Origin of the sequence: Devosia sp. 2618 (genome assembly GCF_040546815.1) — a bacterium.
Classification (GTDB): Bacteria; Pseudomonadota; Alphaproteobacteria; order Rhizobiales; family Devosiaceae; genus Devosia.
Genome location: NZ_JBEPOO010000001.1, coordinates 512,014 through 569,302 on the forward strand (window position 1 = coordinate 512,014; position 57,289 = coordinate 569,302).

Genomic DNA, 57,289 nt, shown 5'->3' on the forward strand with positions numbered 1-57,289 from the left:
TTGTGACAGTTTAGTCCAGATGGTCAAAAACTGTGGGTGAGGCACGCCCTCCTTCGACAGGCTCAGGATGGTTCGAGGCTGGTAAGAACTCGCACCGCACCATGAGGGTTACTCTTGGTGCGGTGTTTTAGGAGCCCTCATGGTGAGGTGGGAGCGCAGCGACCCTCGAACCACGAGGGCTTGCCAGGTGTTGTTTTGGCTGGGCGCTATGCTCCTCGCTAACCGGTCCCCACAAATTCGAGTAGCAAGTAACTGGATTGCTTTGTCTTTTCTGATTTCGTCGCTTACTTTAGACTTCTTCTAAACTATTGAAATTGAATTGCTTTTCAAAGTTGACGGGCGTAATCGGCTTTTAAGTTCACCCTGGAGGATCAGTCATGATCTCGCTCGGCAAGCGCACCCTGCGCAGCTTCGCCATTGCCCTTACCCTGTCCGTCGCTCCAATGGCCGCCTTTGCGCAGGCCCCGGCTGATGCCGATGTGCTGGCAAACTATGCTGACATCGCGCTGGCCGGATATGAGGATGCGCTGACCACGGCCAAGGCGCTCGATGCCGCTATCGATGCGCTGATCGCGACGCCAAGCGAAGCGACGCTGACGGCGGCACGCGAAGCCTGGAAGGCTGCGCGTATTCCCTATCAGCAGACCGAGGCGTTTCGCTTTGGCAGCCCGATCGTCGATGAGTGGGAAGGCCGCGTGAATGCCTGGCCGCTCGACGAGGGGCTGATCGACTATGTGGATGCCAGCTATGGCAATGAGAGCGACAGCAATGCGCTCTATCTGGCCAACGTTATCGCCAATCCGAAGATCATCATCGACGGCGTTGAACTCGACGCAACCAACATCACGCCAGAGCTGCTGCAGGACAATTTGCAGGAAGCGGCAGGCGTTGAGTCCAATGTGGCGACCGGCTACCACGCCATTGAATTCCTGCTCTGGGGCCAGGACCTGAATGGCACCGGTCCGGGCGCCGGAAATCGGCCTTATACCGACTATTCGACGGCCGACCATGCCGACCGCCGCGGGGCGTATCTCAAGGCTGCGTCGACGCTGCTGGTCAACGATATTGAAGAGATGGTTGGCAACTGGACGGCCGATGGCGCGGCACGCGAGGCGCTGGGCGAGCTGGGCATTCCGGCGATCCTGACCGGCATGGGATCGCTCAGCTTTGGCGAAGTGGCCGGCGAGCGCATGAAGCTGGGTCTGCTGCTGCATGACCCGGAAGAAGAGCATGACTGCTTCTCGGACAATACGCATATCTCGCATCTCTATGATGCGATCGGCGTGCGCAATGTCTATGAGGGCAAGTATACCCGCATCGACGGTTCGGTGGTTGAAGGCGCATCGCTGTCGCAGGTGATCGCGGCCAAGGATGCGGCGCTCGACACCGAAATCACCGCGCTGCTCGATGATACGGTCTCCAAAATGCAGATCATGGCCAAGCGCGCTGAAGACGGCGAGGCGTATGACCAGCAGATCGGCGAAGGCAATGTGGAAGGCAATGCTGTGGTGCAGGCCGCTATCGACGGGCTGATCGCACAGACGCGCGGCATCGAGCGGGCGGTGGCGCTGCTTGAGCTGGGCGATGCGGTGACGATCGAGGACAGCGACTCGCTGTCGAACCCGGATGCTGTGTTCCAGTAAACGGAACAACTTGTGCGCGCGGAGGGATACCCCTCCCTGGCCCTCCCCTCAAGGGGGAGGGTGAGATCGAGCTCCTGGCACGATCTCATCGCACCAACAAAGTTCACCCTCCCCCTTGAGGGGAGGGCAGGGAGGGGGTAATGCCCGTCCAACCCCGGTAACCGCCATGAAAACCCGCCTCACCATCGCTCTTGTCGCATTGCTGGCCGGGGGACTGGCATTGGCGCAGGATGGGGCTGTGCGCAGCGATCTGACGCCAGAAGATCTGGCGCGGGTGCAGGCGGTGACGGCGCCGACGACGGACTTTTCCAAGGCCGAGAATTTTGAGGCCAAGCCCGCGGGCAAGGGCACGACGACCAAGACGCCCAACGCAGACTCGTTTTCCCATTTTCTGGCCAGTCTGAGCTTTGAGCAGGAAGAGCAGTTCAAGCTCGGCAATGCGCTGTTTCGCAAGATCTGGGTGAGTTCGCCGAGTTCGACGCAGGCGTCGGACGGGTTGGGGCCACTGTTCAATGCGCGTGGTTGCCAGAGCTGCCACATCAAGGACGGACGCGGGCATCCGCCGTTCGAGGGGCAGGCGGAAAATGTCTCGATGTTCCTGCGGCTATCGGTGCCGCCGGGCGACAAAGATACACGCGTGGCAATGGATGGTGTGATTGCGGGCGAGGTGGGTGACCCCACCTATGGCACGCAGTTGCAGGATTTTGCTGTGCCGGGCCTCAAGGCCGAGGGACGCATGGTGATCGACTATGCCGAGGTGCCGGTGACGCTGGGCGATGGTTCGGTGGTGCGCTTGCGGCAGCCGAGCTATTCGATTGTGGACCTCAATTATGGGCCGCTGGCGCATGATGTGATGATCTCGCCGCGGGTCGCCAATCCGATGATCGGGCTGGGGCTGATCGAACAGATTCCCCCCGAGGATATTCTGGCGCTGGCCGACCCGGACGATGCCGATGGTGACGGGATTTCGGGGAAGGCCAACTGGACCATTGCGCCCGAGACCGGGACGGTGATGCTGGGCAGATTTGGCTGGAAGGCCGGGATGGCGACCATTCGCAGCCAGTCCGCCTCGGCCTTTGCGGGCGATATCGGGATTTCGACGCCGCTGGTCAATCTGCCCTATGGCGATTGCACCGAAAAGCAGCCGGAATGTCTGGCCATGCCCAATGGCGAACAGGCGCGGCTTGGCGTGTCCGAGGCGCCTGATCCGGTGCTCGATCTCGTGACGTTTTATGCGCAGACGCTGGGCGTGCCTGAGCGGCGCAATGTGGGCGACGCGGCGGTGTTGCGCGGCAAGCAGGCGTTTTATGAGGCCGGTTGCGCCAGTTGCCACGTCCCCAAATTCGTCACCAGCCGCAATGCCGAAAACCCAGCGCTGAAATTCCAGCTGATCTGGCCCTATTCCGATTTCCTGCTGCATGACATGGGCGAGGGGCTGGCCGATCATCGGCCTGAGGGGTTGGCGGATGGTTATGAATGGCGCACGCCGCCGCTTTGGGGGCTTGGTTTGACCCAGACGGTATCGGGGCACACATTTTTCCTGCATGATGGGCGTGCCCGCAATCTCGTCGAGGCCATTTTGTGGCACGGTGGGGAGGCGCAGGCATCGCGCGATGCTTTCGCGCAATTGTCCCAGGCCACGCGCGACGATCTCGTCGCCTTTCTGGAGTCGCTCTGATGCGTCTTCTGCTTGTTACCCTGCTCGCTCTGCTGACCGGTCCTGCCATGGGGCAGGAAACCATTACGGCGCGCGAGATTTTGCAGAGCGCGGTCAATGAGGTCATCCGCCCGGCCATGCTCGAATTCAAGGGCAAGGCGGACGGGCTGTCCATTGCGATGAATGCGCTGTGCACGGTGCCATCGGCAGGTACGGTGGCGATTGCCAAGGGACAGTTCCGGCAGGCGGTGCAGGCCTATGGGCGCATCGAATTCATCCGCATCGGGCCACTGATGGAAGACAATCGCTCGGATCGGTTGCTGTTCTGGCCGGATCGGCGCGGCATCGGGCTGCGACAGGTGCAGGCCATTTTGGCCGATGATGATCTGTCGGCAACGCAGGTGACGAGCCTGCGTGGCAAGAGCGTGGCGACGCAGGGCTTCGGGGCGCTGGAATTTGTGCTGTTTGGCACCGATGCCGAGGTGTTGGCGACTCGCGATGGGCAGTTTCGCTGCCAATATGGCCGGGCCATCGCCAGCAATGTGAGCCAGATTGCGGGGGAACTGGCAACGGGCTGGTTTGCGCAAGGCGGCATTGCCGATCATCTCAAGACCCCGGCGCCGGAATATGCCGACTATCGCACGACCATCGAAGCGATGGAGCAGTTGGTGGGGCTGGTGTCGCACGGGATCGAAGCGACGCGCGACACGCGGATCAATGCGTTCATCGCCAAGGGCGAGGCGGCGGCTAAGCCCAAGCAGGCGATTTTCTGGCGGTCGGGGCTGACCATGACCATGGTGCGCGCCAATATCGAGGGCATGCAGCGGCTGATGGCGATTTCGGGTCTGGCGCGCGCGGTGCCGGCCAAGGATGTCGGGCTCAATGACAGCATTGCCTTTGAATTCCGCAATGCCTATCGCGCGCTCGACATTGTCACCCTGCCGGTGGAAGCGGCTGTCGAGGACAAGAAGCAGGCGTTTGCGCTGGGTTATCTGGTGCTCGTGACGCAGTCGCTGCAGTCCATTGTCGGCGAACAGCTGTCTACGGCCATGGGCCTCAGTGTTGGGTTTTCCTCGTTGGATGGAGACTGAGGATGTGGCAGCGCAGGGCGTTTTTGAAAGCGGCCGGCGCGGGATTTGCCGCCAGCCTGTTGCCAAAGCAGATTTTTGCGCTGGAACGTAGCGAGCTGGTGTTTGCCAGCTCGGTGCAGACCGCGAGCGGCGGCTATGGAGCGGTGCTGCTGGGTGAGCGCGGCGACCTGATTGCCAGCATCGACCTGCCCGATCGCGGGCATGACATTACCATCAGTCGCGAGGCGGGGCGTGGCGTGGTGTTTGCGCGCCAGCCGGGCACGTTTGCGGTGGTGTTTGATCCGGCGGGCAAGGAAGCCCCGGTGACGCTGACCAGTATCGAGGGGCGGCACTTCTTCGGGCATGGCGTGTTTTCGCCGGACGGGCGCTTGCTCTATGCGACCGAGAGCGATTTCGAGGCGGCCGAGGGCGTGATCGGCATTTACGACGCGACCGACAAGTATCGGCGCATCGGTGAGTTTCCGACCTACGGGACCGGACCGCATGAAATGCTGTTGATGCCCGATGGCGTGACCTTCGTCGTCGCCAATGGCGGGATCGAGACGCATCCCGATTTCGGACGGGCGGAACTCAACCTCGACACCATGGACCCGTCGGTTGTGTTTATCGACCGGCGTACGGGCGAGCTGGTGGGGCAGTTAAGGCTCGATGCCGGGCTGCATCAGCTGTCGATCCGGCACATGGCCATCGACGGGCAGGGACGCGTCTGGTTTGGCTGCCAGTATAAGGGCACCCCTGCGGATAGCCCGCAGCTGGTGGGTTATGCGACCATGGATGGCGCTATCGAGCTGATCGAACTGCCCAAGGATACGCTGCTCGACCTGCGCAACTATGTGGGCTCGGTGGCGGCATCGCTGGATGGCTCTCGGGTGGCGATTTCATCGCCGGAAGGCGATCTGCTGGTGGCGATTGATACCGAAGGTCGTCGGCCGGCGCTGGTCGAGACGCTACGCAATGGCTGCGGGCTGGCGGCAGATGGCGATGGTTTTGCGGCCACAAGTGGCACCGGCGTGATGGTTGGGATAGCAGGCGCGGCGCGCGATGAGCAGCGCTTTGACTTCCTGTTTGACAACCATTTGCTCCGGCTCGATCAGGCGTAGCGGACGCTATCGCTTGCCAGCACCAGATAATTGTCAGACTTATGGAGCCAGATGGCCCACGCACCGTTATGTGTGGCCTGTAAATGATCTGGAGCCCTGATGTCCGTTGTCTTCCAAGCGTCTACTGACGCATTGCATGACGCTCTGCGCGGTGCCGGACCCGGTCTTGTGGGCAATGATGCGCTGCTGGCCGCCGTGCTGTCGGGCAGCGGCGACTGCATCAAAATTCTCGACCTCGACGGTCGCCTGCAGTTCATGAGCGAGGGCGGCAAGCAGGTAATGGAGGTCGATGACTTCTCCCTGCTCAAGGGATGCCCATGGCCCGATTTGTGGGCCGACGAGGGCAATCTCGCTGCCAAGCAGGCGATTGAAGATGCGCGCAATGGCCTCGCGTCGCAGTTTTTTGGCGCGGCCAATACTGCGCGCGGCACAGCCAAATTCTGGCATGTGCGGGTTATGCCGATACTGGGTGCGGATGGGAAGCCGACGCATTTGCTGTCGATTTCGACCGATATTACCGAGCAGAAACGGACGGAGCTGGCGCTGCGCGAAAGCGCAGTGCAGGCGCGGCTGGCCATGTCTGCGGCGCAGATGGGGCTGTGGCAGTGCCAATTGATCAATGGCGCGCTGGTCAATCTCAAGGGAGATGACCAGGCGGCGGATTTGCTGGGCGGCGTACCTGGCGAGCCGCTGGACATCGACATATTGTTTGAGCGCATCGACGAGGCGGGGCGGACCAGTTTTCTGGCGGCAGTGCAGGGGGCGCTGACGCAGGTCGACGGTATTCTCGATGTGGAATATCGGCTGTTGCCGCGTGGCGACGAGGGCGAGCGCTGGGTTCATGCGCGGGCGCAGGTTTTGCCATCCTCGGTGGGCAAGCGCGTCATCGGCACGGTGCGCGAAATTTCCCAGCGCAAGACTGCCGAATTGCGACAGGTGGTGCTGGGCGCGGAGCTACAGCATCGTATCAAGAACATCCTCGCCATGGTCAGTGCCATCGCGGTGCAGACGCTGCGCGGCGACGATATTGCCGATCGCCGCATGGCGTTCAGCGCGCGGCTCCAAGCCTTGGCTCATGCCCATGATCTGCTGACCGCCAAATCCTGGCAGGGTGCGCCGATGCGCGGCGTGATCGAGGGCGCGCTGGTGCCGCACGTTTCGGGTACGGACAATTTCAGCCTTGTCGGCGACGATATCGAGCTGTCTGCCAAGCAGGCGCTGTCGCTGGCGCTGACGGTGCATGAACTGGCGACCAATGCCGCCAAATATGGCGCGACATCGGTGCCAGGCGGTACGGTGGCGATCCGCTGGGGCGTGGAGCCTGACGAGAAGGGCGACAGGACGTTCAAGTTCGTCTGGCAGGAGAGCGGCGGGCCAATTGTGGTCGAGCCGGAACGGCGCGGCTTTGGCACTCGACTGATCACAAGAGTGCTTTCTGCCGATTTCAACGGAAAAGTAGGCATCGAATACGCGCCGAGCGGCGTTGTATGCACACTAGCGTCACCGATAACGAGCGTCCTGGCCGACAATCCGGCCCTGGCCTGAACTGTGAAGGCGGCGTGACGTGATTAATGCAGCAACGACCGTATTGGTGGTCGAAGACGAACCTTTGGTTCGCATGGCCATTGTCGACCATTTGATCGACGAAGGCTTTGTGGTGCTGGAGGCGGCAAATGCCGACGAGGCGGTGGCGATCCTCGTAACCAATCTCACCATCCATATCATGTTCACCGATATCGATATGCCTGGCGGTACCGATGGGCTCAAGCTCGCGGCCGCGGTGCGCGATCGTTGGCCGCCGATCAAGATCGTGGTCACCTCTGGACATCGTGCGATTGCGGCAGGTGATCTGCCCGCTGAGGCGCAGTTCTTTTCCAAGCCCTACAGCCCTGACACTATCGTCAACACGTTTCGCCAGCTAATGGGCGGCTAGGGCTTGGTGGCTGGTGGCGGCGCGGAGCTTTCGCGCAGCACCAGTTCAACCGGCCAGAGTTCGTGCACGGATTCGACCGGTTTCCCTGCCAAGACCTGCAATACGAGGTCTGCCACGCGGCCTCCAGCAGCCCGGATCGACGAGCGGGTGGTGGACATGCTTGGATACATGTTGTCGGCGTTAAGGTACGGGAAAACGTCATCATGGGCGATGATGGACACGTCTCGGCCCAGCTGCAGGCCGGCTTGCCGGATGGCCCGGAACACACCTAAAGCCGTCATCATCGAGCCGGGCAGGAAAGCGGTGGGGCGGGGGCGCAGTTCGAGCATGGACTGAGCCAGACGGAAACCCACTTCGTCGGTGAAGGGGGCGTTGCTGACCAGAGCGGGATCGAACGGAATACCGCGCGCCGAGAGCGCCGCCAGATAGCCGATTTCGCGGTGTTGCGCGAAGGTGCGTTCTTTGAGGCCATTGAGCAGCGCGATGCGACGGTGGCCCAGATCGAGCAGGTGGCTGGTGGCGCGTTCGGTGGCGCCGGTATTGTCGATATCGAGCCAGGCAATGGGTTTGGCGATATTGGTGCGGCCATGCAGCACGAAGGGGATTTTGAGGTCCATCAACAGCTGCGCGCGTTCATCGTGCAGCGTGGGCGATTGGAGGATGACGGCGTCGACCTTCTGGCTGGCGGCAGCGCGGCGATAGGCGGCGATTTCGTCCTGATAGCTGCCGACGGTGGTGACCATGATGTCGATTTCCTGCTCGACAAGACGACCACCGACACCGGCCAGAAATTCGCTCATATGGGGGCCGAGTTCGTCGGCACCGCGCACCACCATGCCAATGGCGCCGGCGCGTCCCGTGGCCAATCGCAGGGCATTGGCATTGGGCCGATAGCCCAGCCGTGCCGCGGTTTCGGCGACGCGCAGGCGCGTGGCCTCGTTGACTTCGGGATAGCCATTGAGCGCACGACTGACCGTTGTTTGTGACAGGCCGAGCTGCTCGGCCAGATCCTTCAGTCTCATTGCTTCCAACTGGCCCTGGACAGCGCATGACCAATGCGACGGGGCGGCGCTGCGTCGAGGCGCGCCAAGGTCATTGCTTGCCATAGGGCAGGCAGGCCGCCTTGAACAGCGGTTCCTGCACCCTCCTCCAGCATTCATTCAAAGCGATTTCAAATTTTGATGCAAGTGCCGAAATTTGAGCCGAATTTCTGAGGTGCGTACATCAGGTCAAAATCGGCGTTTCTTAATAAGTTCGCGTCATGGAGTTTCTAAGTGACTGATAAGTAATAGTTTTCGCAATAACTTCGAAATATTTCTTAACACCTGCCACTTGCTACGCTTGACAGAAATCGCGCGCTCTGTTTCTTTTTCATTCAAAGCGCTTTGGAAGAGATGCGGAATACCGCTGACCGGAGCGCTTTTTGGGGAGGATGTCTGGACTGGGCCGCGCCCTTGGCGGTGGCTGGATCAGGCGTGCCTCCCCGACAGTTGGTTCATTCGGGAGGAAATCTAATGAAGTTCAACAAGCTACTCATCGGTCTGATGACCAGCGTGACGCTGGTTGCCGGTGCCGCGCAGGCAGCAGACCTTGCCATCGTGTCGGGGGACACGGGCACGGGCTTGGCATTCCTGCGCACCCAGCTCGACATTTTTGAAAAAGACACCGGCAATAAGGTCACCGTGGTGCCAATGCCATCGTCCACCAGCGACCAGTTCGGCCAGTATCGGCTGTGGCTGGCTGCGGGCAATACCGATATCGACGTGTACCAGACCGACGTGATCTGGGCACCGCAGCTTGCTGACCAGTTCCTCGACCTGACCGAAGCGGCCAAGGATGCCGTGGGCGAGCACTTCCCCTCGATCATCGAGTCGCAGACTGTGAACGGCAAGCTCGTTGCCATCCCCGGCTTCACCGATGCGCCAGCGCTGTTCTACCGCAAGGACCTGCTGGAGAAGTACAACAAGGAAGTGCCAAAGACCTGGGCTGAGCTCAAGGCGACCGCACAGGAAATCCAGGACGGCGAACGCACCGGCGGCAATGCCGACATGTATGGCTTCGTGTTCCAGGGCAATGCCTATGAAGGCCTGACCTGCAACGCCCTTGAATGGGTGAAGTCCTATGGCGGTGGCCAGATCGTTGAGGCCGATGGCACCATTTCGATCAACAACCCGCAGGCCGTGGCTGCAATCGAAGAAGCCGCCAGCTGGATCGGCACCATCTCGCCTGAAGGCAATCTGGCATATCAGGAAGAAGAAAGCCGCGGCGTCTGGCAGCTGGGCAATTCGGTGTTCATGCGCAACTGGCCTTATGCCTACGCACTGGGCAATGGCGCGGACTCGCCGATCGCCGGCAAGTTCGACGTTGCGCCGCTGCCAGCCGGTGAGGGCGCTGATGCCCGCTCGGCGGCAACGCTTGGTGGCTGGAACTTTGCTGTGTCCAAGTACTCGCCAGATGCGGACGAGGCCATCAAGCTAGCGCTGTTCCTTGGCTCGTCGCAGGTGCAGAAGAACCGCGCCATCAACCAGACCAACCTGCCGACAATCGCAGCGCTTTATGAGGACGCTGACGTGCTCAAGGCTGCGCCATTCATGGCCAACTGGAAGGAAATCTTCGAGAACGCCGTGCCACGTCCTTCGGCGCCAACGCAGGCCAAGTACAATCAGGTCTCGTCGCTGTTCTGGAGCGCCGTGCATGACACCCTTTCGGGCAACGGCACTGCTGCCGAAAATCTCGAAGGGCTCGAAGCCGACCTGACCGATCTCAAGGGTAATGCCTGGTAATTCCTCCCAGCGCACAGTGAGGTGGACGGCGGCTTTGCCCGCCGCCCACCTCCCTTAGGCACCACTTATATCGGGAGGAATGACAATGGCGACGGATGCTATTGGGTCTGTGGCTGCGGCGGCCAGACCAAGACAAAAATCGGAGCTCATGCTGCAGCGCGCGCGTGCTGCGCGGTGGTTCCTGCTCCCCATGCTGATCGTACTGGCGATCGTGGCCGGATGGCCCTTGCTGCGCTCGATCTATTTCTCTTTCACCGACGCATCGCTCAACAACCTCGCTGGGGCTGAGTGGATTGGCGTCGGCAATTATCTGCGCTGGCAGGTGCTGGAAAGCGGCACCGTGCGCTATCGCGGCCTGCTGGTGGACCCCGCCTGGTGGAATGCCGTGTGGAACACCGTGCGCTTCGCCTTCTGGTCGGTGCTGTGGGAAACCGTGCTCGGCATGATCGTCGCACTGGTGCTCAATGCCGAGTTCCGCGGACGTGGCCTTGTTCGTGCCGCCATCCTCATCCCATGGGCGATCCCGACCATTGTGTCGGCCCGTATGTGGAGCTGGATGCTCAATGACCAGTTCGGCATTCTCAACGATCTGGGCATGAAGCTGGGCCTGCTGAGCCAGAAGGTGGCCTGGACCGCCTCGGCCGATACGGCCATGACCGCCGTGCTGGTCGTTGATATCTGGAAGACGACGCCCTTCATGGCGCTACTGATCCTGGCGGGCCTGCAGATGATCCCCAAGGACATCTATGAAGCTGCCGAAATCGACGGTGTGCATCCGGTCAAGCAGTTCTTCAAGATTACGCTGCCGCTGGTGCGTCCGGCGCTGATGGTTGCGATCATTTTCCGCGTGCTCGATGCCCTGCGTATTTTCGACCTGATCTACGTGCTGACGCCCAACAGCTCGGCGACGAAAACCATGTCGGTGCTGGCGCGCGAGAACTTGTTCGACTTCGACAATTTTGCCTACGGCTCGGCGCAAGCCACGCTGCTGTTCCTGATCATCGCCGTGTTCACCATCCTCTATATCTGGCTGGGCAAGGTCAATTTTGACGGGGGAGACCGCTAATGACCGGCACATTCGATCTCTGGAAACTCACCAAGCAGACGCTGTTCTATCTGCTGGTCGTGGTCATCGTGGTGATTTCGGTTTTCCCGTTTTACTACGCCATCCTGACCAGCCTCAAAACCGGCACGGACCTGTTCCGCGTCAACTATTGGCCGACCTCGTTTAGCTTCGCCAACTATCAGGCTGTGTTTGCGGTCGGTACGTTCCCGCAGAACCTGCTGAACTCGATCTTTATCGCCTCGGTCACGGTGCTCCTCGCTCTGTTCATGGCGGTGACGGCGGCCTTTGCGCTGAGCCGTGTGCGTTTCCGTGGGCGCAGCCTGTTGCTGATGACCATTCTGGCCGTCTCCATGTTCCCGCAAATCGCGGTGCTGGCGGGCCTGTTTGAAGTCATCCGGGCCCTTGGCATCTACAACACGCCCTGGGCGCTGATCTTCTCGTACACGATCTTTACTTTGCCCTTCACCGTGTGGGTGCTGACCACCTTCATGCGTGACCTGCCGGTCGAGATCGAAGAAGCGGCGATTGTCGACGGCGCGAGCCCCTGGGTGATCATCACCCGTGTGTTCCTGCCGCTGATGTGGCCGGCGCTGGTGACGACGGGCCTTCTGGCCTTCATCGCCGCCTGGAACGAGTTCCTGTTCGCGCTGACATTCACCTCGTCCAATGCGACCCGCACCGTGCCCGTGGCCATCGCGCTACTTTCGGGTGGATCGCAGTTTGAAACCCCGTGGGGCCTGATCATGGCTGCCTCGGTCATTGTTACCGTGCCGCTGGTAGTCCTCGTCCTGATCTTCCAGCGTAAGATTGTCTCTGGCCTCACCGCCGGCGGTGTGAAGGGTTAAGAAAATGGCAACTATCGAGCTTCGCAATATCCGCAAGGCCTTCGGCATCGTCGAGGTGATCAAGGGTGTCGACCTCAACATCCGCAAGGGCGAGTTCATGGTGTTTGTCGGCCCATCGGGGTGCGGCAAGTCCACGCTGCTGCGCCTGATTTCGGGACTGGAAGACATCACCTCGGGCGAAATGCTGTTTGACGGCAAGGTGGTCAACTCACTGGCCCCTTCCAAGCGCGGCATCGCCATGGTGTTCCAGTCCTATGCGCTTTATCCGCATATGACGGTTTACGACAACATGGCCTTCGGGCTGACCCTTGAAAAAGGGCAGAGCAAGGAAGAAATCCGCCGTCGCGTGGAAAAGGCCGCCGACATGCTGCAGATCCGGCAGTATCTCGATCGCCTGCCCAAGCAGTTGTCGGGCGGCCAGCGCCAGCGCGTGGCCATCGGCCGGGCGATTACCCGCGATCCGAAGGTGTTCCTGTTTGACGAGCCGTTGTCGAACCTTGATGCGGCTTTGCGCGTGGCGACCCGCATTGAAATCGCCAAGCTGCATGAGGAAATGCACGAGGTCACGATGATCTACGTGACGCACGATCAGGTGGAGGCCATGACGCTGGCTGACCGCATCTGCGTGCTGCGCGATGGGTTGGTGGAGCAGGTGGGCACACCCATGGAGCTCTACGAGACGCCCAATTCCGTGTTCGTGGCCGGGTTTATCGGGTCGCCGAAAATGAACTTCATTTCCGGCGACAAGGCCAAGCCATTTGGTGCCCATACCGTGGGTATTCGCGGCGAGCACCTGATGATCACGCCTGACGCTGGCGCGTGGAGCGGCACGGTGATCCATACCGAAAATCTGGGTGCGGATTCCTACGTTTATCTTGAGATGGGCACCGAGGAACCGGTCGTGGTGCGACTGGATGAATCGAGCACCTACAAGACCGGTGACGTGGTGCATCTGTCGCCGATGCAAGACAAGATCCATCTCTTCAACGAGGCCGGAAAGCCGGTCCAGTAAGGGCCGACTTTGATCACATTCGACCAGTAGACCTCACCCTGAGCCTGTCGAAAGGCGAGGTCGTGACACAACCCCCTACGACCTCGTGGTTCGACAAGCTCACCATGAGGTCTACTGCTAATTCCGGTCAATTGCGGCCGCAGGACCAATTCATAGGAGACTACCCATGCCGATCCGGACCCTGATCTGGGGCGAAAACGTCCACGAGCAGAAGAACAAGATCGTTGCCGATAATTACCCAACCGGCATGCATAACCAGATTGCAAAGCTGCTTTCGAGCGACAGTAATATCGTCACCAAGACCACGACGCTGCAGGAGCCCGAACATGGCTGCACCGTCGAGGCGCTGGCTGAAACCGATGTGCTGATCTGGTGGGGCCATGCGGCCCATGGCGACGTGCAGGACGAAATCGTCGAGCGGATCGCCAAGCGCGTCTGGGAAGGCATGGGCCTGATCGTGCTGCATTCGGGGCACTTTTCCAAGATTTTCAAGCGCCTGATGGGCTCGCCCTGTGCGCTGCATTGGCGCGAAGCGGGCGAGCGCGAGCGCCTTTGGGTGACCAATCCTGGCCATCCGATTGCCAAGGGGCTGCCGGCCTATTTCGAGCTTGAAATGGAAGAAATGTATGGCGAGCCCTTCAGCGTGCCGGAGCCACTGGAAACGGTGTTTGTCAGCTGGTTCCAGGGCGGCGAAGTGTTCCGTTCGGGCCTTACCTATCGGCGCGGCGCGGGCAACATTTTCTACTTCCGCCCGGGCCACGAAACCTATCCGACCTATCACGACGATACCGTCGGGCTGGTGCTGCGCAATGCGGTCAACTGGGCGTACAACGAGAACCAGTTCCCACAGCTGTTGCTGGCGCCAAACACGCCGGTGGATGAGGCGATCGAAAAGATCGAAGAGCGCGGCCCCAAGCTGCATCACGGTCGCGAAGAGGGCTTCAAATAGGACATTTTGGCTGGGTGCTGTTCGCTAGAGACCTCGTGGTGAGCCTGTCGAACCATGAGGTCGGGTACGCAGGACCCTGCCACGACCTCGTCCTTCGACGGGCTCAGGATGAGGTCTACTGCTAGACCGAGCTCACTCATGATTTCCGGGCCTGACACGGTCGCACAAGGAATAGAACAATGCGGATCCTCATTTTGGGAACCGGCGGCATGGCCAATCAGCATGCCAAGCATTTTGCGGCGATTGAGGGGGTGACCCTGGCCGGTGGCGTGGACGTCGACCCGGCTCGCGTCGAGGCGTTCTGCAAGGCGCATGATATCGAGCGCGGTTTTGGCTCGCTGGATGCGGCGCTGGCCTGGGGCGAGTTCGATGCTATCGCAAACGTGACGCCAGACAGCGTGCACCATCCGACCACGATGGCGGCGCTCAAGGCCGGCAAGCATGTGTTCTGCGAAAAGCCACTGGCGACCGACCACGCCAAGGCCATGGAAATGACCGAGGAAGCCGAGCGACGCGGCCTCGTCAATATGGTGAACCTCACCTATCGCAATGTCAGCCAGTTGCAAAAGGCGCGCGAAATCGTGCAGTCGGGCGCTGTCGGCACGGTCAAGCATTTCGAGGCGAGCTATCTGCAAAGCTGGCTGGTCAGCAAGGCCTGGGGCGACTGGCGCACCGAAAGCCAGTGGCTGTGGCGTCTATCAAAAAAGCACGGCTCCAACGGTGTGCTGGGCGATATCGGCGTGCATATTCTCGACTTCGCGACCTATGGCGCGGGCAGTGATTTCTCGCGGATTTTCTGCCGGCTGGAGACGTTCGCAAAGGCCGAGAACAACCGGATCGGCGAGTATGACCTCGACGCCAATGATAGCTTTGCCATGACAGCACAGCTCGAAAATGGAGCGTTGGGCGTGATCCACGCGACGCGCTGGGCGACCGGGCATTTCAATGAGTTGCGGCTGCGGGTTTATGGCGAGCTGGGCGCGGTGGAAATCCAGCATCGGCACGATTGGTCAAAGCTCTTCACCTGCCTTGGTGACGATGCCGAGACGGGGACCTGGACGGAAGTTGAGGTCGACCCGGTGCCGACCAATTACATGCGGTTTGCCGAGGCGGTTAAAGCGGGCAAGAACGAAGAGCCGAGCTTCCGGCATGCGACCAACATCCAGAAGGTGCTGGATCTCGCGACGGCTACGGATCGGGATCGGACGGAGCACTCGGTTTGAGATCGTTATTTGGAAGGGGATACCCCCACCTAACCTCCCCCTGATAGGGGGAGGAATCTGGCGGGTGGCTATGGTGAGATTTTGCTCGGTCTCTTGCAACCTGTTGTGGGCATTGCGACTTATCCAGATGACAAATATGGAGCGTCAACATGGGTATCATCGGAGCCATCATCATCGGCTTTTTTGCCGGCCTCATAGCCAAGTTCATCACGCCCGGCGACAAGAAGCCGACCGGTTTCATTCTCACGACGGTTTTGGGCATGGTTGGCGCGGTGCTGGCCACCTGGCTCGGCCAGCAGATCGGCTGGTATCAGTCCGGTGACGGCGCCGGGTTTATCGCGTCGGTCGTTGGCGCTGTAATCCTGTTGCTGATCTGGGGGCAGATTGTGCGGCAGCGGGCTTAGTATTTCGCCCTTCGAACGGTAGGGCATAAAAAAGGGCGCCCGGTGGGCGCCCTTCGCGGTTTTGTGAGCCTCAAGACCTACTTGATTTCGGTGATGCGGCCGTCGGTGTAGGGGGTGTATTCGCCGCCCAGTTTGGCGATGTAATCGGCGACGACCTGTTCCAGCGGTGGGCCGAAATCGTAGGGGTTGTCGCCTTCGGCGAACGTGCCGTAACCGTCGCCGCCGCCGCGCACATAGTCATTGGTGACGATGGTGTAGGTGGCGTCTTCGTCGATGGGGCCCCAGGCGTCGCCGCCAATCAGGACCTGAACGTCGCTGACGCGGCTGCCGGCTGGCTTTTTGAGGTCGAAGCTGTACTTGAGGCCTGCGACCTGAGCGAAGCGACCCGCGCCGTTTTCGACATCGCTGACGCCGTTTTCGAGGGCTTCGATAACGTCCGCACCGCTGATCTGGACGGTGGCGAGGGTGTTGGAGAAGGGCAGGACGGTCAGCACGTCGCCGACGGTGATCTGACCGGCATCGATGGACGAACGGATGCCGCCGCCGTTCTGGAAGGCGATGGTGGCGCCCTGATCGGCGGCGCGGTCAAGGATGGCATCGGCGAGCAGATTGCCCATCGAACATTCCTGTGCGCGGCAGACTTCGCGCGATCCTTCGAGGGCACCGGTGGTGGTGCCGATGACCTTGCCGGTCAGCTCGGAAATTGGACCGGCCAGTTCTGCGAGCTGGGTGGCAAAGGCCTCATCGCCCTTGACGGAAGCGTCGATGAGATAGGGTTCGCCGACGGCTTTGGTGACGACGCCCTTGTCGTCCCAGGTGATGGCGATGTCGCCGAGATACTTGCCATATTGGTTGGCCTGAACCACCGGCACTTCAACGCCGTCGGGGTTTTTGACCATGGTGGGGTAGGGGCCGGCAGCGCCTTCGGCGGTGTTGCTCAGAAGGGTGTGGCTGTGACCGCCGACGATGACGTCGACCAGCGGCAGGGCGGCCGCGACTTCGAGATCGACGGTGTAGCCGATGTGGCTGAGCAGGATGATCTTGTTGATGCCAGCCGCGTCGAGGGCTTCGGAAGCGCCGCGCACATATTGGATGACATCGTAGAACTCGATGTCGTCGGTCGAGGCGATTTCAGGGGTGTCCTCGGCGGTGGCGCCGATGATGCCGATCTTTTCGCCGCCGATTTCGATGACGATGGAGCCCTTGATCTTGCCGGCAAGGCTTGGATCGCGGGTGACGTCGAAATTGCCGCCGATGATGGGGAATTCAGCAGCGTCGATGAACTTGCGGAACTCTTCCGGGCCATCGTCGAATTCGTGGTTGCCGGTGGCGACGACGTCAAAGCCCATCTGATTGAAGAAGTCGGACACGACCTTTGACTTGTAGGTGGTGTAGTAGAGCGAGCCCTGGAAATTGTCGCCGGCGGACAGAAGCAGCGAGTTGCCGCCATCATATTTGGCGCGGGTTTCGTCGATTATGGTCTTGAGGCGGGCAATGCCGCCAAAGCACTCGCCGGCCGCATCGGTGGTCGCATCGCAGTTGGACGCGGAGCTGGTGATGGGGTCGAAGCGCGAGTGGAAATCGTTGATGTGCAGGATATTGAGCGTGAAATCTGCGTAAGCCGCACCGGAAAATCCGGCGCAGAGGGTGAGCGCGCTAGCGCCGAGGAGTAGTTTCTTCATCCCTGTTTCCTTTGTTTTGCTTGACGGCAGTTCAGTCCCGCGGCCGCCGACCCTCCGCCTTGCGGCGGTTCCCAAAGGGCCGGTGCAATCGAGCCACGGCTAGCAGGGAGTTAACCAGTCTTTTGTGACAGGGGAAACAGACCATTTGGTCAAATTTCTGCCGCGCGACAGGCAGATGCATCTTCAAGATGCGTCAACCATGTCACAGAATTTTGCCATCTGCCGCCGGACGATAAACTGGCGGGAAACGCGCTGGGTTCTATGGTGATTTCCAGATATACGCCCAGTCGATCAGGACTGTTCCCAATGAGCCTTCCCCCCGTGGCCAGCATGCAAGAGGCGCCGACCGTTGCGCGCCGGATGCCCGACTTCGGCGGGCTGTTCGCATTTATCGGCATTGGCGGCGGCGCTGCGGCAGCATTTGTGGTGCTATCGACCGTCATCATCTCGCTCAATACTGGCGTGGCGGACTGGATCGTCAATACGGGCTGCTATGCTGCCTTCATCATCCCAGTCTATCTGCTGCATCGCCGGCTGTCGTTTCGGTCCAATGCGCCGCATATGCAAGCTCTACCGCGCTATCTGGCAGTTCAGGGCATGGCGCTGATCTTGGCTGCTGTGTTTTCGTTTACCCTCCATGGTGTAATGAACATACCAGCATTGTTTTCATCCATGCTGGTCATTGCCCTGACTTCGGGCGTCAACTTTCTTGTTTTGCGCAGCTGGGCGTTTGCGCGGGCGCATTGGTCTGAGGTGACATCGTCATGATTGCAAGTTCGGCAAAAAACCTGCTCAACAATGTTCATGCCTCTGTCGTTTTTGGCCGCCGCGTGAAAGTGCTGTCGAGCTCGCTGGCAGCGGCTATCCCGACCGGCGGCACGGTGCTCGATCTGGGCTGTGGCGATGGCCAGGTGGCGGTTGGGCTGATGGCTCAGCGGCCAGACCTCAAGGTCGAGGGTGTCGACGTCATGGAGCGTCTGGTCACCCATATTCCGGTGACCGTCTATGATGGCAAGACGCTGCCTTTTGCCGATGACAGCTTCGATTATGTGACCATTGTCGACGTGCTGCACCACTGCGATGACCCAGCGGCTGTGCTGACCGAAGCGGCGCGTGTGGCGCGTCTGGGCGTGGTGATCAAGGATCATTTGCGCGAGGGTTTTCTCGCCGGTCCGACGCTGCGGCTGATGGACTGGGTGGGCAATCGCGGCCACGATGTGCGCCTGCCTTACAACTATCTCAACAATGCCCAGTGGACTGCCGCGTTCAAGCAGGCGGGCCTCAAAAAGACTAGCTGGCGCGATGCGCTGGGGCTCTACTCGACGCCGCTCAACTGGTTCTTCGAGCGCAAGCTGCATTTCGTCACTTTGCTGCAGAATGCCAACTAGGGTTCCAATGTTGCCCGAGTGAGATAATCTCCGCCGCGTTTGATTTGCGGAGATTGCCATCATGAAAAGCGCTTTGATTGTTTATGGCGGCTGGGCCGGCCATGACCCGGAAGAGTGCGCCGCGATTTATCGCCGGTGGCTGCACGAGGACGGCTATTCGGTGCGCATGGCCACCGAAACCACGGCATTTGCCGATCCGTCGATCCATGATCTGTCGCTGATCATCCCGATTTTCACGATGAGCAAGATTGCCAAGGAAGAGGCAGAAAACCTCTCCAAGGCCGTCGAGGGCGGCGTTGGGCTGGCCGGGCATCATGGCGGCATGAGCGACGCGTTCCGCGACTCCGTCGAATATCAGTTCATGGTGGGCGGGCAGTGGGTGGCCCATCCGGGCAATATCGTCGACTATACGGTCGACATTGCCGATCCGCTCGATCCGATCATGGCGGGGATCAAGGCGTTTCCCTATGCGTCCGAGCAATATTACATGCATGTCGACCCATCCAACCAAGTGCTGGCGACGACGACTTTCACCGGCGAGCATTTGCCGTGGATCGATGGCGTCAAAATGCCCGTGGTGTGGAAGCGCAAGCATGGCAAGGGGCGGGTTTTTCACTCAACGCTTGGCCATGAGGCCAAGGAATTCGAGCATCGCGAAATGGCGACCATCATGCGCCGCGGCATGAACTGGGCGGCGCGGGAGGAGTAGCTCTCCCCAAATCTTGATTGGAAACTTGTCGCCATGCGGAACCGTATCTGATCCAGTGCCGCACCAATGGGAGGGCAGGATGACCGCGATATCTGAGGGCAACGTAACGGCATCCGGCCAAACCGCCAGCAAGGGCCCGCTGATCTATCGGCAATCGATCTGGACGCGGGTGACGCACTGGATCTGGGCGATCTGCCTGTTTTTCCTGCTGTTGACGGGGCTGCAGATTTTTAACGCGCATCCGGCGCTTTATATCGGGCAGCAGTCGGGATTTGAGTTCAAGAACTCGATCCTTGAGATTGGCGCGTTCAACAGCGATATCGGCCCGCGTGGGCGCACGACGATTTTCGGACAGAGCTTTGATACGACGGGCGTGCTGGGCGTGAGCGGCACTGCGGATCGGCCGAGCTTTACGGCGTTTCCAGGCGCTGTGACCATTCCGTCCTATCGTGATCTGGGCACCGGGCGCGTGGTGCATTTCTTCTTTGGCTGGATATTTGTCGCGACGCTGTTCATCTGGTTTCTGGCCAGTTTCATCAACGGGCATATCCGGCGCGATATCCTGCCAGGACCCAAGGACATCAAGGGCGTGCCGCGCGATGTGGTGGACCACGCGACGCTGCGCTTCAAGCATAGCCGCACCTATGGACCGCTGCAGAAGCTGGCCTATTTTGCGGTGTTCTTCGTGCTGTTTCCACTGATCATCGCCACCGGGCTGACGATGAGCCCCGGCATGAACGCGGCAGCGCCGTGGATGCTCGATCTGTTTGGTGGGCGGCAGACGGCGCGGACCATCCACTTCATCACCATGCTGCTGCTGGTGACGTTTTTCATCGTTCACATCATCATGGTGGTGGCGGCGGGGCCGTTCAACGAGCTGCGCTCGATGATCACCGGTTGGTATCGGGCGAGCCCCGGCACGCCGCGTGTCAAAGGAGACAAGCCATGAAGGGCATCATCACGCGGCGCAATTTTCTGCGCAGTTCGGCGGTGGCCGGTTCGGGGCTGATCCTTGCCGGATGCGACCAGTTCGACTTTCTAGGGCAGCGCGACAATGGCGTGCGCAAGGTAATGGAGCAGGCCAATGTGCTGACCTATCAGGTGCAGCGGCGACTGGTGGGCGCGCAGGCGCTGGCACGAGAATACTCGCCCAGCGAAATCCGGCAGGGGCAGCGGCCCAACGGGTCAACCGACCCCACGACGCCGGAATATATGTTCCTGCGACAGCAGAATTTCGCCAATTACAAGTTGACCGTCAAAGGCATGGTGGAGCGCGAGGTGAGCCTGTCGCTCGACGAGTTGCGCAATATGCCGGCGCGCAGCCAGATCACGCGGCACGATTGCGTCGAAGGGTGGAGCTGTATCGCCAAATGGACCGGCACGCAGCTGGGGCCGATCCTTGATATGGCAGGCGTCAAATCGACGGCGCGGTTCTGTGTCTATCACTGCTACGACAATATCCAGAAGACGCTGGCCGGGGACATTTTGTACTATACCAGCTCAGACCTGATCGACGCCTATCACCCCCAGACGATCCTGAGCTATGGGCTGAACGATCAGGTGTTGCCGGTGGCCAATGGCGCGCCGATCCGCCTGCGCATAGAGCGGGCGCTGGGCTACAAGCAGCCGAAATATCTGCACACCATCGAGCTGGTCGATGACCTGTCGCCGTTTGGCCTCGGCAAGGGCGGCTATTGGGAAGACACCGGCTATGACTGGTATGGCGGGATCTGAGGCAGTTCAGACGGTCCAAAAGTAGACCTCATCCTGAGCTTGTCGAAGGACGAGGTCGTGGCGCCGTTTGGGTTCCCGACCTCGTGGTTCGACAGGCTCACCATGAGGTCTTCAATCAACCAGAGCCGCACGGCTGCGTTTGATCAGGTCGGTGAGTTTGTCGATCTGGTCGGCATACCTGCCATAGCTGCGAATCCATTCGGCGGGCCAATCGCCCATCTGTCCGGCGGCGACGGCGGGGAGGCGGGCGCTCAGGGGATTGTTGGTGAGGGTGTCGTAGGGGGAGGCTTCCCAGCGATCATCGAGCAGCAGGACATCGGCCTTGAGCGTGCCGATGTTCTCGGCGCTGAGGCTGAAATAGCTGGTGCCTGGCGTGGCCTCGGGGGAGACCAGATCGACGCCCCAATGGGCAAAGTCGTTGAGCTCGCCGAAATAGGCAGGAATGCCGACCGAAATGCTGCTGCCGCCGGGGGAGAGCGCCATGACGGTGAGGCCCGGCCTGGCAGCGGTGGCGGCTTCTAACCGGGCGACTGCAATGTCGAACCGGGCACGCTCGGCCAATAGCGGCGCGGTTTCGGTGTCGGCGCCCAGCGTGGCGGCAAGGGAGCGGTAACGCTCGAGAATATCGACAATGGAATTGGAGCGCTCGATGCCGATGGTGGGGGCGATGGTTTCCAGCCGGTCGGCAATGGCGTCGTCGCCGGTGCCGCCCTGATAGGTTTTCTCGATGGGCGAATATTCGGTGATGATGATGTCGGGGTCGAGGTTCAGCACCGCTTCGGCGTCGATTTCAAACCAGCCACGTGACACGACGGGGATGGCGGAAACGTCGACGCCATCAAGCGAGCGATCCAGCGAGGGCGGGCCATCGCGCAAGATGCCGACGGGGATGATGCCATAGGGAATGAGGGCCGCCGCAACGCTGCTATGGGCGATGATGCGGACCGGGGGCTGGTCCAGCGTGACGGATTTTCCGGCGCCATCGGTGTAGGACCACTCGGCCCCGAAGACGGGCGTGGTGAGGAGCAGGGCGGCGGTGACGAGGGCTTTGAGCATGGGGAAGTGTTAGCACAGTGCCCATGAGGCGGGGCAGATTTGCTGTGGTTGTTCGCACACACAACTGCGTTTGTCGTTAGCCACAGACTTGGATCCCGGCCTGCGCCGGGATGACATTGTGGGTGGGGTAGACTTCGTGCAACCCGGCCATGCGTGGGGGATCACTGAATAATCTTGCTATTTTGGGAAGACTGGCCCATATCAGCCCAATCGTCACTGGCGCATGGACCTTCAGTGGATCCGCTGGCGCCTTGAATACTTGTGACGGACTTCTCTTCTTATCCCCTTGCGGTGAGCGGCGAAGTCAGCCCGGAAACAGTTTGTCCGGGTTCGAGCCAGCACCCGCGCGATACTCCCTTTTATCGCCCGATTGCATTTATTGACCCGCCGACGTGTGTGCGTTCGGCGACATGCGCGCTGCATTGTTCTGCGCGCGTTGCAGCGCCACATGGGCGCAGAAAGACGTATGACTTTGAACGATTTTATTTCCCTCGGTTTGCCGACTGTATTGACCGATAGCCTGACGGCTGCGGGCTTTACCGAGCCAACCAAAATTCAGGCGCAAGCCATTCCAAAGCTTCTCGAAGGCAAGGACGTGATGGGCATTGCCCAGACCGGTTCGGGCAAGACAGCAGCTTTCGGCCTGCCAATTCTGGCTGGCATCCTTGGCCTGACCGGCCGTCCGCGGCCACTGACCACCCGTGCGCTGATCCTGGCGCCAACGCGCGAACTGGCAGTCCAGATCGATGAGAACATCCGCAAGTTTGCGGGCTCCAAGATGAAGCTCGACACCGTGCTACTGCTCGGCGGCGTGTCGCGCTACCATCAGGTCAAGCGCCTCGAACGCGGCGTTGACATCGTTGTGGCGACCCCAGGTCGTCTCAAGGATCTGATGGACGACGGCAAGATCAAGCTCAACGAAACCCGTTGGCTGGTGCTGGACGAAGCCGACCGTATGCTCGACATGGGCTTTATCGCCCCTGTGCGCGCTGTGGTGAAGGCTATCGGCATCAAGCGCCACACCATGATGTTCTCGGCCACCATGGCTCCGGAAGTTGCAGACCTCGCCAAGAGCCTGCTGCAGGATCCAGTGCGTGTCGATGCATCGGTTGCCGGTTCCACCGTGGTCAAGATCGACCAGCGCGTGATCATGTCCGGTGCCAAGGCAAAGCGCGGCGTGCTCAATGAGCTGCTGGCCAGCGAAACCGAAAACATGGAACGCGTGATCATTTTCTCGCGCACCAAGCATGGCGCTGACCGCGTCGCCAAGAACCTCGAGATCGACGGCCACAAGGCTGCAGCGATCCATGGCAACAAGAGCCAGAATGCCCGTCAGGCGGCCCTTAAGGGTTTTGCGAGCGGTGGTGTTCGCATTCTCGTCGCCACCGATATTGCTGCGCGCGGTATCGACGTTCCCGGCATCACGCACGTGGTCAACTACGAGCTTCCAGACGATCCGGAGAACTACGTTCACCGTATCGGCCGGACCGGTCGTAACGGCGCGTCGGGCTTTGCCATCACCCTGTGTGATGGCACCGAGCGCGGCAAGCTGCGCGATGTCGAGCGTCTGATCCGCCGCACGCTGCCCTATTCGGGCGACCTGCATAGCGGCAACGAAACCGGCGTCGTCGAGGCACCCCGTTCGGCTTACAAGAAGCCAAATGGTGGTCGTCCCGGCCCACGTTCGTCCAAGAACCCGCGCAAGGATCCAGTGGATCGTCGCGCACCGGCCGAGCGTCGTCCGTTCGCCGAATTCGCCAAGGAAGTGGGTGGCAAGAGCCAGCCGCATCACCAGCCAAGCGATACGCCACGTAACCGTCCTTCTGATGCGCCACGTTCGCGTCCGGCCGCTGAAGGCCAGCCAAGCCGTGGCGTTCGTCGCGACATGGAAACGGGCAAGCCAATGGCTGCAAAGCCAGCCGGCGCCAAGCCAGCTGCGACTAAGCAGCGTTGGGGCAAGTCGCAGAAGGACGCCATCCGTACGGGCGGTCGTTCCAATGCCGATCGCCAGCGCGGTCGTGCTGCCTCGTAAGGGCTTATGAGTTGAGAAAAGGGCGGCCCTCGTGGCCGCCCTTTTTGTTTCTGCCAAGGTTTTGCGGGCTGAGGGATTGGAGTACCCCCACCTCGCCTCCCCCTGATAGGGGGAGGAATTCTGGCGGTGGGTGGTGGCAGATGGCGCCACAGACTCGATCTGTTCCTCCCCTTTTCAGGGGGAGGCTAGGAGGGGGTATTCTTCCTGTCAGGCGACGGAGGCCAGATACAGAACATCCCTGGTGCCCGTGCCATCACCGTTGGTCATCGGTGCCAACCGATCCAGATAGCTGTGGCTCCAATTTTCGACATTGTGCTTGCGGGCGGAGGCCATCAGGGCTTCCCAGCGGCTTTTGCGTTCGTCGAGCGGCATGTCGAGCGCCATTCGGAGGGCTTCGGCGGTTTCGTCGGTGTCGAACGGGTTGACCAGCAGGGCTTCCTCGAAAATCTCGGCAGCACCGGCGAAGCGGGACAGGACCAGAACGCCGGGATTTTCCGGGTTCTGGCTGCCGACATATTCGTGGGCGACAAGGTTCATACCGTCGCGCAGAGGCGTGACCAGACCGACGCGGGCGAGGCGGTAAAGGCCGGCAAGGCTGGGCTGACCATAGGCGCGTTTCACATAGGTCAGCGGCTGCCAGTCGGGTTCGGCGAAGCGCCCCATGACGCGCCCGCACATGGCGTCCAGTGTGTCGCTGGTTTCCTGATATTCCTTGATGCTGTCGCGCGAGGGCGGCGCAACCTGCAGCATATGGATGAGGCGGCGGAAGCGGCTGTTGTTAGCGAGAAGTTTTTCATAGGCTTCGACGCGCTGCGGCAGGCCCTTGGAATAATCGAGCCGGTCGACGCCCAGGATCAGTTCCTGCTCGCCCATGACGCGCTCCATGCGCTTGATCATCTTGGTGGCGGCCGGGCTGACTGAGAGTTTGGCAAAGGCGTCGGGATCGGAGCCGATGGGGAAGGCCGCCACTTCGGTGCGACCGAAATCGACCGATTTGAGCGGGCTGCCCGATAGGCTCGAGGGCGACTGGTGTTCGGCAAATTCGGTGAAGGCGGCGACGTCGCGATTGGCCTGCATGCCGACCAGATCATAGCGCGACAGGTCGCGCATCAGTTCCTGATGGTGTGGGATGGCGTAGAGCGCGTCGGTCGTGGGGAAGGGGATGTGGAGGTAAAACCCGATGCGGTTGCGGGCGCCCAGATTGCGCAGTTCGGTAGCTAGCGGGATCAGGTGATAGTCGTGCACCCAGATGATGTCATCGGGTTTGAGATGCGGCAGCAGCGAGCGCGCGAACTGCGCATTGACGCGACGATAGCCCTCATACCAGTGGCCTTCGATCGTCGCGAGATCGAGCCGCAGGTGAAAGCTCGGCCAGAGAATCGAGTTGGAGAAGCCAGCGTAATAGGCGTGGTGGTCATCACGGGTCAGGTCGATCTGGGCGACGGTCAGGCCATCGATGTCTTCAAAGCGCGCTTCCGTCGAGGGCGCATCGACCATCTTGCCGGACCAGCCGAACCAGAAGCCGTCACGTTCGGCCAGTGTATTGCGCAGCGCGACGGCCAAGCCGCCGGCCGTCGGGCCTTTGCCCGGCGTTCGGTTCGATACGATGATGATACGGCTCATTGGGGCCCCCGCTCCGTGATGTGCATTAGTGTGTGATGGTCTCGTCGCGGTCGCGGGCGGCGATGTCGGAGAGTCCCTGGATCAGGGCGCGGACCGAGGCAACGTCGGCAATGCGCATGCGCGCGGCCGTGGTGCCCTGGCCCAGCTTGATGCCGACGCCGCCCAGATCCTGCGCGGCGATAAAACCATCTTCGTCGGTCACGTCATCGCCGATGAAAATCGGCGTGCGGCCGAGAAAGGGCTCTTCGCGCATGAAGGCGCGCAGGGCATCGCCCTTGTTGACGCCCTTGGAGCGGGCTTCGATGACCATTTTGCCGGGGACGAGCGTAAAACCATCCACTTCAGAGACCGCTTCCTGCATGGCGAGCATCACCGCGTCCTGCAGGTCGGGCGACTGGCGGAAGTGCAGCGCGACGGCGCCTTCCTTGGTTTCAAGCAGCAGGCCCGGATGGGCGGCCGTCAGCGGGCGAATGGCGTCGGCGATGTGATTGGCGGCATCAATAGCGGCTGGGTCGACACCTTCGACAAAGCCATCGGCGCGGCGGCGCTGGGTGCCATGGGCACCGGCGATGGGCAAATGCAGGGGGGCGAGGAAGCGGTCGATATCGGATATTTCGCGGCCGGTCAGGACGGCGAAGGCGCTATCAAGTTCGCGCACCGTGCGCTCAAGCTCGTGAGCGAGCGAAACGGGCACATCGATGCTGTCGGGCGTTTCGGCCAGTTCGACGAGCGTGCCATCGAAATCGGTGAAGATTGCCAGTTGAACGGGGGCATGGGGCGCTGCTGTGTTGATCTCAGACATCACGAACCTTTGCGTAATTCATCTGGAACTTAACGCGTGGGTTCCCGAATGGTTCGACCCCGCATGGCTGACATGCGGCATCTCCTGTTCTGAACGGAACAAGAATGGGTCATTGGTGCGCCGTTCAACCCCCGGACGCCTATTGAGGAGATACGCTGACTGAGGGCCAGACTGGAAAACCGGTCACACTCAGAACGCGCCAACGCCATGCCCGGATTGAAAACCATGCCCAAATTTCTGCTGGCCGCGCTGTTTGCTCTGGCGCTGAGCTTTTTGACATTTGCCGCGTCGTTCGCGGATGCGCCGCGCAGTGAGTGGCGGGCGGAAGTGGTGCAGCAGTAAAGCGGCAGCCCTATCGATTTCTTTGAGATTTTCAAAGGCATACTGCGCTGCCCTCGGACTTGATCCGAGGGCATCTCTCAGCCGGTGCGCGTGGCGAGTGGTCCTCGGATCACGTCCGAGGACAGTGTTGTGGGTGGAACGGATATCCTCGCCTAGGCCAGCGGGATGCCCTTATTGCCCTTGTCGTTCTGATAGGTCGCTGACAGGTCGGCGTAGATGCCGTTGAGGTCGTCGAAACGGGCGAGCAGGGCTTCGCGGTGGTCGCGGTCGAGGCTGGCGATCAGCCGCGCGATGTTGTGGCTTTTCCAGTAGGCATTGGTGCGATTGTAGAGGTCGCGGTCGGCGGGCACTTCGCTACGGTCGGGATCGGGGACGGCGTAGACGCCTTTGAGAATCTGGATGTCGTAGGGAATGGCGAAGCTGTCGCGGCTGTCCTGATGGCTGAACAGGTAATAGAAATTGTCAAAGCCCGACCACGTGATGCCCGACAGGCAGAGCGAGCAGGGCTCGTGGGTGGCCAGGAATAGGCAATCTTTTGGTTCGGGACGCTGATTGGCCGGAAGCTCGAAGAAGCGCTTGATGGCGTGCATTTCGCCATGCCAAAGCGGGTTCTCGATCTCGTTATTGGTTTCGGCGATCACCACCGACAGATCGGATTTGCGCAGGATGGCGGCGCCGAACAGCTTGTTGCCCTGAGCCACACCGCGCCGGGTGACGGGGGCGATATCGAGTTCGATGACGTCGAGCAGGCGAGAGACGAGCGTAGCAGTTTCCATGATGGCCCCGATTGGAATCATCTGAGCCTAGACAGAGCTGCCGAGCTTGAAAAGCCGATTACTTGGCACGGACCAGCCCGACCAGTGCCACGCCGGCCGGATCGATCAGCTTGAGCGTGTCGCCGGCGAGTTCGTAACCGGCAGTTGCGGCAAGGGCAGTAAACAGCCGGCCTTCCTGCGCCATGATTTCGGGCGCGCAGGCCATGCGGGTGCCGGCGACGGGGCCAAAGGACAGTGCGCCTTCAAAGCTGGCTTCGGTGAAGTAGTTATTGCAGCCGCCATTGCCTCCAGTGCGCAGATCTGCGGCGATCGAGAAGGTGACCTTGGAATTGGGGATCACCGGATCGCTGCCGATGCTGGTGACGCTCCAGGCGGTGCCGAGCAGGGGATTGGGTGTTTCGACAGGTGGGACAACCACGGGCGGCTCCTGCGGCTTGGCATTTGCGGTGGTAACCAGAATGCGCGTTGGCGCTGGGGCGACGGCATCAACGTGAACGGGTTCGGCGCTGCTGAAAACGACGCGGCCGCCGCTGCGGATTTCGGCAGTGAGCCCATAGAAGCGGTCGGGCTTGATGACGGTGCTGCGCACATTGAGCGTGAACTGCAGCGGCACTTGGCCTTTGGTGGGCAGTTCTGCCGCCGCGCTGGCGATGGGCGCGCCGCCGGACATATTGACCAGCGTGATCCACAATTCTGCGTCAGGCGGCAAGGCGATGCGTTCGCGATAGGTGACTTCGCCGGTGAAGGTGATGTCCTCGGCGAATGACATGCTGGCCATGGCCAGCAGCGCCAGCAGTGCCAATCCGGCGCGTTTGAAAGTGCTCAGCAGCATCTCGTCCTCCTGTGTCGGCGCTAACCTACCCCAGCAGAGCGTCAGTTTCGAGTGCGCTATGCGCAAAGGGTTAGCGTTGAGCGACCGTCAACGGCACATCGAAGTGGTGTTCTTCAAGATTGTTGCCATCGCCGCCTCGGTCGACAACGAGGAAGTCGCTGACTTCACCGAGCGTCGTCAGCACGCCATGCCAGGTGTTCATCCCGATATTGACGCCCTGGCCGGGCTTGGTGAGGAAGGCGCGCGGCGTGTCGGGCGTGCCCGAGCGATCCTCGGCGACGATGACGAGGAATGGACGTTCCGAGAGCGGATAGAAGGCCTGACTGCCAAAGGGATGCCGTTCGACGAGGCGCAGCGTCAGCGGCAGATCATAGGGCTGGCCACGAAATATCGAGATCAGCGGTCGGGGATTGGCCCCGCCCAGCTCGACATGCGCCAAATCGTGGTAGCGCTCGGTCATGCCGGAATTGATGGTGTAGTGCTGGGCGCCATCGAGCTCGATCACCTGACCGAAGGGGGCAAAGGCGGCGGCGGTCAGGGGCTCGATGAAGATCGTGCTCATGCGCGAAGGCTCAGCTTCATGTGGCGGTTGACGTCCTTGTAGAGCAGGTAGCGGAAGCGCCCGGGGCCAGCATAGCAGGCCTGCGGGCAGAAGGCGCGCAACCACATGAAATCGCCGGGTTCGACTTCGACCCAGTCGCGATTGAGGCGATAGACGGCCTTGCCTTCGAGCACATAGAGGCCGTGCTCCATGACGTGGGTTTCCTCGAAGGGAATAACCGCGCCGGGTTCGAGTGTGACGATATTGACGTGCATGTCGTGGCGAAGATCGGTGGGCTCGACAAAGCGCGTGGTGCCCCAGCGATCATTGGTGCCGGGCATCCAGCGGATCGGCTGGTCCTGTTCGTTGGTGACAAAGGCCGTCGGTGCCTCGATGCCGGGCACGGCCTCGTAGCGCTTGCGGACCCAATGGAACTGGGTCGGCACGGTGCCCTTGTTGACCAGGGTCCAGGTGCTGGCGGGTGGCAGGAAGGCGTAGCCGCCTTCGCTCAGGATGTGGCTTTGGCCGTCGATGGTGACGGTTGCTTCGCCTTGAACGACGAACAATACGCCTTCGGCCTCAGCGTCAGGCTCGGGGTGGTCGCTGCCGCCGCCGGGCAGAACTTCGACGATGTATTGCGAGAAGGTCTCGGAAAAACCGGAGAGTGGGCGGGCGATGACCCAGGCGCGGGTATCGGTCCAATGCGGCAGATAGCTGGTGACGATATCGCGCATCACGCCATGCGGAATGACGGCATAGGCCTCGGTGAACACAGCGCGGCCGGTGTGGAGCGCAGCTTGAGCGGGCAGGCCGCCGGGCGGGGTGGCGTATGTCGTGTCGGCCATTGGGTTTCCAGCGAGATTGGATCGAGGCGCAATCATCGGTGACCGCGCGCGTCCCGGCAAGGGCTGAATATCAGGCCGGTGTTTCGACCCGGCTTTTGAGGCGGTTCAACATGGATACGGCATAGGAGGCATAGGGGCCGATCCAGCGCTCGTGAATAGCGTGGATGGGCAAAGCGTCGAGGTGATTCCAACGTTCGCGGCCGCGCTTTTCAGCGATAACCAGCCCCGCTTCTTCGAGCACCTTAAGGTGTTGCATGACGGTGCAGCGGTCGATGTCGGGCAGGCGATCGCACAGCATGCCGGTGGTCAGCGGTTCGGCCTTGAGCAGGTCGCAGATATGCCGCCGGGTGCGGTGGCTGAGAGCTTTGAAAATCAGATCGTTTTCGTCTTCGGTTGACATGTTATATTTTTATAACATATTCTTCGGCCAGTCAAGCCTGAGGAGAGGCAAAATGCGTGCAGTCGTGACCAAGCAAACTCATATGAGCCCTGAGTTCCGGGTATCCGGCCGGATCGCCAAGCCGGTGCATGAAGTGTTCGAGGCGGTGGCCGATCCGCAAAAGCTCAGCGGCTATTTCACCACTGGCGGCGCCAAGGGGCGGCTGGAAACGGGATCGACCGTGACTTGGGATTTTCACGACTTTCCGGGGGCTTTTCCAGTGCATGTCGTCGAGGTCGTGCAGGACAAAAAGATCGTGCTGCGCTGGGAGGCGGCCGACGGCACGCCCGAGCAGGGTGGCAGCTACGAAACGACTGTCACTATGGGTTTTGAGAGTCTGGAGGATGGCAGGACGCTAGTGACTATCGCCGAGACGGGCTGGCGTGACACTGTGGCGGGACAGAAGGCGTCCTACGGCAACTGTGAGGGGTGGACGGGGATGCTGTGCGCGCTCAAAGTGTATCTCGAGCACGGATTTAATTTCAGACTGGGGTTTTACAAGTAGGGGCACCAACCCTGCACAATCGCTTCTCGCGGATTTGATCCGCGAGTCACCATCAGCTGGCGCGCGTGGATAGAGACCCACGGATCAAGTCCGTGGGAAGCGCTGGTGGGTGGGATAGGTTGCCCGGACTAATCCAAAATCGCTTTCAAACGCAGCAGCGCAATGCGTTCTACCTGTGCGCAGGCAGTGGCGAATTCGGCTTCTGCACTGTTGTTGATGCGGGTCTCGAAGGCGTCGAGGATCGAGGCCTTGGTGTTGTCGCGGACGGCGATGATGAAGGGGAAACCGAATTTTTCGACATAGTCGGCGTTGAGCGTGCTGAACTTGTCGCGTTCAGCGTCGGTGAGCTCATCGAGCGCGGCGGAGGCCTGTTCGGCAGTTGATTCTGCGGTCAGGCGCTTGGCGGCGGCGAGTTTTCCGGCAAGGTCTGGGTGGGCACGGAGGACGGCGAGGCGTTCTTCGGTCGTCGCCACGCGGAACTGGGTGCGCAGCGCGAAGTGGAGGCCGATGGCGGTGTCATTGGCGGGCGCGAGTTCGCCCTCCCAGGCGCGTTCGGCGATCCAGCGCGAGTGCTCGAAGATCGAGCCGTAGCGGGCGACGAAATCGGCTTTGTCGAGCTGGGACGGAACGACCTCGGGGGCGATAAAGGGGTGTTCCTTGGCCCAATGCTCGGCGATGGCGAGGCGGGTGGGCACCCAGACCTTGTCGAAGCCCAAGATATAATCGACGAATTTCTTGAGACCCTGATAGCGCCCCGGCTGGCCGACGAGGCGGCAGTGCAGGCCGAGCGACATCATCTTGGGCGAACCGGCCTGACCCTCGGCATAGAGGCAGTCAAAGCTGTCCTTCAAGAACTGGAAGTACTCTTCGCCATTGTCGAAACCCGGTGCGGTGACGAAACGCATGTCGTTGGCGGCAAGAGTGTAGGGGATGATCAGCTGTGGCTTGCCTTGATGGACGCGCCAATAGGGCAGGTCGTCATCGTAGGTATCGGACACATAGGCAAAGCCGCCGGCTTCGGACACCAGATCAACGGTGTTGAGGCTGGAGCGGCCGGTGTACCAGCCCTTGGGGCGTTCACCCGTGGCGATGGTGTGAAGGCGGATGGCTTCGGCTATCTGCTTGCGTTCGACCTCGGGCGGCATGTCCTTGTGCTGCACCCATTTGAGGCCATGGCTGGCGATTTCCCAACCGGCGTCCTGCATTGCCGCCAATTGCGCGGGCGCCCGCATCAGGGCGGTGGCAACGCCATAGACCGTCACCGGGAGATTGGCCTCGGTGAACAGCCGATGCAGCCGCCAGAAACCGGCCCGGGCACCGTACTCGTACATCGACTCGACGTTGGCGTGGCGCTGGTCGGGCCAGGGGGCGGCGCCGAGTACGTCGACGAGGAAAGCCTCGGACGCTGCGTCGCCGTGCAGGATATTGTTTTCGCCGCCTTCTTCGTAGTTCAGCACGAATTGAACTGCGACGTGCGCGCCGCCCGGCCAGTTGGCATTGGGAGGAGTTTGGCCATAGCCGTGCATGTCGCGGGGGTAACGCATTGATCGGGTCTCATCTACTGGTGCGGCAATCATACGGAGCCGGTTTGATAGAACAAGATGCACAAAAATAGACCAGTTGGTAAAAAATGAGCATTGCGCAACGCCAATGATGCGATAGTCTCTTTCTTTGGGGACTATAGACGGAGCAGCAAATGGCGGGAGTTGGGCGCCTCACAACGCATGTGCTGGACACGATGCACGGCAAGCCGGCCAGAGGCATGCGCATTGAATTGCTCTTCGTGCATGGCGATCACAATCACCACATTGCCGATAGCTACACCAATGCCGATGGGCGCGTGGACCAGCCGCTGCTGGACGAACAGCAGTTCCAGCATGGTGAGTTCGAGATCCATTTCCACGTCGGGCAGTATTTCGAGCGCCTGGGCGTCGAGATCGAAACGCCGTTTCTCGATGTAGTGCCGATCCGCTTTACGGTGTCGGAAGACAAGCACTACCACGTGCCGCTGCTGGTCAGCCCGTTCGCTTACTCGACCTATCGGGGGAGCTGAGCGATGACAGAGGTTTCGGGCGCTATCCGCTTCATTCTCAATGATGTCGAGATCAGCCTCACGGATGTGAAGCCCGATACCACGCTGCTCGACTGGCTCCGCCTCGACCGACGTCTGCGCGGCTCCAAGGAAGGCTGCGCCGAGGGCGATTGCGGGGCTTGTACGGTGCTGGTCGGCCGGTTGATGGATGACGAGATCATCTATGACTCGGTGACGGCCTGCATCCGCTTCGTCGGCAGCCTGCACGGCACCCATGTCGTGACCATCGAGCATTTGCGCGGCAAGGATGGCATTCTCCACCCCGTGCAGCAGGCCATGGTCGATCACCATGGCTCGCAATGCGGCTTCTGCACGCCGGGGTTCGTGATGAGCCTTTATGGGTTGTGGATGCGCAATCCTGATCCGAGCCAGACCGCGATCGAGAAGGCATTACAGGGCAATCTCTGTCGCTGCACCGGCTATGCGCCGATCATCCGCGCGGCCAAATCCATTTCCAGTTATGGCCAGCCGCAGGGCGATCCGTTGTGGGCAGAACGGATTGCGCTCAAGGGCAAGATCAAGGCCATCACCGATGGCACGCGTGTCGAGGTGGGCGAGGGCGCCGAGCGCATCATCGTGCCGTCGAGCGTCGACGATTTTGCGGCGATCTATGAGGCCAATCCAAAGGCGACCATCGTCAATGGTTCGACCGATGTGGGTCTGTGGGTCACCAAATTCATGCGGGCCATCGGGCCAGTGATCTTCATCAATCACCTGCAAGAGCTCAAACGCATCGAGCACAGCGATGATGCGGTGCGGTTCAATGCCGGCGTCAGCTATTCCGAAGCGGTGCCGGTGATTGCCGACAAGTTTCCCGAGCTGGGCGAGTTGTGGAACCGCATTGCGGGCGAGCAGATCCGCAATATGGGGACGATTGGCGGCAATATCGCTAACGGTTCGCCGATCGGCGATACGCCGCCGGCCTTCATCGCGCTAGGCGCCAAGCTGCATCTGCGCAAGGGCGAGAAGCGACGTGAACTGCTACTGCAGGATTATTTCATCGCCTATGGCAAACAGGACCGCCAGCCGGGCGAGTTCGTCGAGGCGGTGACCATTCCGCTGCTGCCGGCGGATGAAAAGCTCGCCGTTTACAAGATTTCCAAGCGCCGCGAGGAAGACATTTCGGCGCTGTGCGGCGCGTTCCGTTTGGCGCTGGATGGCAATGGTGCGGTGGCATCGGCGTGCATCGCTTTTGGCGGTATGGCGGCAACGCCCAAGCGCGCGAGTGCAGTCGAGGCGGCGCTGATTGGCAAGCCTTGGACGCTGGCTACGGTCGAGGCTGCTATCCCGGCATTTGCCGAGGACTATCAGCCGATTTCCGACATGCGGGCCAGCGCGGACTATCGCCTGCTGACGGCGCAAAATCTGCTCAAGCGGTTCTTCCTCGATACGACGGGGCAGGGGCAAAGACTGCGGCGGGAGGTGGCATGAACAAGCATTCGACGCCTATTCCGCTGGCATCGGTTCACACCTCGACCCGCCACGATAGCGGTCCCAAGCATGTGGCTGGGGTGGCGGAATACATTGACGACATGATCGAGCCGGCAGGCACGATGCATGCCTATCTGGCGCTGTCGACACGGGCGCATGCCGAGATTATTTCGGTGGATTTTGATGCAGCGCGCAATGCGCCGGGCGTTATCGGCATCCTGACCGCCGAGGATATTCCGGGCGAGAACGATGTGTCGCCCAGCCATAAGCATGACGAGCCGATCTTTGCCATCGGCAAGGTGCATTTCTGGGGCCAGCCGATCTTTGCGGTGATCGCCGAGACGCGCGATCAGGCGCGGCGGGCGGCCCATCTGGCCAAGGTGGAATATCGCGATCTGCCGCATGCCACCAATGTGCGCGCGGCGCAGGCGTCGGGCGGTAAGCTCGTGACCGATCCGCTCAAACTTGAGCGCGGCGATATCGCGGCCGGGTTTGCCGCGGCGCCGCATCGGGTCAAAGGCACTATCGAAATTGGCGGACAGGATCACTTCTATCTCGAGGGGCAGATCGCGGTTGCGGTGCCCGGCGAGGATGAGGATGTGACGGTCTATTCATCCACCCAGCACCCGAGCGAAGTGCAGTTGATGGTGGCCGCCGTTCTGGGCATTCGCCACCATGCGGTGACGGTGCAGATCCGGCGCATGGGCGGCGGCTTTGGCGGCAAGGAAACGCAGGGCAATCTGTTCGCGGCGGTGGCGGCTTTGGCGGCCAAGAAGTGGAACCGCACCTGTAAGATCCGCCCCGACCGCGACGACGACATGACCGCGACCGGCAAGCGACACGACTTCGTGGTGGACTACGATGTCGGGTATGACGACAACGGAAAAATCCAGGCGGTAGACGCCGTCTATGCCGCGCGGGCCGGGTTCTCGTCAGACCTCTCAGGTCCGGTGACCGACCGAGCGCTGTTTCACGCCGACAATGCCTATTGGTATCCGGCCGTGCGCGTGCGCAGCGAGCCGCTCTACACCAACACGGTCTCCAACACGGCGTTTCGTGGTTTTGGTGGCCCGCAGGGCATGATGGCGGCGGAGCGCTGGATCGAAGATATCGCCTATGCGCTGGGCAAGGACCCACTCGAAATCCGCAAGGCCAATTTCTACGGCACCGACAGCGACAACATCACGCCCTATCACCAGACGGTGGGCGACAACATCATCCACCGCATTGTCGATGAGGTCGAAGCCTCGTCGGACTATCAGGCGCGGCGCGCGGCGATCCTCAAATACAATGCAGGTAGTCCGATCCTCAAAAAAGGCATCGCGCTGACGCCGGTCAAGTTCGGCATCTCTTTTACGGCCACCTGGTACAATCAGGCTGGCGCACTGGTGCATGTATACAAGGATGGCTCCATTCATCTCAGCCATGGCGGCACCGAGATGGGGCAGGGGCTCTATATCAAGGTGGCGGCTGTGCTAGCCGATGCGTTCGGCGTCGGGCTGGACGTGGTCAAGATCATGGCGACGACGACCGGCAAGGTGCCCAATACGTCTGCGACCGCAGCGTCGTCGGGGTCCGATCTTAACGGTATGGCGGCCTATGATGCTGCCCGGCAGATAAAAGAGCGGCTCTCCAAGCACGCTGCAAAGCTGCATCAGGTCGATGAGGCTGATGTCAGCTGGGTGCCGGGCGGTATTCAGGCCGGTACCAAGTTCGTGCCTTTCGCCGAGCTGGTGGCATCGGCTTATATGAACCGTGTGCAGCTCTCGGCTGCCGGATTCTACGAAACGCCAAAAATCCACTGGGATCGTGCCACCGGTCGCGGCCATCCATTCTATTATTTCGCCTATGGCGCGTCGGTCACCGAGGTGACCATCGATACGCTGACCGGCGAATATGTCGTCGACCGGGTCGATATTCTCCATGACGTCGGCAAGTCGCTCAATCCGGCCATTGATATCGGCCAGATCGAGGGTGGGTTCGTGCAGGGAATGGGGTGGCTGACGACCGAGGAATTGGTCTGGGACGACAAGGGTCAGCTGCGCACCAAGGCGCCGTCAACCTACAAGATCCCGCTCGCCAGCGACGTGCCGCCGATTTTCAACGTCAAGCTGGCGGAATGGTCGGTCAATGCCGAGCCGACGATTGGCCGCTCCAAGGCCGTGGGCGAGCCGCCGTTCATGCTGGCGATGAGTGTGGTCGAGGCGCTGTCGATGGCCGTGGCGAGTGTCGCGGACTACAAGATCGCGCCGCGGCTCGATACACCGGTCACGCCCGAGCGGGTGCTGATGGGTTGCGAACGTCTCAAACGGGAGGCGCAGGGGTGAACAGCAAGGCCGCCGAGATCGCTGATTTCTTCTCGCGCCAAGCCGACGCTATCGTCTGCGAACTGACTTCCGTGCGTGGTTCGTCGCCGCGTGAGCAGGGCACGTTCATGCTGGTTGGGCCGCAATCGCTGTTCGGCACCATTGGCGGTGGAGCGCTCGAATATATGGTCATCGCCCATGCGCGCCGGCTGATTGCGAATGGGCAGGCCGAAGAAGCCATGGATGTGCCGCTCGGCCCCGAGATTGGCCAGTGCTGCGGTGGCCGGGTTGGCGTCAGCCTTCGCTATGTCGACGCGAAAATGCGCGAACGTCTGGCTGCACAGGTCGCCGCCGAGGATGCAGCGCTGCCGCATGTCTATGTGTTTGGCTCAGGCCATGTCGGTCGGGCGCTGGCGCAGATTCTGTCGATCCTGCCAGTGCGGCTTGAGGTGATCGACACGCGTCGCGATGAGCTTGATCTGTTGCCGGAGGGGATCGCCTCGCGGGTGGTCGCCATGCCGGAAGCGGTGGTGCGCGCTGCGCCGCTTGGCAGCAGTTATGTGATCCTGACGCATGATCACGCACTCGATTTTCTGATCGCGCAGGAAGCGCTTGATCGGTGGGATAGCCCCTATGTCGGTATGGTGGGCAGCCAGACCAAGCGCGCGCGGTTCGCGAGCTGGTTCAAAGGCGAGGGCGGCGACGCCAACGCTTTGACAAGGCTGGTTTTACCGATCGGGCAGCATGGTCTTGGGGATAAACGCCCGGCAGTTATCGCTGCACTGGCGGCAGCGGAAATTATGGTCCACATTGGGCGCTGGGAAGCTGACTCTGCGCGGGCACAGGCCCCCAAGAAACTGGGGGTGGTGATTGGACGCTAATTTGCCCTATCGGCTCGAATTGACCGGTATTACCAAGAGTTTTCCAGGCGTCCTCGCCAATGACAATGTGACTTTTGCCGTCAAGCCGGGAGAAATCCACGCGCTGCTCGGCGAAAATGGGGCCGGCAAGTCAACGCTGGTCAAAATGATCTACGGCATCATGCAGCCAGACGCCGGCGAAATTCGCTGGGATGGGCAGCCGGTTGTGGTGAGCAATCCCAAAGCGGCGCGCAAACTCGGCATCGGCATGGTGTTCCAGCACTTTTCGCTGTTCGAGGCGCTGACGGTGCTCGAAAACATCGCGCTCGGCATGGACGCGAAAATTCCGGCGCGGGAACTTGAAGAACGCATCCGCGCAGTGATGACCAAATACGGGCTGACGCTCGATCCGCATCGCACCGTCGCAACCCTGTCCGTAGGTGAACAACAGCGCATCGAAATCGTCCGCGCACTGCTGCTTGATCCCAAATTGCTGATCATGGACGAGCCGACTTCGGTGCTGACGCCGCAGGAAGTGGAACAGCTGTTCATCGTGCTGCGCAAGCTCGCGGCGCAGGGGTGCTCGATCCTCTATATTTCGCACAAGCTCTACGAAATCAAAGCCTTGTGCGACACGGCAACGATCCTGCGTGGCGGCAAACTGGTCGATACCTGCGATCCGAAGCAGGAAACCAGCCGCTCAATGGCCGAGAAAATGATGGGCGCGGGGCTCAAGGATATTATCCGCGCTGAGGGCCGCACGCTGGGCCTGCCGAAGCTCGTCGTGTCACGGCTGTCGACGGTTAAAACCGGGCATTTCGATGTGCCAGTTGATGATCTGAGCTTTACTGTTCGGGCCGGCGAGATCTTTGGCATAGCCGGGGTAGCGGGCAATGGGCAGAACGCGCTGCTCGATGCTTTGTCGGGCGAAGTTCAGGGCGACGACAAAGATGCCGTGAGCATTGACGGTCAGCCGCTCGGCCTGCTCAACACGACGCAACGACGCAAATACGGGCTGTGTGCTGTGCCCGAAGAACGCAATGGCCATGCGGCTGTCGGCGACTTTTCCCTGTCGGACAATTCGGTGCTGACGGCGCGTGACCGGCTCGGCATGGTGATGCTTGGCCTGATCAATTCGGGCGCGGCGAAAACCTATACCGGCAAGGTCATCGGTGACTTCGCGGTCAAGGCTCTAGGGCCAGCGTCGACAGCGGGGTCGCTGTCGGGCGGGAATCTGCAGAAGTACATTATGGGCCGCGAAATCCTGCAAAAGCCGAGCGTGCTGGTGGTCAGCCAGCCGACCTGGGGCGTCGACGCTGGCGCGGCGGCCGCCATTCATCAGGCGCTGGTCGATCTGGCGGCGGCGGGATCGGCCATCGTCGTCATCAGCCAGGATCTCGATGAGCTTCGGGCGCTGTGTGACACACTGGCCGTGATCAATATGGGGCAGTTGAGCCCGGCGCAGCCGGTCGAGCAGTTCACCATCGAAGAAATCGGGCTGCTGATGGGCGGCGTGCATGGCGAACAGGGGGCGGGCGATGCAGTTCAGGCTTGAGAAGCGCGCCGAACCCAGCAAGGCCATGCTGTATCTGACGCCCATCGGGGCGGTGCTGGTAACGGCCATCGTCGGCGCGATCATCTTCTCGCTGATTGGTTATAATGGCATCGGTGCGGTGCGCGAGATTTTCCTCACGCCCATTCTCAATCCGCTCAAATGGCAGGACCTTGCGGTCAAGGCCGCGCCGCTGATCATTATCGCGGTGGGCCTCTCCATCGGCTATCGTGCCAATGTCTGGAATATCGGCGCCGAGGGGCAGTACATTCTTGGCGGATTGGCCGGGACCGGCATTGCCCTGTTGACCCGCGATTTTTCGGGTCCGTGGATTTTGCCGCTGATGATCCTGGGCGGCATGGCGGGCGGCATGGCTTGGGCGGTGTTGCCGGCGCTGCTGCGCACCAAGCTGCAGGTCAATGAAATCCTCACCAGCCTGATGCTGACCTATGTCGCGATCCAGCTGCTGAATTATCTGGTGATCGGTCCGTGGAAGGACCCGATGGGGTTCGGCTTTCCGCAGACGCGGATGTTCACCGCCGACCAGATGCTGCCGCATATCATTCCGGGTACGATCGTGCATCTGGGCGCGCCCATTGCCATCGTTGTGGCGCTGATTGCGTGGTTCGTGATGAGCCGGTCGGTGTTTGGCTATCAGGTCAAGGTCGTCGGCGCGGCGCCCCATGCGGCGCGCTATGGCGGGTTTTCGGTCAATCGTACGATCTGGCTGGCGCTGCTGACCAGCGGTGCCTTAGCAGGGCTCGCCGGGGTGCTGGAAGTGGCCGGGCCGTTCGGACGCATGGTGCCGTCATTCCCGACCAACTACGGCTTTACCGCCATCATCGTCGCGTTTTTGGGTCGCTTGCATCCCATCGGCATTATCTTTGCCGGTCTCGCCATGGCGATTGCCGTGGTGGGTGGCGAGGTGGCGCAGACGACAATTCAACTGCCAGCCGCCGCGGTGGGTATTTTCCAGGCGATGATGCTGTTCTTCCTGTTGGCCAGCGACATTCTGGTGCGCTACCGCATCCGGGCGGTCGGCAAACGTAGCGTGGAGGCCACGTCATGAGTGCCGATCTGATCGTTGCCATCATCATCACGTTGATCGGGGCATCAACCCCGATCCTGATCGCCGCTCTGGGTGAGTTGGTGGTCGAGAAATCTGGCGTGCTCAATCTGGGCGTCGAAGGCATGATGCTGATCGGCGCGGTGATCGCCTTTGCGGTGACCTATACCAGCGGCAATCCATGGCTTGGCATTGTCTGCGCCGCCATTGCCAGCGCTGCCGCCTCGATGATCTTTGCGTTCCTGACGCTGACGCTGTCGGCCAATCAGGTGGCGACCGGACTGGCCCTGACCATTTTCGGCACCGGATTTTCCGCCCTGTTCGGGCAGGCTTATACCGGTCGGCCTATCGAGATTTTCCGCTCGGTGTTTCCGACTGAACTCGCCACCCATCCATTCTGGCGGCTGGTGTTTGGGCATAGTCCGCTGGTTTATTTCTCGCTGTTTCTGGTCTTTGCCGTCTGGTGGTTCCTCAAGAAAACCCGCGCCGGGCTGATCCTGCGGGCCGTCGGCGAAAATGACTTGTCCGCGCACTCCATTGGCTATTCGGTGATCGGTGTGCGTTACGCGGCCGTGGCCTTTGGCGGGGCGATGGCAGGCATTGCCGGCAGTTGTTTCCCGCTGCTGCTGACGCCGCAATGGGCCGAGCGCCTGACAGCCGGGCGTGGCTGGATCGCCTTGGCGCTGGTGGTGTTTGCAGCCTGGCGGCCGTTCCGCCTGCTGGGTGGCGCCTATCTCTTTGGGCTCGTCATGACCATCGAGCTCTATACCAAGGCATCGGGCAGCACGGGCGGTATTCCGTCCGAGTTCTGGGCTGCTCTGCCTTATCTCTCGACTATCGCCGTTCTGGTGCTGATTTCGCTGCGGCGTTCGGGGCAGAGTGCTGCCCCCGCATGCCTGGGGCGTCCGTTTCTACCAACCAACTAAAAAATGTCAGACAGGAGAAAACGCATGTCAATTCTCAATCGTCGTACCGTTCTCAAGATCGGTGGCGCGGGTCTCGCCCTGCCACTGATCGGCGGCGCTGCCTTCGCACAGGACGGCCCGCTCAAGATCGGTTTCGTCAATGTCGGTCCCAAGGACGACAACGGTTGGACCTATGGTCACTGGGTTGGCGCGCAGGCGCTGGAAGCTGAATTCGGCGACAAGATCGCCATCACGTTCGTCGAGAGCGTTCCAGAAGGCCCAGATTGCGAGCGCGTGCTCCGCGAACTGGCTCAGCAGGGCAACAAGATCATTTTCGCCACCAGCTTCGGCTTCGGCGACTATGTGATCAAGGTTGCGCGCGAATTCCCAGATGTGAAGTTCGAGCACGCCACCGGCTACCAGCGTTCGGACAATGTCGCGACCTACAATGCGCGCTTCCATGAAGGCCGCGCCGTGATGGGCACCCTTGCCGGTCACCTCTCCAAGACCAACACTATCGGCTATATCGGCACTTTCCCGATCCCGGAAGTTGTGATGGGCATCAACGCGTTCACGCTGGCTGCCCGCCGCATCAACCCAGAGATCAAGGTCAACGTCGTGTGGCTGTCGAGCTGGCACGATCCTGCAAAGGAATCGGACGCAGCCCGCGCGCTGATCGATCAGGGCGCCGACATCATTGCACAGCACTCCGACGGCCCAGCGGCTCTCCAGGTTGCAGAAGAGCGCGGCATCATCGGTGGTTTCGGCCAGGGTGCAGACATGAGCGCCTTCGCGCCCAAGGCTCACCTCAGCGCCATTATCGACGTCTGGGCACCGCACTATATTCAGGTGGTCAAGGACGTGCAGGCGGGTACCTGGGTGTCTGACGACAGCTGGCCAGGCATTGCTGCTGGCGAAGTGGTCATCGGGCCATACAACGAGAAGATCCCGGCCGACGTCGTTGCCGCCGCTGAAGCGGTCAAGGCTGGCATCATCGACGGTTCGTTCAACCCCTTCACCGGCCCGATCGTGGACAATGCCGGCACCGAGCGCACACCAGCCGGCGCCGTCATCGACGATGCGGGCCTGTGGGCGATGGACTGGTACGTCGAAGGCGTGCAGGCCTAATTGGCGGTCTGAATTGATCCAGAGAGGCGGGTGAAAACCCGCCTCTTTCTACGAGCGGAGGACTGGAACGATGCCCGATTATGCAATTTTCTATGAGTGGCTGATGTTTGCTGTGCGCTGGTTGCACGTCATCACCGCCATCGCCTGGATCGGCTCGTCGTTCTATTTCATCGCGCTCGACCTCGGCCTGCGCAAGACGCCAAGCCTGCCGCCACTGGCGCATGGCGAAGAGTGGCAGGTGCATGGCGGGGGCTTTTATCACATCCAGAAATACCTGGTGGCGCCAGAGTTTTTGCCCGAGCATCTGACCTGGTTCAAATGGGAAAGCTATTGGACCTGGCTATCGGGCTTCATGCTGATGGTGCTGATCTATTATGTCGGCGCCGACATTTATCTGATCGACCGTAACGTGCTCGACGTGCCCAACTGGGTCGCCATCCTGATCTCGATGGGCTCCATCGTCTTGGGCTTTGTGGTCTATAACCGGCTCTGCAAGTCTCCGCTCGGCGAAAGCCAGAACGGGTTGATGCTGGTGCTGTTCGTGATCCTGACCGCCATGGCCTGGGGCTATACGCAGCTGTTCACCGGCCGCGCGGCGATGCTGCATATGGGGGCGTTTACCGCCTCGATCATGGCGGCCAACGTGGCGATGATCATTATCCCCAACCAGAAGATCGTGGTTGCCGATCTCAAGGCGGGCCGGGTGCCTGATGCGAAGTATGGCAAGATCGCCAAGCAGCGCTCGCTGCACAACAACTACCTGACGCTGCCCGTCATCTTCTTCATGCTGACCAGCCATTATCCGCTGGCTTTTGCCACGCAGTGGAACTGGATCATTGCCTCGCTGATCTTTTTGATCGGCGTCGTCATCCGGCATTATTTCAACACGCGCCATGCCCGCAAAGGCAATCCGCACTGGACCTGGGCGGTAGCCGTCATCTTGTTTATTGTCATTGCCTGGCTGTCGTCCGGGCCAAAACTGCCTGGTTCGGCGGGAGAGGAGGTGGCGTCTCGTGCGGCCGAGCCCTTTCTCGCAGCAGAGCACTTTGCCGCTGCCAGCCTAGCGGTGCAGACCCGCTGCGCCATGTGTCACACCGCCGAGCCAGCCTGGCCCGGCATTTACGAGCCGCCCAAGAACGTGATCCTCGACAATGACATCGCCATCGCCAACCACGCCAAGGATATTGCCATGCAGGCCGGCTATTCTCACGCCATGCCGCCCGGCAATGTCAGCGAAATGACGCTGGCCGAACGCGCTTTGCTGGTCGAGTGGTTCCGTGAGGGTTCGGGTCGATGAGCCGCACTATTCTGCGCGGCCGTGTGCTGACCTTTATCAGCGAGCCGCAGGCCATCGATGACGTGGCGAGCTATCGCTATCTCGAAGACGGCGCCATCACCATCGAGGACGGCAAAATCGTCGCGGTGAGTGATTTTGTGGCCGATGATTTGGCCGAGGTCATCGATCACCGGCCACACCTGATCCTGCCCGGCTTTATCGATATGCATCTGCATTATGTGCAGAGCCAGATGATCGCGTCCTATGCAGGATCGCTGCTGGAATGGCTCAACACTTATACCTTCCACGAAGAGCAGAAGTTCAGCCACCAGGGGCATTCCGAGTCCGTTGCCAGCGCTTTCTACGATGAGCTGATCCGCAACGGGACGACCAGCGCGGTGGCCTACTGTTCGAGCAGCCCACGCAGCGTCGACGCCTATTTCGGGGAAGCCGAAAAGCGCAACATGCTGATGATCGGCGGCAAGGTGATGATGGATCGCAACGCGCCCGAAGCGTTGTGCGACACCGCCCAGTCTGGCTATGACGACACCAAGGCCCTGATTGCGCGCTGGCACGGCCGGGCGCGGGGGCTCTATGCCATCTCGCCGCGCTTTGCCATCACCTCCACTCCGGCGCAGATGGAAGCGGCGCAGACATTGGTGGCCGAGCATCCAGAGGCCTATGTCCAGACCCATCTCAGCGAGAACGACGCCGAGATCAGTTTTTCGATGGAGCTCTATCCCAACTCGCCGGACTATACCGGCATCTATGAGGATTACGGGCTGCTGGGTCCCAAGACCATATTGGGCCACTGCATCCACCTCAATCACCGCGAAGCGCATGTGCTGGCCGATACCGGCTCGGTGGCCGTGTTCTGCCCGACCTCGAACCTGTTCCTCGGTTCAGGGCTGTTTGACCGCGAGCGGCTGATCAAGGCGGGCGTGCGGATCGGTCTTGCGACCGATGTTGGCGGCGGCACCAGCTATTCCATGCTGCGAACGCTTGACGAGGGCTACAAGGTTCTGCAGCTGCGCGGACAGCGGCTCAATCCGTTCGCCTCGTTCTATATGGCGACCTTGGGCAATGCGCGATCGCTGTCGCTTGAGGGCACGATTGGGGCAATCGCGCCGGGCAATGCGGCAGATCTCGTGGTGCTCAATGCCGGGGCGACGCCAGCGATGGCGCTGCGCATGGCCACTGTCACCACCCTGATGGAGGAATTGTTCCTGCTGCAGACACTAGGCGACGACCGCTCCATAGCCGAGGTCTATGTGGCTGGCGCAAGGGCGAAGTCAACTTTAGGCGGGTTGTGACAAGCCTTAGTCTGGCCTAGGTTCGGCCCGGCGCCAAATTGCCGCATGCATCATGCGGCTCCCTCGCTCGACGGTTTTCCGTCACCTCCCTGGTTCAACCCGGGGCAGCCCTCTCCCCATCAACGGGGCACGAGGTTCGTACCGTATGCAATTACCCTCCTCAGGCGGAGGCGATGAAGAAGGAACGACCATGACCAGCTACGCGACAAAATCCGGCCTTTCGGTTCACCCTCTGCTGGTCGATTTCGTCGAGAAAGAAGTGCTGCCGGGTCTTTCCGTTACCCCTGACCAGTTCTGGTCGGGCTTTGCCGCGCTGATTGCCGAACACGCACCGACCAATGCTGCGCTGCTCGAAAAGCGCGATCACATTCAGGGCCAGGTCGATGACTGGCATCGCCGTTATGGTCCGGTCGCCAATAACCCCCAGGGCTATGAGTTTTTCCTGCGCGACATCGGCTATGTCGTGCCCGAGCCCGCCGATTTCACCATCGAGACGTCGGGACTTGACCCCGAGATCACGACGCTTTGCGGTCCGCAGCTGGTGGTGCCGGTCTCCAATGCACGTTATGCGCTCAACGCTGCCAATGCGCGCTGGGGCAGCCTCTACGACGCTTACTACGGCACGGACGTCATCAGCCGCGATGGCGAGCTGGCGCCGGGCAAGGGCTATAATGCAGCGCGCGGCGCGGCCGTTGTCGACAAGGCTGCGACATTCCTCGACGAGAATTTCCCGCTTGCCAATGGCAGCCATCGCGATGTGACAGGCTATCACGTGGTCAAGGATGGAGAGGTGCGCAACTTCGTCATCGACACGTCCGCTGGTCGCACGACGCTCAAGGACACCGACGCGTTCGTCGGCTATGGCGGCACGCAGGACAAGGGCGAACTGGTGCTTGAGCACCATGGCCTGCACGTCATTCTGGTGATCGAGCCGGGCAGCGTCATCGGTGGCGCGCACAAGGCTGGGCTGAGTGACATAATCGTTGAGTCTGCGCTGACCACCATTCAGGACTGCGAAGACTCGGTTGCCGCGGTCGATGCCGAGGACAAGGTCGGTGTTTATCGCAACTGGCTCGGCCTGATGAATGGTACACTGGAAGACACGTTCGAAAAGGGCGGTCGCAGCGTTACCCGCAAGCTCAATGCTGATCGGACCTACAAGGACATCGACGGCCTGCCACTGGTGCTCAAGGGCCGCGCACTGCTGCTGGTGCGCAATGTCGGCCACCTGATGACCACTGACGCGGTGCTGTGGAACGGCAAGCCAATCGGCGAAGGCCTGATGGATGCGGCCGTGACCGTGCTCTGCGCCATGCAGGACAAGGTCAACAGCACCAAGGGCGCGATCTATATCGTCAAGCCGAAGATGCATGGCCCCGAAGAAGTGGCCTTTGCCTGCGCGATTTTTGGCTCGGTCGAGAAGTTCCTGGGCCTTCATGTCAACACCATCAAGATCGGCATCATGGATGAGGAGCGCCGCACTTCGGCCAACCTCAAGGCCGCGATCTATGAGGCGCGCGAACGTGTTTTTTTCATCAATACCGGTTTCCTCGACCGCACCGGCGACGAAATCCACACCTCGATGGAAGCGGGCGCCGTGCTGCGCAAGGACGAGATCAAGTCCGAGCGCTGGATCAGTTCCTACGAAGATCGCAACGTGCTGATCGGGCTGGCCTGTGGCCTGTCGGGCCGCGCACAGATTGGCAAGGGCATGTGGGCGCGCCCCGACGATATGGCGGCCATGATGGACGCCAAGTCGGGCCACCCAAATTCGGGCGCCAACACCGCCTGGGTGCCATCGCCGACCGCGGCGACGCTGCACGCACTGCACTATCACCAGATCGACGTGTTCGAAGCACAGCGCCGTCGCCACAACCAGCCGGTGCCATCGCTCACGGACCTGTTCTCGATGCCGGTACAGGCGCCGTTCTCGCTCAGCCGCGAGGAAATCACCCGAGAGCTCGAAAACAATGCCCAGGGTATTCTCGGCTATGTCGTGCGCTGGGTGCAGCAGGGTGTTGGCTGTTCCAAGGTGCCCGACATCAACAATGTCGGCCTGATGGAAGACCGCGCCACCTGCCGTATTTCCTCGCAGGCAGTGGCCAATTGGCTGCGGCATGGCCTCGTCAGCCGCGATGAGGTGACGTCCACTTTCGAGCGCATGGCTTCGGTTGTGGACGCACAGAATGCGGGTGATCCGATCTATCGGCCGATGGCGGAGAATTTCCAGTCCATCGCGTTCAACGCAGCGCTGGATCTGGCGCTGCACGGTGCGGACCAGCCGAGCGGGTATACCGAACCCCTGCTGCACGCCGCACGCCGCAAGGTGAAGGCACGCGACAGGAAGTAGGGTTTTTCGGGCCGAATCTGGCACTACCGCGGTACCAGGCCCATCGTCATTGCCCGGCTTGTCCGGGCAATCCATGTTTCCGTTTGCGCTGAGAGATGGATCACCCGGACAAGCCGGGTGATGACGACGATGGAGAGATTTTGCACCACGCCCTCGCGGTTCGAGAGTCGCTGCGCTCACGCCTCACCATGAGGGCTACTCTTAGACGACGCACCAAGAGTAGCTCTCATGGTCATGTGCGCGCTCTTCACGCGCCTCTAACCATGAGGGCGTGCCTGCCGGCCTAGTCCACAAAATCAAACTTGTCGACGTCGAACAGGCCGCGGTCTGTCATTTTGAGATGGGGGATGACCGGGAGCGCGAGGAAGGCGACTTGCAGGAACGGTTCGGGCAAGACGCAATCGAGCGCATAGGCCGCGTCGCGCAGGTCGTGCAGATCGCGCGTTACCTCCTCGAACGGCTTGGGACTCATCAGGCCGGCGATGGGCAAAGCCAGTTCGGCCGTGACCTTGCCGCCATCGGAAACGACGAAGCCGCCCTTGAGCTCGATCAGGCGATTGACCGCGACTGCCATGTCTTCATCTGTGGCGCCGATGACGGTGATATTGTGGCTATCATGGCCGACCGATGAGGCGATGGCGCCGCGCTTGAGGCCGAAGCCTTTGACGAAGCCGCGCCCGATATTGCCATTCTTGCCGTGGCGCTCAATGACGGTGACCTTGAGCACATCGGCGTCGAGATCGGGCATGGTGCCGTTTTCGCCAACTGGGAGCGTGGCGCTTTCGCGGAAGGTGAGGATGAGGCCGGGTTTGACGCCGATGACGGGCGTCTGGTTTTGGTCGGCGCGCGGCGGGACGATGAAGTCCTCCGGCTTGACGGGCTTGGCTTTCATCGAGGTCAGACCGACGGCTTCGACAGGTTTGCGGGCGGCGAAGAGGTCGGTGCCAACCAGACGGCCGCCGGTGATGACATCCGAGACACGGCAATCTTCAAGGCTGTCGAGCAAAGCGATATCGGCGCGCCAACCGGAGGCGATGAGGCCACGATCCTTGAGGCCGAAAATGCGGGCGGCGGAGTGGCTGGCGGCGCGATAGACGTGATGGAGCGGGCGGCCCATGGCGATGAGGCGGCGGATAGAGCTGTCGAGGTGCCCTTCTTCGGCAATGTCGAGCGGATTGCGATCATCGGTGCAGAGGGCGACGAAGCTCGAGGTGTTTTCGTCAAGCACTTCGGCCAGTGCCTTTAGGTCCTTGGAGACCGAACCCTCGCGGATCAGGATCGCCATGCCTTTGGCGAGTTTCTCGCGCGCTTCAGCGGCGCTGGTGGCCTCGTGGTCGGTGCGGATGGCGGCGGCAAGATAGCCGTTGAGCGCTGTGCCCAGCAGCAGCGGGGCGTGACCATCGATATGGCCACCCTGGAAAGCGGTCAGCTTGGCGATGATGCCGGGATCAGCATGCAGCACGCCGGGGAAGTTCATCATTTCGGCGAGGCCGATAACCTTGGGGTGGCTGCGGAAGGGTTCGAGGTCGCCGATTTCCAAGGCGGCGCCAGCCGTCTCGAAGGCGGTGGCCGGGACGCAGGAGGAGAGGTTGACCCGCACGTCCATCACGGTCTGTTCGGCGCAATCGAGGAAATAGCGGATGCCTTCGGCTCCGAGCACATTCGCGATTTCGTGCGGGTCGCAGATGACGGTCGTCACGCCATGCGGCAGCACGCAGCGGTCGAATTCGAATGGGGTAACGAGCGAGGATTCGATGTGGAGGTGGGTGTCGATAAAGCCGGGAACGGCGAATCGTCCCTTGCCGTCGATTGTGGTCTTGCCCTCGTAGGTGGCATGGGTGCCAACGATGCGATCATCGACGATGGCGATGTCGGTTTCGGTGACGGCGCCAGTGATGACATCGAGCAGCTTGATGTTCTTGATGACGAGGTCCGCCGGCTCCTTTCCCTGTCCAGCCATGATCATGCGGGTGAGGGAAGCAGCGGTGGTCATAGAGTTATCCTGAGTGGTGGTCATGAACAAAGGTCGGCTGCGGTCACGCTGGCGTCAAGGGCTCGCGGCCAACCAGGGCGGAACTTGTGAGGCGCGGGCCACGTTGGGTCTGCAACCACAAGAGGAGATCGTCATGAAAACCTATGACCCGGAAAAGAGTACGACCGACGTTCGACAGGCCAATCCCCGCAAAATGAACCTGCGCGTGCTGGTGACGTCACTGATTGGCGTCGTGGTGCTGCTGGTCGTCGTCTATGCCGTCTATTCCATGACGCAGACGGCTCCGGCGTAACCCCATGCGGCTCAGGAAGGTTGGGCGGGCGGATCTGACGCTGCAGCGCGAGCGGCGCGGCAAAGGATTTTCCTATCGCGATGCTGAGGGCCATGTGGTCAGCGATGCCGCGACCCGCGACCGGATAAGGGCTCTGGGTATTCCGCCAGCCTGGCAACATGTGCGAATCGCGGCGATTGCCAATGCGCATATTCAGGTGCTCGGCACAGATGAGGCCGGGCGCGATCAGTATATCTATCACCCCGAATGGGAGCTGCGCCGCGATGGCAAAAAGCAGCTGCGGCTGGCGGCGCTGACGCGGGTTTTGCCACGCATCCGGCGCAAGATTGCCGAGGACCTGACGGCCGAGGCGGGCAGCCGGGCGCTGGCTTTGGCCATCGCGGTGGCACTGATCGACAAGACGGCTATGCGCGTGGGCCGCGAGAAATATCTTGAAGCCAGCGGCACGCGCGGCGCGGGCACGCTTTATGCTCGGGACGTGCGGGTTGATGGTCATGAAGTCTGCATGGCCTTCGATGCCAAGGGTGGCAAGCGTGCGGAATATTGCGTGACCGACGCGGCGCTGGCTGATGCCATGGTGCGGATCAAGACGCTGCCGGGCAAACGGCTGCTGGTCTATCGCGACGATGCGGGCAAGGTGCGACCGATCAAAACCGGCGCCATCAACGATTATCTGCGGGCACTAAGCGGCACCGAAATTTCAGCCAAGGATTTCCGCACCCTGCATGCCAGTTCGCTCGCGGGTGAGGCACTGGCGCAGCTGGAGGCCGGACCGTCCGAGACGGCGCGGCGCCGGCAGATGGCGCAGGTTGCCAAACAGGTGTCGGAAGTCCTGCGCAACACGCCGGCGATCTCGCGCAAGTCCTATATCGCGCCGTGCCTGTTCAAGCTGTTTGACGACGGCAAGCTCAAGGCGCTGTGGGATGCTGCGGGCAAGGGCCGCACAGGCTTGCTGACGCGCGAGAAGCGGCTTGGCGTGGTTCTGGCCTCGGTGATGTAGTCACGTCAGACATTGTCCTTGAACAGCACTTCACGGTCCTGAGTGAAATTGGCGAGCAGCGGCAGTGAGGCGCCGCCGATCTCGCGGGCGCCATAACCGATGGTGCCTTCGGCAATGATGAATGGCGCCAGCCCCTGCAGGTCGAATGCACTAAGGGCAGCGCGGGTCGCTTCAACGATTGCGGCGCGCACCGAGGTGGGGAAAGCGCCATCGATAACGATGGTGGAGAAGTCGATCACCGATACGGCACTGACAGCGGCAAGGGCCAGGTCCTTGGCGGTGGCCGCGATCCAGTCGTCGAGCGGCGCGCCCAGATCGCCCCAGTTGGCCGGATCAAGCCACAGCACTTGCGGGTCGATACCGGCGGCCTTGAGCCGGTCGGCGAGCACGTAGATCGAGGCGCTGCGCAAAATCTGCTGGAAGCCGCCTTCGGGGGCCGGCACGGGCAGGGGGCCAATGGCACCGCCATAGCCTGTCCGGCCGGGGAAGAGATGGCCATTGAGCACGACACCGCCGCCGATAAACGAGCCGAGGAAAACATAGAGGAAATCATCACCGAACTGGTGACTGCCGAACACCAGTTCGGCAGCGCAGGCGGCGGTGCCGTCATTGTGGAAATAGACTGGCCAGGGACTGATTTCAGCGATCATCGACCGGATATTGGTCTTGCGCCAATCCTCCAGCACCTCGGTGGGGGCGCCGAGTTGAGATTCCCAGTTCCACAGTTCAAAGGGTGAAGCGATACCGAAACCGGCGACGCGGGCGCGTTCTGCTTCGCTCAGACCGACGGTCAGTTCCTCAATGCCCCGATGGGCGAGGCCCATTATTATCGCGGGCGTTGGATAGGGGTGCGGCTCGTGGATGCGGCCTAGCACGTTGCCGACGAAATCCATCAGGACGACGTCGGAACTGCGTCGGCCGATCTTGAGGCCGAGAAAGAACGCGCCGCGCGGATTGAGCGCGTAGGGCACCAGCGGCTGGCCCACCTTGCCGCGTAAAGGAGCCATGCGCAGCAGGATGCCGTCGGCTTCGAGGGCATTGGCAATGGTGGAAATGGTTTGCGGCGACAGCCCCGTTCGGCGCGCGATATCGGCCTTGGGCAGATTGCCGTGACGACGTATCAGCGAAAGTACCAGCCGTTCGTTATAGACCCGCACGCCAAGCTGATTGGTGCCTCGGCTCAGCGCATCATTGCCGCTGGCCGCCATGCTCGTTCTGACCATCTAGAAGTGCCCCCTCCGTTAATGGCTGTATCCCGTTTCCGGTATAGCCATAGGGGGCACGACGCGCAAAATGGCAATCGATTTCATCGACTTATTACCCGCTCCCTGCCTCAAGATAAGAACAACGCTGACGTAGTGTCAATTAATAAATCAGTTGGATAAACTTATTGACATGGGCCAAGTGTTGGACTGTTATGAGGGCAGATGGCGAGGGCGTGGAGGAAATACGCGTCCCCATCGACGATCAGCAGCTCAGCCAAGTCTGAGTGCGACGTCTTTGAAAAGTATCGGGAGGAAATATCGATGCATAAGTTTTTTAAGGTCGCGGCTGCAGGAGCCCTGATGCTTGGTTTGATGGGTGGCACAGCTGCAATTGCCCAGGAAACCATTGTCGGCCTCATCACCAAGACGGAAGGCAATCCCTTCTTCGTCAAGATGCGTGAAGGCGCTCAGGCCAAGGCTACCGAACTCGGTATCGAGCTGCGCACGTTTGCCGGCAAGTTCGATGGTGACAATGATAGCCAGATCGCCGCTATCGAAAACCTGATCGCCGCTGGCGCCAAGGGTTTTGCCATCGTGCCATCTGACTCAGCGGCCATCGTGCCGACCATTCAGCAGGCCCGTGATGCCGGCCTTCTGGTGATCGTGCTCGATACGCCACTTGATCCAATCGATGCGGCTGACGCCACCTTCGCTACCGACAACCGCAAGGCCGGTGAGCTGATCGGCGCATGGGCCAAGGGTACGCTGGGCGATGCTGCTGCCAACGCCAAGATCGCCTTCCTTGATCTGGCCGTGAACCAGCCAACCGTCGACTACCTGCGCGATCAGGGCTTCATGGCTGGCTTCGGCATCGACGTGAAAGACCCCAATAAGATCGGTGACGAAGACGATGCCCGTATCTGTGGTCACGAAATGACCGGCGGCGCTGAAGATGGTGGCCGTACCGCCATGGAAACGCTGCTGCAGAAGTGCCCAGACATCAACGTCGTCTACACGATCAACGAACCTGCTGCTGCCGGTGCCTTCGAAGCCCTCAAGGCAATCGGCAAAGATGATGGTTCGGTCACTATCGTTTCGATCGACGGCGGCTGCCCCGGTGTTGCCAACGTCAAGGCCGGCGTGATCGGCGCCACCAGCCAGCAGTACCCACTCAAGATGGCTGCGATGGCGATGGAAGCCATCAAGAAGTTCGCTGACACCGGCGAAAAGCCTGCCGCAACGCCTGGCCTCGACTTCTTCGACACCGGCGCAACGCTGGTGACCGACAAGCCAGTGGCTGGCGTCGAGTCGATCGACACCACCGAAGGCGCAAAGCTCTGCTGGGGCTAAGCCGACCTGACGTCGCGAACTAAACACAAACGCTGCCCGCGGATCTGATCCGCGGGTCGCTCTTCTCAAGGCGCAGGGGAGAGTGGCTGTTGGATCGACCAATTGCAGCATCGTGGTTGACGAGACAATGTGCCGTAGGCCCTGGGGAGGGGTAGTTATGAGTGATGACGCAACGGGTTCCGCTGCTGCGGAAAAGGGTTTGGCCGGTGCGGCGCAATCAGTCGCGAGTTTCGAAGAGGAATCACCCGGTTTCGTGAGGCGTTTGCAGGGCTTCCTGCACAACTATCCGACCGCTATTCCCTTCATCGTTCTGATCGTCGGCATTATCATTTTCTCGATTGCTGCCGGTAGCAAGTTTTTCGCACCGTTCAACCTGTCGCTGGTATTGCAGCAGGTGACCATCATCGGCGTGCTGGGCATTGCGCAGACGCTGATCATCCTGACCGCCGGCATCGACCTGTCGGTCGGTGCGATCATGATCTTGTCGTCCATTGTGATGGGCCGTCTGTCAGTGGTTGCCGGTGTACCGGTCGAGATCAGCTTCGTGCTTGGTCTGGCGACCGGTATTTTATGCGGGTTCATCAACGGCATCTTGGTGGCGCTGGTAAAATTGCCGCCCTTCATCGTGACGCTGGGCACCTGGTCGATCTACGGCGCCATGGTGATTTTCATCTCGCAGTCAGAGACCATCCGAAGCCAGGACATCGCGGCGATCGCGCCGATGCTGCAATGGATGGGTGCCAGAGTGGCGCTTGGTGGCGGAGCGATATTGACCATCGGTTCGATGGCGATGATCCTGATTGCCGTGACCGTCTGGTATGTTCTCAATCGCACAGCCTTTGGCCGCCATATCTATGCAACAGGTGACGATCCGGAAGCGGCGCGCCTGGCCGGTATCAACACCACATGGACGCTGATCGGTGTCTATACGCTGGCGGGCTTTATCTGCGCACTGGCCAGCTGGGTGCTGATCGGGCGTGTCGGCGCGGTCTCGCCGCTCGGCAGCCAGACGGCAAACCTTGACTCCATCACAGCCGTGGTGATCGGCGGCACGTCGCTGTTTGGCGGGCGTGGCTCGATCGTCGGCACGCTGCTCGGCGCCCTGATAGTGGGCATGTTCCGCAACGGTCTGGCTCTGGCTGGCGTCGACGTGCTCTGGCAGGAATTTGCCGTGGGCGCCCTTATCATCATCGCGGTGACAACCGACCAGTGGATCAGAAAGATATCCGCATGAGCCTCGATCAAACAACAGCAAGTCTGACTGCTACCCCGATCGCCGGACCACAGCCGATCCTGTCTGCCACTGGATTGCAGAAGCGCTATGGTAAGGTGGTGGCCCTCGATAATGCCGATTTCGACCTGATGCCGGGGGAAATCCTCGCGGTCATCGGCGACAATGGCGCTGGCAAGACCAGCCTGATCAAGGCGCTGTGCGGCGCCATGATCCCCGATGCCGGTGTCATCAAGCTCGATGGCTCGCCGATCAGCTTCAAGTCGCCAATGGAAGCGCGCATGGCGGGCATCGAGACGGTGTATCAGAACCTGGCGCTGTCGCCGGCGCTGTCGATTGCCGACAACATGTTCCTCGGCCGCGAAATGCGGAAGCGGGGTGCGCTGGGCAACATTTTCCGGCTGCTCGACCGCTCGACGATGAACCGCTTGGCCCGTGAAAAGTTGAGCGAACTTGGCCTGCTGACCATTCAGAACATCAACCAGTCGGTGGAAACACTGTCTGGCGGTCAGCGGCAGGGCGTGGCGGTGGCGCGTGCGGCGGCGTTTGGCTCCAAGGTCGTTATCATGGACGAACCGACGGCAGCTTTGGGCGTCAAGGAAAGTCGCCGCGTGCTGGAGTTGATGCTGGATGTGAAGCGACGGGGCATGCCCATCGTTCTGATCAGTCACAACATGCCGCATGTGTTCGAGGTGGCCGATCGCATCCATATCCATCGGCTGGGCAAGCGGATCGCCGTGATCCGGCCGCAGGATTATTCGATGTCGGACGCCGTGGCGATCATGACGGGGGCCATGCGGCCACCGGCTATCTGAGGCCGTCTCGTCGGGTCGGCAATCGGGCTAAATCTTTCGCCAAAAATGTGTGGCGATGATCTTTGCCAACCCGCAAATTGGGTATATCGATTTTGCCAATGGGCTTTTGCCCAAATCGGCGAAAAATGCCCAGGGAGGGATGCCATGACTAAAGTCCGCGCGCTTGTTCTTGAACGTCAGCACGAGCTGGCCCTCCGCGATATCGAGCTACCGCTCGATGTCGGGCCGGGTATGGTCAAGATTGCCATTGATACGGTCGGCGTCTGCGGCTCGGACGTGCACTATTACACCCATGGCAAGATCGGCCCTTTTGTGGTCAATGAACCGATGGTGCTCGGGCATGAAGCGGCCGGCACGGTGATTGAACTCGGGGCAGGGGTGACCCATCTCAAGGTTGGCGACCGCGTCTGCATGGAGCCCGGTATCCCCGATCCCAATTCGCGCGCCAGCCGCCTTGGCATGTACAATGTGGACCCGGCGGTCCAGTTCTGGGCGACGCCGCCAGTGCATGGCGTGCTAACCGCCGAGATCGTCCATCCCGCCAACTACACCTTCAAGCTGCCCGACAATGTGACCTTTGCCGAAGGTGCGATGGTCGAGCCATTTGCGGTGGGCATGCAGGCGGCCACCAAGGCGCGCATCGTGCCCGGTGATACAGCAGTTGTGTTGGGCGCAGGCCCCATCGGGACCATGGTGGCGCTGGCGGCTTTGGCCGGTGGTTGCGCGCGGGTGATCGTCGCCGATTTGGCGCAGCCCAAGCTTGATATTGCGGCGCAGTATCAGGGCATCATCCCGGTCAATATTCGCGAAAAGAACGTCGCCGAGGAAGTGTCGCGGCTGACCGATGGTTGGGGCGCGGATATCGTGTTTGAATGTTCTGGCTCGCCTCAGGCGTGGAAGATCATCATGGACCTGCCACGCCCGGGCGGCGCCATCGTCGCCGTTGGGCTGCCCGTCGATCCGGTCGCGGTGGATATTTCGAGCGCCTCGGTCAAGGAAGTGCGCATCGAGAATGTGTTCCGCTACGCCCACCAATATGACCGCGCCATCGCCCTGATCGCGTCGGGCAAGGTGGATCTCAAGCCGCTAATTTCGGAGACCTTTGCATTCGAGGATTCGGTGCGCGCGTTTGATCGGGCTGTCGAAGCGCGTCCGACGGATGTTAAGTTGCAGATCAAGGTGGCACAGTAGTCGCCACGCCCTCGTGGTTCGAGGCTGGGCAAGGGCCTCGCACCTCACCATGAGGGCTACTGAAATACCGCGCCAGGAGTAGCCCTCATGGTGAGGTGGGAGCGTAGCGACCCTCGAACCACGAGGGCGTGATCTGGAGGCCTGCATGGACTTGAATCTGCGTGACAAAACCGCCGTCATCACAGGCGGCACGGTTGGCATTGGTTATGCCATTGCCGAGGGTCTGGCCGCCGAGGGTGCCAATCTGGTGCTGGTGGGGCGCGACAAGGCGCGGGGCGACGATGCGGCGGCGGCGATTGCCGACAAGTTCGGCATCATTGCCACGGCCATTGGCGCCGATGTGGCGACGGCCGAGGGTTGTGATGATGTGATCAAGGGCGTGGCGCAGGCCTTTGGTGGCGCGGACATTCTGATCAACAATGCCGGCACGGGCTCCAACGAGACCATTGCCGAAGCCGATGATGCCAAATGGCAGTATTACTGGGACCTCCACGTGATGGCGGCCGTGCGGCTGGCGCGCGGGCTGATGCCGGCCATGAAGACGCGCGGCGGCGGGGTGATCCTCCACAATGCCTCGATCTGTGCGGTGCAGCCGCTATGGTATGAGCCGATCTACAACACCACCAAAGCGGCGCTGATGATGTTTTCCAAGACCCTCGCCAATGAGGTGGTCGGCGACAATATCCGCGTCAATACGGTCAATCCGGGACTGGTGCTGACGCCAGACTGGATCAAGACGGCCAAGCAGATTGCCGGCGAAGATGGGTGGCAGGCGCATCTGCAGGGTGTGGCCGACGAAGCGGGCGGAATGAAGCGGTTCGCCACCCCGGCCGAGCTGGCGAATTTCTTTGTCTTCATGTGTTCCGACAAGGCCAGCTATTCCACTGGCTCGACCTATTTCGTCGATGGCGGCTGGCTCAA

51 protein-coding genes (1 of these 51 cut by a window edge) are annotated in these 57,289 nt (G+C 61.0%); 38 read left to right on the forward strand and 13 right to left on the reverse strand.

The features are described 5' to 3' along the window. Positions 1-377: 377 nt before the first annotated feature. From ABIE28_RS02405 to ABIE28_RS02430, 6 genes are all read left to right on the forward strand, one after another. On the forward strand, positions 378-1,643 hold the full coding sequence (locus ABIE28_RS02405) for an imelysin family protein (RefSeq protein ID WP_354059770.1): 1,266 nt from the start codon (positions 378-380) through the stop codon (positions 1,641-1,643). Between the two features lie 166 nt (positions 1,644-1,809). Further along, positions 1,810-3,321, forward strand: coding sequence for a di-heme oxidoreductase family protein (locus ABIE28_RS02410; protein ID WP_354059772.1), 1,512 nt, complete (start codon positions 1,810-1,812; stop codon positions 3,319-3,321). Then, complete coding sequence (locus ABIE28_RS02415; RefSeq protein ID WP_354059774.1) at positions 3,321-4,391, forward strand: imelysin family protein; 1,071 nt, start codon at positions 3,321-3,323, stop codon at positions 4,389-4,391. Before ABIE28_RS02410 ends, ABIE28_RS02415 begins: the two co-directional genes overlap by 1 nt. Positions 4,392-4,393: 2 nt before the next feature. After that, a complete protein-coding gene (locus tag ABIE28_RS02420; RefSeq protein ID WP_354059776.1) occupies positions 4,394-5,491 on the forward strand; it encodes a DUF1513 domain-containing protein in 1,098 nt (365 codons plus the stop codon). 99 nt (positions 5,492-5,590) lie between these two features. Beyond that, positions 5,591-7,036, forward strand: coding sequence for an HWE histidine kinase domain-containing protein (locus ABIE28_RS02425; protein ID WP_354059778.1), 1,446 nt, complete (start codon positions 5,591-5,593; stop codon positions 7,034-7,036). Positions 7,037-7,055: 19 nt separating this feature from the next. Further along, entirely contained in the window at positions 7,056-7,424 is a 369-nt protein-coding gene (locus tag ABIE28_RS02430; protein WP_354059780.1) for a response regulator, read from the forward strand. On the opposite strand, the gene ABIE28_RS02435 is transcribed toward ABIE28_RS02430, so the two are convergent. Continuing rightward, a complete protein-coding gene (locus ABIE28_RS02435; protein ID WP_354059782.1) occupies positions 7,421-8,446 on the reverse strand; it encodes a substrate-binding domain-containing protein in 1,026 nt (341 codons plus the stop codon). The genes ABIE28_RS02430 and ABIE28_RS02435 overlap by 4 nt on opposite strands. Before the next feature lie 492 nt (positions 8,447-8,938). Between ABIE28_RS02435 and ABIE28_RS02440 the strand changes: the two genes are divergently transcribed. From ABIE28_RS02440 to ABIE28_RS02470, 7 genes are all read left to right on the forward strand, one after another. Continuing rightward, complete coding sequence (locus ABIE28_RS02440; protein ID WP_354059784.1) at positions 8,939-10,207, forward strand: ABC transporter substrate-binding protein; 1,269 nt, start codon at positions 8,939-8,941, stop codon at positions 10,205-10,207. A gap of 79 nt (positions 10,208-10,286) precedes the next feature. Beyond that, a complete protein-coding gene (locus ABIE28_RS02445) occupies positions 10,287-11,273 on the forward strand; it encodes a carbohydrate ABC transporter permease (RefSeq protein WP_354059786.1) in 987 nt (328 codons plus the stop codon). Then, positions 11,273-12,118, forward strand: coding sequence for a carbohydrate ABC transporter permease (locus tag ABIE28_RS02450; protein ID WP_354059788.1), 846 nt, complete (start codon positions 11,273-11,275; stop codon positions 12,116-12,118). Before ABIE28_RS02445 ends, ABIE28_RS02450 begins: the two co-directional genes overlap by 1 nt. 4 nt (positions 12,119-12,122) lie before the next feature. Then, on the forward strand, positions 12,123-13,130 hold the full coding sequence (locus ABIE28_RS02455; protein WP_354059789.1) for an ABC transporter ATP-binding protein: 1,008 nt from the start codon (positions 12,123-12,125) through the stop codon (positions 13,128-13,130). Positions 13,131-13,296: 166 nt separating this feature from the next. Then, a complete protein-coding gene (locus tag ABIE28_RS02460) occupies positions 13,297-14,079 on the forward strand; it encodes a ThuA domain-containing protein (protein WP_354059791.1) in 783 nt (260 codons plus the stop codon). 179 nt (positions 14,080-14,258) lie between these two features. Beyond that, complete coding sequence (locus tag ABIE28_RS02465) at positions 14,259-15,302, forward strand: Gfo/Idh/MocA family protein (RefSeq protein WP_354059793.1); 1,044 nt, start codon at positions 14,259-14,261, stop codon at positions 15,300-15,302. A 149-nt stretch (positions 15,303-15,451) separates the two neighbouring features. Next, a complete protein-coding gene (locus ABIE28_RS02470; protein ID WP_354059795.1) occupies positions 15,452-15,706 on the forward strand; it encodes a GlsB/YeaQ/YmgE family stress response membrane protein in 255 nt (84 codons plus the stop codon). A gap of 77 nt (positions 15,707-15,783) precedes the next feature. Here ABIE28_RS02470 and ABIE28_RS02475 read toward each other — a convergent pair whose 3' ends face one another. Beyond that, the gene (locus tag ABIE28_RS02475; protein WP_354059797.1) at positions 15,784-17,388 is read right to left on the reverse strand and encodes a bifunctional metallophosphatase/5'-nucleotidase; all 1,605 of its coding nucleotides are present in this window, start codon (positions 17,386-17,388) and stop codon (positions 15,784-15,786) included. 306 nt (positions 17,389-17,694) lie between these two features. Here ABIE28_RS02475 and ABIE28_RS02480 point away from each other — a divergent pair, with 306 nt between their 5' ends. The 5 genes from ABIE28_RS02480 (at position 17,695) to ABIE28_RS02500 (ending at position 21,219) form a co-directional block, all read left to right on the forward strand. After that, entirely contained in the window at positions 17,695-18,156 is a 462-nt protein-coding gene (locus tag ABIE28_RS02480; RefSeq protein WP_354059799.1) for a GtrA family protein, read from the forward strand. After that, the gene (locus ABIE28_RS02485; RefSeq protein WP_354059801.1) at positions 18,153-18,776 is read left to right on the forward strand and encodes a class I SAM-dependent methyltransferase; all 624 of its coding nucleotides are present in this window, start codon (positions 18,153-18,155) and stop codon (positions 18,774-18,776) included. Before ABIE28_RS02480 ends, ABIE28_RS02485 begins: the two co-directional genes overlap by 4 nt. 61 nt (positions 18,777-18,837) lie before the next feature. After that, positions 18,838-19,485, forward strand: a complete 648-nt coding sequence (locus ABIE28_RS02490; protein ID WP_354059803.1) for a ThuA domain-containing protein — start codon at positions 18,838-18,840, stop codon at positions 19,483-19,485. A gap of 79 nt (positions 19,486-19,564) precedes the next feature. Next, on the forward strand, positions 19,565-20,434 hold the full coding sequence (locus ABIE28_RS02495; protein ID WP_354059805.1) for a cytochrome b/b6 domain-containing protein: 870 nt from the start codon (positions 19,565-19,567) through the stop codon (positions 20,432-20,434). Further along, positions 20,431-21,219, forward strand: coding sequence for a molybdopterin-dependent oxidoreductase (locus ABIE28_RS02500; protein WP_354059807.1), 789 nt, complete (start codon positions 20,431-20,433; stop codon positions 21,217-21,219). Before ABIE28_RS02495 ends, ABIE28_RS02500 begins: the two co-directional genes overlap by 4 nt. A 111-nt stretch (positions 21,220-21,330) precedes the next feature. Here ABIE28_RS02500 and ABIE28_RS02505 read toward each other — a convergent pair whose 3' ends face one another. Then, on the reverse strand, positions 21,331-22,275 hold the full coding sequence (locus tag ABIE28_RS02505) for an ABC transporter substrate-binding protein (RefSeq protein ID WP_354059809.1): 945 nt from the start codon (positions 22,273-22,275) through the stop codon (positions 21,331-21,333). A gap of 466 nt (positions 22,276-22,741) precedes the next feature. On the opposite strand from ABIE28_RS02505, the gene ABIE28_RS02510 reads away from it, so the two are divergent. Continuing rightward, entirely contained in the window at positions 22,742-24,307 is a 1,566-nt protein-coding gene (locus tag ABIE28_RS02510; RefSeq protein ID WP_354059811.1) for a DEAD/DEAH box helicase, read from the forward strand. 207 nt (positions 24,308-24,514) lie between these two features. Here ABIE28_RS02510 and ABIE28_RS02515 read toward each other — a convergent pair whose 3' ends face one another. The 7 genes from ABIE28_RS02515 to ABIE28_RS02545 all read right to left on the reverse strand — a co-directional run bounded on the left by ABIE28_RS02515 (position 24,515) and on the right by ABIE28_RS02545 (position 30,468). Then, on the reverse strand, positions 24,515-25,930 hold the full coding sequence (locus tag ABIE28_RS02515; protein ID WP_354059813.1) for an alpha,alpha-trehalose-phosphate synthase (UDP-forming): 1,416 nt from the start codon (positions 25,928-25,930) through the stop codon (positions 24,515-24,517). A 25-nt stretch (positions 25,931-25,955) separates the two neighbouring features. Beyond that, on the reverse strand, positions 25,956-26,732 hold the full coding sequence (gene otsB / locus ABIE28_RS02520; RefSeq protein WP_354059815.1) for a trehalose-phosphatase: 777 nt from the start codon (positions 26,730-26,732) through the stop codon (positions 25,956-25,958). Between the two features lie 494 nt (positions 26,733-27,226). Then, positions 27,227-27,850: a nucleoside deaminase gene (locus tag ABIE28_RS02525; RefSeq protein ID WP_354059817.1), complete on the reverse strand. Its 624-nt coding sequence runs from the start codon at positions 27,848-27,850 to the stop codon at positions 27,227-27,229. A gap of 58 nt (positions 27,851-27,908) precedes the next feature. Further along, complete coding sequence (locus ABIE28_RS02530; protein WP_354059819.1) at positions 27,909-28,682, reverse strand: META domain-containing protein; 774 nt, start codon at positions 28,680-28,682, stop codon at positions 27,909-27,911. Between the two features lie 70 nt (positions 28,683-28,752). Then, entirely contained in the window at positions 28,753-29,244 is a 492-nt protein-coding gene (locus tag ABIE28_RS02535) for an ureidoglycolate lyase (RefSeq protein WP_354059821.1), read from the reverse strand. After that, positions 29,241-30,068 (reverse strand): bifunctional allantoicase/(S)-ureidoglycine aminohydrolase, encoded by an 828-nt coding sequence (locus ABIE28_RS02540; protein WP_354059823.1) that lies wholly within the window; start codon positions 30,066-30,068, stop codon positions 29,241-29,243. Before ABIE28_RS02540 ends, ABIE28_RS02535 begins: the two co-directional genes overlap by 4 nt. Positions 30,069-30,138: 70 nt before the next feature. Then, positions 30,139-30,468: an ArsR/SmtB family transcription factor gene (locus ABIE28_RS02545; RefSeq protein ID WP_354059825.1), complete on the reverse strand. Its 330-nt coding sequence runs from the start codon at positions 30,466-30,468 to the stop codon at positions 30,139-30,141. Between the two features lie 82 nt (positions 30,469-30,550). On the opposite strand from ABIE28_RS02545, the gene ABIE28_RS02550 reads away from it, so the two are divergent. Then, entirely contained in the window at positions 30,551-31,012 is a 462-nt protein-coding gene (locus ABIE28_RS02550; RefSeq protein WP_354066388.1) for an SRPBCC family protein, read from the forward strand. 128 nt (positions 31,013-31,140) lie between these two features. Here the strand turns inward: ABIE28_RS02550 and puuE are convergent, their stop codons facing one another. After that, the gene (gene puuE, locus ABIE28_RS02555; RefSeq protein WP_354059827.1) at positions 31,141-32,556 is read right to left on the reverse strand and encodes an allantoinase PuuE; all 1,416 of its coding nucleotides are present in this window, start codon (positions 32,554-32,556) and stop codon (positions 31,141-31,143) included. A gap of 152 nt (positions 32,557-32,708) precedes the next feature. Between puuE and uraH the strand changes: the two genes are divergently transcribed. The 11 genes from uraH (at position 32,709) to ABIE28_RS02610 (ending at position 47,291) form a co-directional block, all read left to right on the forward strand. Beyond that, a complete protein-coding gene (uraH, locus tag ABIE28_RS02560; RefSeq protein WP_354059829.1) occupies positions 32,709-33,065 on the forward strand; it encodes a hydroxyisourate hydrolase in 357 nt (118 codons plus the stop codon). Between the two features lie 3 nt (positions 33,066-33,068). Next, on the forward strand, positions 33,069-34,535 hold the full coding sequence (gene xdhA, locus ABIE28_RS02565; RefSeq protein WP_354059831.1) for a xanthine dehydrogenase small subunit: 1,467 nt from the start codon (positions 33,069-33,071) through the stop codon (positions 34,533-34,535). Continuing rightward, positions 34,532-36,862, forward strand: coding sequence for a xanthine dehydrogenase molybdopterin binding subunit (gene xdhB / locus ABIE28_RS02570; protein ID WP_354059833.1), 2,331 nt, complete (start codon positions 34,532-34,534; stop codon positions 36,860-36,862). Before xdhA ends, xdhB begins: the two co-directional genes overlap by 4 nt. Beyond that, entirely contained in the window at positions 36,859-37,722 is an 864-nt protein-coding gene (gene xdhC, locus ABIE28_RS02575) for a xanthine dehydrogenase accessory protein XdhC (protein WP_354059835.1), read from the forward strand. Before xdhB ends, xdhC begins: the two co-directional genes overlap by 4 nt. Continuing rightward, positions 37,712-39,256 carry an ABC transporter ATP-binding protein gene (locus ABIE28_RS02580; RefSeq protein ID WP_354059837.1) on the forward strand — a complete coding sequence of 515 codons (1,545 nt, stop codon included), beginning with the start codon at positions 37,712-37,714 and terminating at the stop codon, positions 39,254-39,256. Before xdhC ends, ABIE28_RS02580 begins: the two co-directional genes overlap by 11 nt. Then, positions 39,240-40,322, forward strand: coding sequence for an ABC transporter permease (locus ABIE28_RS02585; protein ID WP_354059839.1), 1,083 nt, complete (start codon positions 39,240-39,242; stop codon positions 40,320-40,322). The genes ABIE28_RS02580 and ABIE28_RS02585 overlap by 17 nt, the downstream gene beginning before the upstream one ends. Further along, positions 40,319-41,245 carry an ABC transporter permease gene (locus tag ABIE28_RS02590; RefSeq protein ID WP_354059841.1) on the forward strand — a complete coding sequence of 309 codons (927 nt, stop codon included), beginning with the start codon at positions 40,319-40,321 and terminating at the stop codon, positions 41,243-41,245. Before ABIE28_RS02585 ends, ABIE28_RS02590 begins: the two co-directional genes overlap by 4 nt. A 24-nt stretch (positions 41,246-41,269) precedes the next feature. Beyond that, entirely contained in the window at positions 41,270-42,352 is a 1,083-nt protein-coding gene (locus tag ABIE28_RS02595; protein ID WP_354059842.1) for a BMP family ABC transporter substrate-binding protein, read from the forward strand. Positions 42,353-42,422: 70 nt separating this feature from the next. Next, positions 42,423-43,649, forward strand: coding sequence for a urate hydroxylase PuuD (locus ABIE28_RS02600; RefSeq protein WP_354059844.1), 1,227 nt, complete (start codon positions 42,423-42,425; stop codon positions 43,647-43,649). Beyond that, positions 43,646-44,941, forward strand: a complete 1,296-nt coding sequence (gene guaD, locus ABIE28_RS02605) for a guanine deaminase (protein ID WP_354059846.1) — start codon at positions 43,646-43,648, stop codon at positions 44,939-44,941. Before ABIE28_RS02600 ends, guaD begins: the two co-directional genes overlap by 4 nt. A 190-nt stretch (positions 44,942-45,131) precedes the next feature. Continuing rightward, positions 45,132-47,291: a malate synthase G gene (locus ABIE28_RS02610; protein ID WP_354059848.1), complete on the forward strand. Its 2,160-nt coding sequence runs from the start codon at positions 45,132-45,134 to the stop codon at positions 47,289-47,291. 283 nt (positions 47,292-47,574) lie between these two features. Here the strand turns inward: ABIE28_RS02610 and ade are convergent, their stop codons facing one another. Next, the gene (gene ade, locus ABIE28_RS02615) at positions 47,575-49,284 is read right to left on the reverse strand and encodes an adenine deaminase (RefSeq protein WP_354059850.1); all 1,710 of its coding nucleotides are present in this window, start codon (positions 49,282-49,284) and stop codon (positions 47,575-47,577) included. A gap of 133 nt (positions 49,285-49,417) precedes the next feature. Here ade and ABIE28_RS02620 point away from each other — a divergent pair, with 133 nt between their 5' ends. Both ABIE28_RS02620 and ABIE28_RS02625 read left to right on the forward strand, forming a co-directional pair. Further along, positions 49,418-49,576: a hypothetical protein gene (locus ABIE28_RS02620; RefSeq protein WP_354059852.1), complete on the forward strand. Its 159-nt coding sequence runs from the start codon at positions 49,418-49,420 to the stop codon at positions 49,574-49,576. Between the two features lie 4 nt (positions 49,577-49,580). Continuing rightward, positions 49,581-50,576 (forward strand): DNA topoisomerase IB, encoded by a 996-nt coding sequence (locus tag ABIE28_RS02625; RefSeq protein ID WP_354059854.1) that lies wholly within the window; start codon positions 49,581-49,583, stop codon positions 50,574-50,576. Positions 50,577-50,581: 5 nt separating this feature from the next. On the opposite strand, the gene ABIE28_RS02630 is transcribed toward ABIE28_RS02625, so the two are convergent. Further along, a complete protein-coding gene (locus ABIE28_RS02630; protein WP_354059856.1) occupies positions 50,582-51,799 on the reverse strand; it encodes an ROK family transcriptional regulator in 1,218 nt (405 codons plus the stop codon). A 303-nt stretch (positions 51,800-52,102) separates the two neighbouring features. On the opposite strand from ABIE28_RS02630, the gene ABIE28_RS02635 reads away from it, so the two are divergent. The 5 genes from ABIE28_RS02635 to ABIE28_RS02655 form a co-directional block, all read left to right on the forward strand. Further along, positions 52,103-53,131 carry a sugar ABC transporter substrate-binding protein gene (locus ABIE28_RS02635; protein ID WP_354059857.1) on the forward strand — a complete coding sequence of 343 codons (1,029 nt, stop codon included), beginning with the start codon at positions 52,103-52,105 and terminating at the stop codon, positions 53,129-53,131. Between the two features lie 157 nt (positions 53,132-53,288). Further along, positions 53,289-54,365 (forward strand): ABC transporter permease, encoded by a 1,077-nt coding sequence (locus ABIE28_RS02640; protein ID WP_354059859.1) that lies wholly within the window; start codon positions 53,289-53,291, stop codon positions 54,363-54,365. Next, a complete protein-coding gene (locus ABIE28_RS02645; RefSeq protein WP_354059861.1) occupies positions 54,362-55,177 on the forward strand; it encodes an ATP-binding cassette domain-containing protein in 816 nt (271 codons plus the stop codon). The genes ABIE28_RS02640 and ABIE28_RS02645 overlap by 4 nt, the downstream gene beginning before the upstream one ends. Positions 55,178-55,321: 144 nt before the next feature. After that, positions 55,322-56,368 carry an NAD(P)-dependent alcohol dehydrogenase gene (locus tag ABIE28_RS02650; RefSeq protein ID WP_354059863.1) on the forward strand — a complete coding sequence of 349 codons (1,047 nt, stop codon included), beginning with the start codon at positions 55,322-55,324 and terminating at the stop codon, positions 56,366-56,368. A gap of 145 nt (positions 56,369-56,513) precedes the next feature. After that, a protein-coding gene (locus ABIE28_RS02655; RefSeq protein ID WP_354059865.1) for an SDR family NAD(P)-dependent oxidoreductase crosses the window boundary here: on the forward strand, positions 56,514-57,289 show its 5' portion. The gene runs 10 nt beyond the window's last position; the window shows 776 of its 786 coding nt (coding positions 1-776); it begins with the start codon at positions 56,514-56,516; its stop codon lies off the right edge, out of view.

Coding starts and splice junctions, on each gene's coding strand:
- ABIE28_RS02405 (WP_354059770.1), top strand. CDS start 378: ATGATCTCGCTCGGCAAGCGCACCCTGCGCAGCTTCGCCATTGCCCTT.
- ABIE28_RS02410 (WP_354059772.1), top strand. CDS start 1,810: ATGAAAACCCGCCTCACCATCGCTCTTGTCGCATTGCTGGCCGGGGGA.
- ABIE28_RS02415 (WP_354059774.1), top strand. CDS start 3,321: ATGCGTCTTCTGCTTGTTACCCTGCTCGCTCTGCTGACCGGTCCTGCC.
- ABIE28_RS02420 (WP_354059776.1), top strand. CDS start 4,394: ATGTGGCAGCGCAGGGCGTTTTTGAAAGCGGCCGGCGCGGGATTTGCC.
- ABIE28_RS02425 (WP_354059778.1), top strand. CDS start 5,591: ATGTCCGTTGTCTTCCAAGCGTCTACTGACGCATTGCATGACGCTCTG.
- ABIE28_RS02435 (WP_354059782.1), bottom strand. CDS start 8,446: ATGAGACTGAAGGATCTGGCCGAGCAGCTCGGCCTGTCACAAACAACG.
- ABIE28_RS02440 (WP_354059784.1), top strand. CDS start 8,939: ATGAAGTTCAACAAGCTACTCATCGGTCTGATGACCAGCGTGACGCTG.
- ABIE28_RS02445 (WP_354059786.1), top strand. CDS start 10,287: ATGACAATGGCGACGGATGCTATTGGGTCTGTGGCTGCGGCGGCCAGA.
- ABIE28_RS02450 (WP_354059788.1), top strand. CDS start 11,273: ATGACCGGCACATTCGATCTCTGGAAACTCACCAAGCAGACGCTGTTC.
- ABIE28_RS02455 (WP_354059789.1), top strand. CDS start 12,123: ATGGCAACTATCGAGCTTCGCAATATCCGCAAGGCCTTCGGCATCGTC.
- ABIE28_RS02460 (WP_354059791.1), top strand. CDS start 13,297: ATGCCGATCCGGACCCTGATCTGGGGCGAAAACGTCCACGAGCAGAAG.
- ABIE28_RS02465 (WP_354059793.1), top strand. CDS start 14,259: ATGCGGATCCTCATTTTGGGAACCGGCGGCATGGCCAATCAGCATGCC.
- ABIE28_RS02470 (WP_354059795.1), top strand. CDS start 15,452: ATGGGTATCATCGGAGCCATCATCATCGGCTTTTTTGCCGGCCTCATA.
- ABIE28_RS02475 (WP_354059797.1), bottom strand. CDS start 17,388: ATGAAGAAACTACTCCTCGGCGCTAGCGCGCTCACCCTCTGCGCCGGA.
- ABIE28_RS02480 (WP_354059799.1), top strand. CDS start 17,695: ATGAGCCTTCCCCCCGTGGCCAGCATGCAAGAGGCGCCGACCGTTGCG.
- ABIE28_RS02485 (WP_354059801.1), top strand. CDS start 18,153: ATGATTGCAAGTTCGGCAAAAAACCTGCTCAACAATGTTCATGCCTCT.
- ABIE28_RS02490 (WP_354059803.1), top strand. CDS start 18,838: ATGAAAAGCGCTTTGATTGTTTATGGCGGCTGGGCCGGCCATGACCCG.
- ABIE28_RS02495 (WP_354059805.1), top strand. CDS start 19,565: ATGACCGCGATATCTGAGGGCAACGTAACGGCATCCGGCCAAACCGCC.
- ABIE28_RS02500 (WP_354059807.1), top strand. CDS start 20,431: ATGAAGGGCATCATCACGCGGCGCAATTTTCTGCGCAGTTCGGCGGTG.
- ABIE28_RS02505 (WP_354059809.1), bottom strand. CDS start 22,275: ATGCTCAAAGCCCTCGTCACCGCCGCCCTGCTCCTCACCACGCCCGTC.
- ABIE28_RS02510 (WP_354059811.1), top strand. CDS start 22,742: ATGACTTTGAACGATTTTATTTCCCTCGGTTTGCCGACTGTATTGACC.
- ABIE28_RS02515 (WP_354059813.1), bottom strand. CDS start 25,930: ATGAGCCGTATCATCATCGTATCGAACCGAACGCCGGGCAAAGGCCCG.
- otsB (WP_354059815.1), bottom strand. CDS start 26,732: ATGTCTGAGATCAACACAGCAGCGCCCCATGCCCCCGTTCAACTGGCA.
- ABIE28_RS02525 (WP_354059817.1), bottom strand. CDS start 27,850: ATGGAAACTGCTACGCTCGTCTCTCGCCTGCTCGACGTCATCGAACTC.
- ABIE28_RS02530 (WP_354059819.1), bottom strand. CDS start 28,682: ATGCTGCTGAGCACTTTCAAACGCGCCGGATTGGCACTGCTGGCGCTG.
- ABIE28_RS02535 (WP_354059821.1), bottom strand. CDS start 29,244: ATGAGCACGATCTTCATCGAGCCCCTGACCGCCGCCGCCTTTGCCCCC.
- ABIE28_RS02540 (WP_354059823.1), bottom strand. CDS start 30,068: ATGGCCGACACGACATACGCCACCCCGCCCGGCGGCCTGCCCGCTCAA.
- ABIE28_RS02545 (WP_354059825.1), bottom strand. CDS start 30,468: ATGTCAACCGAAGACGAAAACGATCTGATTTTCAAAGCTCTCAGCCAC.
- ABIE28_RS02550 (WP_354066388.1), top strand. CDS start 30,551: ATGAGCCCTGAGTTCCGGGTATCCGGCCGGATCGCCAAGCCGGTGCAT.
- puuE (WP_354059827.1), bottom strand. CDS start 32,556: ATGCGTTACCCCCGCGACATGCACGGCTATGGCCAAACTCCTCCCAAT.
- uraH (WP_354059829.1), top strand. CDS start 32,709: ATGGCGGGAGTTGGGCGCCTCACAACGCATGTGCTGGACACGATGCAC.
- xdhA (WP_354059831.1), top strand. CDS start 33,069: ATGACAGAGGTTTCGGGCGCTATCCGCTTCATTCTCAATGATGTCGAG.
- xdhB (WP_354059833.1), top strand. CDS start 34,532: ATGAACAAGCATTCGACGCCTATTCCGCTGGCATCGGTTCACACCTCG.
- ABIE28_RS02585 (WP_354059839.1), top strand. CDS start 39,240: ATGCAGTTCAGGCTTGAGAAGCGCGCCGAACCCAGCAAGGCCATGCTG.
- ABIE28_RS02590 (WP_354059841.1), top strand. CDS start 40,319: ATGAGTGCCGATCTGATCGTTGCCATCATCATCACGTTGATCGGGGCA.
- ABIE28_RS02595 (WP_354059842.1), top strand. CDS start 41,270: ATGTCAATTCTCAATCGTCGTACCGTTCTCAAGATCGGTGGCGCGGGT.
- ABIE28_RS02600 (WP_354059844.1), top strand. CDS start 42,423: ATGCCCGATTATGCAATTTTCTATGAGTGGCTGATGTTTGCTGTGCGC.
- guaD (WP_354059846.1), top strand. CDS start 43,646: ATGAGCCGCACTATTCTGCGCGGCCGTGTGCTGACCTTTATCAGCGAG.
- ABIE28_RS02610 (WP_354059848.1), top strand. CDS start 45,132: ATGACCAGCTACGCGACAAAATCCGGCCTTTCGGTTCACCCTCTGCTG.
- ade (WP_354059850.1), bottom strand. CDS start 49,284: ATGACCACCGCTGCTTCCCTCACCCGCATGATCATGGCTGGACAGGGA.
- ABIE28_RS02620 (WP_354059852.1), top strand. CDS start 49,418: ATGAAAACCTATGACCCGGAAAAGAGTACGACCGACGTTCGACAGGCC.
- ABIE28_RS02625 (WP_354059854.1), top strand. CDS start 49,581: ATGCGGCTCAGGAAGGTTGGGCGGGCGGATCTGACGCTGCAGCGCGAG.
- ABIE28_RS02630 (WP_354059856.1), bottom strand. CDS start 51,799: ATGGTCAGAACGAGCATGGCGGCCAGCGGCAATGATGCGCTGAGCCGA.
- ABIE28_RS02635 (WP_354059857.1), top strand. CDS start 52,103: ATGCATAAGTTTTTTAAGGTCGCGGCTGCAGGAGCCCTGATGCTTGGT.
- ABIE28_RS02640 (WP_354059859.1), top strand. CDS start 53,289: ATGAGTGATGACGCAACGGGTTCCGCTGCTGCGGAAAAGGGTTTGGCC.
- ABIE28_RS02645 (WP_354059861.1), top strand. CDS start 54,362: ATGAGCCTCGATCAAACAACAGCAAGTCTGACTGCTACCCCGATCGCC.
- ABIE28_RS02650 (WP_354059863.1), top strand. CDS start 55,322: ATGACTAAAGTCCGCGCGCTTGTTCTTGAACGTCAGCACGAGCTGGCC.